44 protein-coding genes and 1 tRNA gene (1 of these 45 running past the window's edge) are annotated in these 57671 nt (G+C 60.8%); 22 read left to right on the top strand and 23 right to left on the bottom strand.

Translation table 11 applies throughout. The annotated features are described in order from the left end of the window. Positions 1-1923: the 5' portion of a putative nucleotidyltransferase substrate binding domain-containing protein gene (locus AB7M32_RS02135; protein ID WP_454252086.1), read on the bottom strand. The gene continues 12 nt to the left of window position 1, outside the view; the window shows 1923 of its 1935 coding nt (coding positions 1-1923); its start codon is at positions 1921-1923; the stop codon falls past the left edge of the window. A gap of 259 nt (positions 1924-2182) precedes the next feature. On the opposite strand from AB7M32_RS02135, the gene AB7M32_RS02130 reads away from it, so the two are divergent. Then, the gene (locus AB7M32_RS02130) at positions 2183-2629 is read left to right on the top strand and encodes a response regulator (protein WP_092331319.1); all 447 of its coding nucleotides are present in this window, start codon (positions 2183-2185) and stop codon (positions 2627-2629) included. 185 nt (positions 2630-2814) lie between these two features. On the opposite strand, the gene AB7M32_RS02125 is transcribed toward AB7M32_RS02130, so the two are convergent. Continuing rightward, on the bottom strand, positions 2815-4992 hold the full coding sequence (locus AB7M32_RS02125; protein ID WP_454248953.1) for a malate synthase G: 2178 nt from the start codon (positions 4990-4992) through the stop codon (positions 2815-2817). A gap of 572 nt (positions 4993-5564) precedes the next feature. On the opposite strand from AB7M32_RS02125, the gene AB7M32_RS02120 reads away from it, so the two are divergent. Continuing rightward, positions 5565-6086 (top strand): glycine cleavage system protein R, encoded by a 522-nt coding sequence (locus AB7M32_RS02120; protein WP_454248952.1) that lies wholly within the window; start codon positions 5565-5567, stop codon positions 6084-6086. Between the two features lie 214 nt (positions 6087-6300). Here AB7M32_RS02120 and rarD read toward each other — a convergent pair whose 3' ends face one another. The 5 genes from rarD to AB7M32_RS02095 form a co-directional block, all read right to left on the bottom strand. Continuing rightward, entirely contained in the window at positions 6301-7188 is an 888-nt protein-coding gene (gene rarD / locus AB7M32_RS02115) for an EamA family transporter RarD (RefSeq protein WP_454248951.1), read from the bottom strand. Between the two features lie 222 nt (positions 7189-7410). After that, entirely contained in the window at positions 7411-8385 is a 975-nt protein-coding gene (locus AB7M32_RS02110) for a serine/threonine protein kinase (protein ID WP_060740323.1), read from the bottom strand. Positions 8386-8548: 163 nt separating this feature from the next. Beyond that, positions 8549-10450: a PhoX family protein gene (locus tag AB7M32_RS02105; protein ID WP_454248950.1), complete on the bottom strand. Its 1902-nt coding sequence runs from the start codon at positions 10448-10450 to the stop codon at positions 8549-8551. Between the two features lie 67 nt (positions 10451-10517). Further along, positions 10518-11282, bottom strand: a complete 765-nt coding sequence (locus AB7M32_RS02100) for a TOBE domain-containing protein (RefSeq protein ID WP_454248949.1) — start codon at positions 11280-11282, stop codon at positions 10518-10520. Between the two features lie 57 nt (positions 11283-11339). Continuing rightward, positions 11340-12080: a double zinc ribbon domain-containing protein gene (locus AB7M32_RS02095; protein WP_454248948.1), complete on the bottom strand. Its 741-nt coding sequence runs from the start codon at positions 12078-12080 to the stop codon at positions 11340-11342. A 90-nt stretch (positions 12081-12170) separates the two neighbouring features. Between AB7M32_RS02095 and bioB the strand changes: the two genes are divergently transcribed. The 13 genes from bioB to AB7M32_RS02030 all read left to right on the top strand — a co-directional run bounded on the left by bioB (position 12171) and on the right by AB7M32_RS02030 (position 26736). Beyond that, entirely contained in the window at positions 12171-13226 is a 1056-nt protein-coding gene (gene bioB, locus AB7M32_RS02090) for a biotin synthase BioB (protein ID WP_014340550.1), read from the top strand. A gap of 167 nt (positions 13227-13393) precedes the next feature. After that, complete coding sequence (gene bioF / locus AB7M32_RS02085; protein ID WP_454248947.1) at positions 13394-14572, top strand: 8-amino-7-oxononanoate synthase; 1179 nt, start codon at positions 13394-13396, stop codon at positions 14570-14572. Beyond that, positions 14565-15296, top strand: coding sequence for an alpha/beta fold hydrolase (locus AB7M32_RS02080; RefSeq protein WP_454248946.1), 732 nt, complete (start codon positions 14565-14567; stop codon positions 15294-15296). Before bioF ends, AB7M32_RS02080 begins: the two co-directional genes overlap by 8 nt. Beyond that, a complete protein-coding gene (gene bioC / locus AB7M32_RS02075; protein WP_454248945.1) occupies positions 15289-16101 on the top strand; it encodes a malonyl-ACP O-methyltransferase BioC in 813 nt (270 codons plus the stop codon). Before AB7M32_RS02080 ends, bioC begins: the two co-directional genes overlap by 8 nt. Continuing rightward, the gene (gene bioD / locus AB7M32_RS02070; protein ID WP_454248944.1) at positions 16098-16778 is read left to right on the top strand and encodes a dethiobiotin synthase; all 681 of its coding nucleotides are present in this window, start codon (positions 16098-16100) and stop codon (positions 16776-16778) included. The genes bioC and bioD overlap by 4 nt, the downstream gene beginning before the upstream one ends. Positions 16779-16894: 116 nt before the next feature. Then, positions 16895-17191 (top strand): pyrroloquinoline quinone biosynthesis protein PqqE, encoded by a 297-nt coding sequence (locus AB7M32_RS02065; RefSeq protein ID WP_454248943.1) that lies wholly within the window; start codon positions 16895-16897, stop codon positions 17189-17191. Between the two features lie 277 nt (positions 17192-17468). Continuing rightward, positions 17469-19274, top strand: coding sequence for a phenylacyl-CoA dehydrogenase (locus tag AB7M32_RS02060; protein ID WP_092202715.1), 1806 nt, complete (start codon positions 17469-17471; stop codon positions 19272-19274). Between the two features lie 480 nt (positions 19275-19754). Beyond that, positions 19755-20246, top strand: coding sequence for a DUF1097 domain-containing protein (locus AB7M32_RS02055; RefSeq protein WP_192262832.1), 492 nt, complete (start codon positions 19755-19757; stop codon positions 20244-20246). A gap of 89 nt (positions 20247-20335) precedes the next feature. Continuing rightward, complete coding sequence (locus AB7M32_RS02050; RefSeq protein WP_454248942.1) at positions 20336-20848, top strand: DoxX family protein; 513 nt, start codon at positions 20336-20338, stop codon at positions 20846-20848. Positions 20849-21028: 180 nt separating this feature from the next. Continuing rightward, positions 21029-22318, top strand: coding sequence for a GGDEF domain-containing protein (locus AB7M32_RS02045; protein WP_454248941.1), 1290 nt, complete (start codon positions 21029-21031; stop codon positions 22316-22318). 91 nt (positions 22319-22409) lie between these two features. Continuing rightward, positions 22410-24206, top strand: coding sequence for an acyl-CoA dehydrogenase C-terminal domain-containing protein (locus AB7M32_RS02040; protein ID WP_454248940.1), 1797 nt, complete (start codon positions 22410-22412; stop codon positions 24204-24206). Positions 24207-24451: 245 nt separating this feature from the next. Continuing rightward, the gene (locus tag AB7M32_RS02035; protein ID WP_454248939.1) at positions 24452-26230 is read left to right on the top strand and encodes an acyl-CoA dehydrogenase C-terminal domain-containing protein; all 1779 of its coding nucleotides are present in this window, start codon (positions 24452-24454) and stop codon (positions 26228-26230) included. Between the two features lie 347 nt (positions 26231-26577). Beyond that, complete coding sequence (locus AB7M32_RS02030) at positions 26578-26736, top strand: YqaE/Pmp3 family membrane protein (RefSeq protein WP_038436734.1); 159 nt, start codon at positions 26578-26580, stop codon at positions 26734-26736. 139 nt (positions 26737-26875) lie between these two features. Here AB7M32_RS02030 and AB7M32_RS02025 read toward each other — a convergent pair whose 3' ends face one another. The 12 genes from AB7M32_RS02025 to AB7M32_RS01970 form a co-directional block, all read right to left on the bottom strand. Beyond that, complete coding sequence (locus tag AB7M32_RS02025) at positions 26876-28705, bottom strand: S9 family peptidase (RefSeq protein WP_454248938.1); 1830 nt, start codon at positions 28703-28705, stop codon at positions 26876-26878. Next, a complete protein-coding gene (gene pqqE / locus AB7M32_RS02020) occupies positions 28671-29840 on the bottom strand; it encodes a pyrroloquinoline quinone biosynthesis protein PqqE (protein ID WP_072405786.1) in 1170 nt (389 codons plus the stop codon). Before pqqE ends, AB7M32_RS02025 begins: the two co-directional genes overlap by 35 nt. Beyond that, a complete protein-coding gene (gene pqqD / locus AB7M32_RS02015; RefSeq protein WP_060740339.1) occupies positions 29812-30087 on the bottom strand; it encodes a pyrroloquinoline quinone biosynthesis peptide chaperone PqqD in 276 nt (91 codons plus the stop codon). Before pqqD ends, pqqE begins: the two co-directional genes overlap by 29 nt. After that, a complete protein-coding gene (gene pqqC / locus AB7M32_RS02010; protein WP_454248937.1) occupies positions 30084-30836 on the bottom strand; it encodes a pyrroloquinoline-quinone synthase PqqC in 753 nt (250 codons plus the stop codon). The genes pqqD and pqqC overlap by 4 nt, the downstream gene beginning before the upstream one ends. A 202-nt stretch (positions 30837-31038) precedes the next feature. After that, on the bottom strand, positions 31039-31950 hold the full coding sequence (pqqB, locus tag AB7M32_RS02005) for a pyrroloquinoline quinone biosynthesis protein PqqB (RefSeq protein ID WP_454248936.1): 912 nt from the start codon (positions 31948-31950) through the stop codon (positions 31039-31041). A 79-nt stretch (positions 31951-32029) separates the two neighbouring features. Next, on the bottom strand, positions 32030-32104 hold the full coding sequence (gene pqqA / locus AB7M32_RS02000; protein ID WP_003177660.1) for a pyrroloquinoline quinone precursor peptide PqqA: 75 nt from the start codon (positions 32102-32104) through the stop codon (positions 32030-32032). A 152-nt stretch (positions 32105-32256) separates the two neighbouring features. Continuing rightward, positions 32257-34707 carry a pyrroloquinoline quinone biosynthesis protein PqqF gene (gene pqqF, locus AB7M32_RS01995; RefSeq protein ID WP_454248935.1) on the bottom strand — a complete coding sequence of 817 codons (2451 nt, stop codon included), beginning with the start codon at positions 34705-34707 and terminating at the stop codon, positions 32257-32259. A gap of 62 nt (positions 34708-34769) precedes the next feature. After that, positions 34770-35564 carry a carbon-nitrogen hydrolase family protein gene (locus AB7M32_RS01990; protein WP_454248934.1) on the bottom strand — a complete coding sequence of 265 codons (795 nt, stop codon included), beginning with the start codon at positions 35562-35564 and terminating at the stop codon, positions 34770-34772. 12 nt (positions 35565-35576) lie between these two features. Further along, positions 35577-37259 carry a flavin monoamine oxidase family protein gene (locus AB7M32_RS01985; RefSeq protein WP_454248933.1) on the bottom strand — a complete coding sequence of 561 codons (1683 nt, stop codon included), beginning with the start codon at positions 37257-37259 and terminating at the stop codon, positions 35577-35579. Between the two features lie 277 nt (positions 37260-37536). Continuing rightward, a complete protein-coding gene (locus tag AB7M32_RS01980) occupies positions 37537-37998 on the bottom strand; it encodes an Lrp/AsnC family transcriptional regulator (protein WP_060743121.1) in 462 nt (153 codons plus the stop codon). Between the two features lie 35 nt (positions 37999-38033). After that, entirely contained in the window at positions 38034-40502 is a 2469-nt protein-coding gene (locus tag AB7M32_RS01975; RefSeq protein ID WP_454248932.1) for a hypothetical protein, read from the bottom strand. 107 nt (positions 40503-40609) lie between these two features. Then, a complete protein-coding gene (locus AB7M32_RS01970; protein ID WP_454248931.1) occupies positions 40610-41290 on the bottom strand; it encodes a GntR family transcriptional regulator in 681 nt (226 codons plus the stop codon). A 285-nt stretch (positions 41291-41575) separates the two neighbouring features. Between AB7M32_RS01970 and AB7M32_RS01965 the strand changes: the two genes are divergently transcribed. The 7 genes from AB7M32_RS01965 (at position 41576) to AB7M32_RS01935 (ending at position 49319) form a co-directional block, all read left to right on the top strand. Beyond that, positions 41576-42661, top strand: a complete 1086-nt coding sequence (locus AB7M32_RS01965) for a phosphotransferase (protein ID WP_454248930.1) — start codon at positions 41576-41578, stop codon at positions 42659-42661. A gap of 25 nt (positions 42662-42686) precedes the next feature. After that, complete coding sequence (locus tag AB7M32_RS01960) at positions 42687-44042, top strand: aspartate aminotransferase family protein (protein ID WP_454248929.1); 1356 nt, start codon at positions 42687-42689, stop codon at positions 44040-44042. Between the two features lie 92 nt (positions 44043-44134). After that, a complete protein-coding gene (locus AB7M32_RS01955) occupies positions 44135-44803 on the top strand; it encodes a haloacid dehalogenase type II (protein WP_454248928.1) in 669 nt (222 codons plus the stop codon). Positions 44804-45070: 267 nt separating this feature from the next. Then, on the top strand, positions 45071-46270 hold the full coding sequence (locus AB7M32_RS01950; RefSeq protein ID WP_454248927.1) for a fumarylacetoacetate hydrolase family protein: 1200 nt from the start codon (positions 45071-45073) through the stop codon (positions 46268-46270). 183 nt (positions 46271-46453) lie between these two features. Further along, positions 46454-47266 carry a MipA/OmpV family protein gene (locus tag AB7M32_RS01945; RefSeq protein WP_454248926.1) on the top strand — a complete coding sequence of 271 codons (813 nt, stop codon included), beginning with the start codon at positions 46454-46456 and terminating at the stop codon, positions 47264-47266. A 45-nt stretch (positions 47267-47311) separates the two neighbouring features. Beyond that, a complete protein-coding gene (locus AB7M32_RS01940; RefSeq protein ID WP_454248925.1) occupies positions 47312-48019 on the top strand; it encodes a response regulator transcription factor in 708 nt (235 codons plus the stop codon). A gap of 22 nt (positions 48020-48041) precedes the next feature. Next, complete coding sequence (locus AB7M32_RS01935) at positions 48042-49319, top strand: ATP-binding protein (RefSeq protein WP_454248924.1); 1278 nt, start codon at positions 48042-48044, stop codon at positions 49317-49319. A gap of 42 nt (positions 49320-49361) precedes the next feature. Here the strand turns inward: AB7M32_RS01935 and AB7M32_RS01930 are convergent. The 4 genes from AB7M32_RS01930 to dnaG form a co-directional block, all read right to left on the bottom strand. Next, positions 49362-49438 (bottom strand) — tRNA-Ile (locus AB7M32_RS01930). Between the two features lie 15 nt (positions 49439-49453). Beyond that, positions 49454-53197 (bottom strand): bifunctional diguanylate cyclase/phosphodiesterase, encoded by a 3744-nt coding sequence (locus AB7M32_RS01925; RefSeq protein ID WP_454248923.1) that lies wholly within the window; start codon positions 53195-53197, stop codon positions 49454-49456. Positions 53198-53323: 126 nt separating this feature from the next. Further along, the gene (rpoD, locus tag AB7M32_RS01920; RefSeq protein ID WP_060740348.1) at positions 53324-55171 is read right to left on the bottom strand and encodes an RNA polymerase sigma factor RpoD; all 1848 of its coding nucleotides are present in this window, start codon (positions 55169-55171) and stop codon (positions 53324-53326) included. A 67-nt stretch (positions 55172-55238) separates the two neighbouring features. After that, a complete protein-coding gene (dnaG, locus tag AB7M32_RS01915; RefSeq protein ID WP_454248922.1) occupies positions 55239-57197 on the bottom strand; it encodes a DNA primase in 1959 nt (652 codons plus the stop codon). Positions 57198-57671: the final 474 nt, after the last annotated feature.

Genomic DNA, 57671 nt, shown 5'->3' with positions numbered 1-57671 from the left:
CCTCAGCGTCAGGCTGCTTTGCAGGCGTTGGGCCTGGCGTAGGGATTCGCGCAGGATGCGTCGGTCCAGATGGTTGAGGCTGTCGGGGTCAACGCGGTTGGAATAGGGCAGGTTCTCGCGGGTTTGCAGTTGGTGTTGCTGCATGCGGGTTTGCTGGATGAAGTGATAGGCCTCTTCATAGGCCGCGCCATCGAGCGGTTCGATCACTTCCTTGACGACCAGTTGTCGCAGGCGTTCCAGGGTATTGTTGGCTTCGATGCCGTTGGCCAGGGCCAGCAGGCGGGCGCCGTCGACGAAGGGCGTCAGGCCTTGCACTTTCAAGTCCAGGGTCGCCTTTTCGCCATTCTTGCGGCTCAGCACGAAGTCCCTGAAGCGTCCCACCGGCGGGCGATGACGCAGCGCGTTCTCGGCCATCATGCGCTGGAACAGACGATTGTCGGCCACTTGGCCGAGGATCTGCTGGCGCAACTGCTCGCAACCTTGCTCATCGCCCCAGACCACCCGCAGGTCGAAATAGATGCTCGAGCCCAGCAGGTTTTCCGGCGTCGCTTCGCGAATGAATGACGCGAAGCGCCGGGCCCATTCTGCACGGGACAGGCACAGCTCGGGGTTGCCGGCCATGATGTTGCCCTTGCACAAGGTGAAGCCGCACAGGGCCAGGCTTTGGTTGATCTGTTGAGCGATGGGCAACAGCAGGCCACGGATCTGTGCAGCATGGGCGGCGTCCCGGGCTTCGAACAAAATGCCGTTATCCTGGTCGGTGTGCAGGGTCTGCTCGCGCCGGCCCTCGCTGCCGAAACACAGCCAACTGAACGGCACACCCGGGTCGCCTTTGTCGGCCAGGGTCAGCTCGATGACGCGGCACACCGTGTGATCGTTGAGCAGGGTGATGATGTGGGTGATCTGGGTCGACGACGCGCCGTGGGCCAGCATGCGCTCCACCAGTTGGCCGATCTCGCCGCGCAGGGCCACGAGGTTTTCCACCCTGGGGGCGTTGCGGATGGTCCGGGCCAGGTGCACCAGGTCGACGCGCTGCAAGGAAAACAGATCGCGCTCCGAGACCACGCCACACAGGCGCTGGTCCTTGACCAGGCAGACGTGGGCGATGTGGCGCTCGGTCATGGCGATGGCCGCGTCGAAGGCGCTGTGGTCTGGCGAAAGGAAGAAGGGGGCTTGGGTCATGTGGCCTACGATGGCTTGGGAAAAGTCCCCGGAACCATCGGCCACCACCTGCCGCAGGTCGCGCAAAGTGAAAATCCCCACCGGCGCTTTTTGCTCATTGACCACCACGATGCTGCCGACTTGCTGCTCGTGCATCAGTTTCACGGCTTCGCGCAGCGGCGTGTCCGGGCTGCAACTGACTGGATGGCGCATCGCTAGTTCACCCAGCCGGGTATTGAGAGAGTACTGGGTGCCCAGGGTTTGCGCGGATTTCTGCTGGACCTGCTGATTGACCTGGTCGAGCAGGCTGCTGACCCCACGCAGGGCGAAATCGCGAAACGGGGCGGACAGGGCGAAGAGCTTGATGAAGGCCAGTTTGTTCAGTTGCAGGCAGAACGTGTCTTCGCCGGCCCGATGCTCGGTGCGCGTGGCCCGCTCGCCCAGCAGCGCGGCCAGAGGGAAACATTCGCCAGTAGTGATCTCGAAGGTGGTCTCGGTGCCACCCTTGGCCGAATGCGGGCGTTCGCCCACCACCCGACCCTGCTTGACGATGTAAAAGTGCTCAACCGGGCCGTCGGCCGGTTTGATGATGGTGTCGCCCGGGGCATAGAAGCGCAGCAGGCATTGCTCCACCAGATAGGCCAAGTGGGCATTTTCCATTTGGTTGAACGGCGGAAAGCGCTGGAGAAATTGCAGCGTTCCCTGGATGTTTTGCAACACCGCGGTTTTCCCTGCCTGGATGAAGGCGTCCGCTTTTTTCATAACCATTACGCAGTCTTATTCGAATTGTTGTGGTCGGATCTGTTCTCCATGGTCGGCCCCTCAGCGCGGGGTGCCCATTGGACGTAAGTCTAGGTCGCAGCCTAAGGGCCGGACTTACGGAAAACTCTTACGCCAGGCGTCAGAAAAATCTTCATTGAATGTTCTTGGAAAAAAATCCGACGAAGTGCACATTGAAGCGCCGCAGAACGATGTCTGACCACTGTGCCAGGGGATCGATTTAAAGAACGTAGAGAGCACCATGCCTGACCACGATATTTTGAGTGACGCCGAGCGCGAGGCGCTGAGTGCCGTCATGTTGGAACCTGACCTGCCGCCGCAGCGCGTCTTGATTGTTGATGACGATAAGGACGCTCGTGAGTTGTTGTCGGAGATCCTGGCATTGGACGGGATTCACTGCATGACCGCCGCCAGCGGTGAAACGGCACTCAAGATGCTGGAAACCAAGCCGTCGATCGGCCTGCTGATCACCGACCTGCGCATGGGCAATGTCGATGGCCTGGAACTGGTTCGCCTGGTGCGCGAGTCCGAGCGGGCGGCGCTGCCGATCATCATCGTGTCGGGCGATGCCGACGTGAAGGACGCCATCGAAGCCATGCACTTGAGCGTGGTGGACTTTCTGCTCAAGCCGATCGATACCGACAAGCTGCTGGGGTTGGTCAAGCATGAGTTGGGGATGGATCTTTAAGGCCGTCTGCCGCGGACTGGCGCCATTCAAATGTGGGAGCAAGCTTGCTCGCGATGGCGGCCTGACATTCAACAATTGTTATTGACTGCTACACCGCTATCGCGAGCAAGCTCGCTCCCACAGGGGCACAAAAAAAGCCCTGATCGAAAGATCAGGGCTTTTTTTGTGCCGCGTCTACCGCTCAATCACAAACCATTGGCTGCCTTGAACTCGCGACGGCGACGGTGCAGCACCGGCTCGGTGTAGCCGTTAGGTTGCTTCGTGCCTTCGATCACCAGTTCGACCGCCGCCTGGAAGGCGATGTTGCGGTCGAAGTCTGGTGCCAGCGGCCGGTACAACGGGTCGCTGGCGTTCTGGCGGTCGACCACCGACGCCATGCGCTTGAGGCTTTCCATCACTTGGTCTTGCGTGACGATGCCGTGGCGCAGCCAGTTGGCGATGTGCTGGCTGGAGATACGCAGCGTCGCACGGTCTTCCATCAGGCCGATGTCGTTGATGTCCGGCACCTTGGAGCAGCCGACGCCCTGGTCGATCCAGCGCACCACATAGCCGAGGATGCCCTGGGCATTGTTGTCCAGTTCGTTCTTGATCTGCTCCGGCGTCCAGTTCGGGTTGACGGCCAACGGGATGGTCAGGATGTCGTCCACCGAAGCGCGAGCGCGCTTGGCCAGTTCGGCCTGGCGAGCGAACACGTCGACCTTGTGGTAATGCAGCGCGTGCAGGGCGGCGGCGGTCGGCGAGGGAACCCACGCGGTGTTGGCGCCGGCCAGCGGATGAGCGATTTTCTGTTCGAGCATCGCGGCCATCAGGTCCGGCATCGCCCACATGCCCTTGCCGATTTGCGCGCGACCTTGCAGGCCGGTGCTCAAGCCGATATCGACGTTCCAGTTTTCATAGGCGCCGATCCACTTCTCGGCCTTCATATCGGCCTTGCGCACCATCGGACCGGCTTCCATGGAGGTATGGATTTCATCGCCGGTACGGTCGAGGAAGCCGGTGTTGATGAACACCACGCGCTCGCTGGCGGCCTTGATGCAGGCCTTGAGGTTGATCGTGGTACGGCGCTCCTCGTCCATGATCCCGACCTTGAGGGTGTTGCGCGGCAGGTTCAGCACGTCTTCGACGCGACCGAACAGCTCGTTGGTGAACGCGGCTTCTTCCGGGCCGTGCATCTTCGGCTTGACGATGTACACCGAGCCGGTGCGGCTGTTGCGGCGCGTGGTGTTGCCGTTGAGACTGTGGATCGCCGCCAGGCTGGTGACCAGGCCGTCGAGGATGCCTTCCGGCACTTCGTTGCCGTGCTTGTCCAGAATCGCGTCGATGGTCATCAGGTGGCCGACGTTACGCACGAACAGCAGCGAGCGGCCGTGCAGGGTCACGCCCGAGCCATCGACGGCGGTGTAGACACGGTCAGGGTTCATGGTTCGGGTAAACGTCTGGCCGCCCTTGGCGACTTCTTCCGACAGGTCGCCCTTCATCAAGCCGAGCCAGTTGCGGTAAATCACCACCTTGTCATCGGCGTCGACGGCGGCGACCGAGTCTTCGCAGTCCATGATGGTGGTCAGCGCTGCTTCCATCAGGATGTCTTTGACGCCGGCGGCATCGGTCTGGCCGACGGGAGTGCTGGCATCGATCTGGATTTCGAAGTGCAGGCCGTTGTGTTTCAGCAACACGGCAGTCGGTGCCGAGGCATCGCCCTGGAAGCCGATCAGTTGGGCATCGTCACGCAGGCCGCTGTTACTGCCGCCCTTGAGGGCGACCACCAGTTTGCCGTCGACGATCTTATACGCGGTGGAGTCGACATGGGAGCCGGCCGCCAGGGGGGCCGCTTCGTCGAGGAAGGCGCGAGCGAAGGCGATGACCTTGTCGCCGCGCACCTTGTTGTAGCCTTTGCCTTTTTCCGCGCCATCGGCTTCGCTGATGGCATCAGTGCCGTATAGCGCGTCGTACAGCGAACCCCAGCGGGCGTTCGAGGCATTGAGGGCGAAGCGGGCATTCATCACCGGCACCACCAGCTGCGGGCCGGCCATGCGGGCGATTTCGTCATCGACGTTCTGGGTCGTGGCCTGGAAATCCGCCGCTTCTGGCAGCAGATAGCCAATGTCTTGCAGGAAGGCTTTGTAAGCCACGGCGTCGTGGGCCTGGCCGGCACGAGCCTGGTGCCAGGCATCGATCCGCGCCTGGAAATCATCGCGTTTGGCGAGTAGGGCTTGGTTCTTCGGGGCCAGGTCGTGGATGACCTTGTCGGCACCGGCCCAGAACGCGTCGGCGGTGAGGCCGGTTCCGGGAATGGCTTCGTTATTCACGAAGTCGAACAGGACTTTGGCGACCTGCAGGCCACCGACTTGAACGTGTTCAGTCATTGCTTGCCTCACTCTGCTCAGCTATTTCGCTTTTCAGCTCTTCGATTTTGACAATGAAGCCTCGGGACATTTAAACCACAAACCCCGGAACCAGTACATGCCATCGCTGGCGGCTGGGTATTCAAGCCTTGCTGACGGGGCTTTTCAGGGATGCGACTGGCCTTAAGCAGACATCGGTACAACAGGGGTATCGCAATTATGTAGTGCGTGCTGCGGCATACTACATGATCGGTTGCGGTTGTGAAAATTAGACTAATTGCGTCGTTCCGCGACCGACTAAAGCAGTACAGTCACGACACGGCACAGGATGTTCTCAAAAAAACTGGGGATTGTTCCAGATAAATATTCAAACTTGTACACGATTGACGTGGGCGCACGAGTCCCTGTGGCGAGGGGATTTATCCCCGTTGGGGCGCGAAGCGGCCCTAACTCCGTCACTTCGGTGTATCAGACAGTTTGAGTTGAATGTCTTGGGGGGGGCTGCTTGGCAGCCCAACGGGGATAAATCCCCTCGCCACAGGACTTGTGCGTCCTGCCTATACTGTCCCTTCCATCAACAAGAGGACTGCGCCATGGACCACCTCGTCATCACTGTTTTCGCCCCGGACAAGCCTGGGCAGGTCGAGCGCATCGCCGAGTGCATTGCCGAACATGGCGGCAACTGGCTGGAAAGCCGCATGGCGCACCTGGCCGGGCAATTTGCCGGGATCGTGCGCTTCAGCGCCCCGGCCGAGGCCCATGAAGAATTGATCGAAGCCTTGCAGGGGCTGGCGGCCCATGGCATCCGCGTACTGATCGCTGAAAGCGCCGTTGAGGAGTCCTGCACCTGGAAACCCATCACCATGGAACTGGTGGGCAACGATCGTCCCGGCATCGTGCGGGATATCACCCGGTTGTTGAGCGAGCAGGGTGTCAATGTCGAGCGTCTGGTGACCCATGTCCGGCCGGCGCCGATGAGCAGTGAGCTGCTGTTTCATGCCGAAGCGATCCTGGGCGTGCCCTTGACCCTGTCGCTGGAGACCTTGCAGGAGCGTCTGGAAACCTTGGCCGATGAGTTGATGGTGGAACTCAAGCTCAGCGACGAAGTGCAATGAAGGTTATCCAAGGAAAAACTGCGCCTGCCTGTGGATAACCTGTAGAGACCCGGCCCCAGCCCAGACCCGCCGGGGCTCAGCGGCCAATGATCAAAAAATCACCAGATTTCAAGGGCTTGTGCACAAACGGCGGGGATCACGCTGTGGATAACCTTGGGAAGAATAAGCGCAGGCCACGGCGGACGTGGCCTGTAGAGGTTTGTGCGTTTTTTGATCAACTACGCCGGCGCATGCTGATCACCGCATCGACGCTGTACACCGCCAGCCCGGCCCAGATGAACAGGAACGCCACCAGCGTGCTGGACGACAGGTGCTCGCCGAACAGCAGCACGGCGAGCAATAGCACCAGCGTCGGTGCGATGTACTGGAGAAACCCCAGGGTGGTGTAGGGCAAATGCCGAGCCGCGGCATTGAAGCACACCAGCGGGACCAGGGTCACAGGGCCGGCTGCTACCAGCCACCAGGCTTCGGAGGTGGTCCAGAAAGCGGCCTGGGCACTGGTGGCCGTGGGATTGAACAGCAACCAGGCGATGGCGATCGGCACCAGCATCCAGGTTTCCACCACCAGCCCCGGCAAGGCCTTGACCGGCGCTTGTTTGCGGATCAGCCCATAGAAACCGAAGGTCAGCGCCAGCACCAGCGACACCCAGGGCAGGCTGCCCACTTGCCAGACCTGCTGCGCCACGCCGACGGCCGCCAGCCCCACTGCCAGCCATTGCATGCGGCGCAGGCGCTCGCCGAGGAGCAACATGCCCAGCAAGACGTTCACCAGCGGGTTGATGTAGTAACCCAGGCTGGCTTCGAGCATGCGTTCGTTGTTCACCGCCCAGACGTAGGTCAGCCAGTTGGCCGCGATCAGTGTCCCGCTCAGGGCGAGAATCGCCAGGCGCTGTGGATTGTCCCGCAGTTCGCGCCACCAGCCCGGGTGTTTCCAGACCAGCAGCAACGCCGCGCCGAACAGGGCCGACCACAGCACCCGGTGGATGATGATTTCCACTGACGGTACGCTGGCGATGGCCTTGAAGTAGATCGGGAACAGACCCCAGATGATGTAGGCACTCAGGCCCAGGATATACCCGCGACGCGGGTTGGCGGCTTGCATGCAGAATCCTTGCTTAGGCAGCTAACAAAGGTGTGATTGTAAGGAGATTTGTCAGATTGTGCTGTGAACCTTTGTGAGCGTTCTGGCCCCGGCACAGATCCCTCTGTGGGAGCGGGCTTGCTCGCGAAAGCGGTGGGTCAGTCGACATGAATATTGAATGTTCCTCCGTCTTCGCGAGCAAGCCCGCTCCCACAAAGGTGGCGCGGTGACTGCTGAAGCCAATCAGAACAACTTCAACGGCTCTTCATTGAGCGCCGCCAATTGCTCGCGCAATGCCAGCACCTGGTCGCCCCAGTAGCGTTCGCTGCCGAACCACGGGAAGCTGCGGGGGAACGCCGGGTCGTCCCAGCGCCGCGCCAGCCAGGCGCTGTAGTGCATCAGCCGCAGGGCCCGCAGCGGCTCGATCAGCGCCAACTCACGGGGGTCGAAGTCGTGGAACTCACGGTAGCCGTCCATCAGTTCCGACAATTGCCCCAGGCATTCCTGGCGATCGCCGGCGAGCATCATCCACAGGTCCTGCACCGCCGGGCCCATTCGACAGTCGTCCAGGTCGACGATGTGGAACACCTCGTCGCGGCACATCATGTTGCCGGGGTGGCAATCGCCGTGCATGCGGATGTTCTGGTGGGGCGTGGCGGCGTAGACCTCTTCGACGCGCTTGAGCAAGTCCCGGGCGACCGACTCGTAGGCCGGCAGCAGGCTGCGGGGAACGAAGCCGCTGGCCAGCACGGTGGCCAGTGAATCGTGGCCGAAATTTTTCACGCCCAGGGCTTCGCGATGCTCGAACGGCCGGGTCGCCCCGAGCGCGTGCAAGCGCCCGAGCAATTGTCCCAGGCGATAGAGTTGGTCGAGATTGCCCGGCTCCGGCGCTCGGCCACCGCGACGAGGAAACAGGGTGAAACGAAACCCGGCGTGTTCGTGCAGGCTGGCGCCGTTGTGGATCAGCGGCGCTACCACGGGCACTTCGTATTCGGCCAGTTCGAAGGTAAAGCTGTGCTCTTCCAGGATCGCTTCGTTGGTCCAGCGCTGGGGGCGATAGAACTTGGCGATCAGCGGCTCGGAATCTTCGATGCCGACCTGATAGACGCGGTTCTCGTAGCTGTTGAGGGCCAACACGCGGGCGTCGCTGAGAAAACCGATGCTTTCAACGGCATCGAGCACCAGGTCGGGCGTGAGGGTTTCGAACGGATGGGACATGCTGACTCCTGCGCAGCGGCAGGTCTGCCGCGTCCGGCACAGCATGGTAGCGCAGACAGAGGCAGATAGGTGGCGGCTGTGCTGACAGCTATCGCGAGCAAGCTCGCTCCCACAGGGATAGCGGAATCATTGTGGGAGCAAGGTTGCTCGCGATGAGGCCCTGTCAGGCGCCGATGACCCCGCCATCTTCCCGGGTAATCACCATCACCGAAGACCGCGGCTTGCCGTTGGGCAGGTGCTCCGGGAAGGTCGAACCACCGTTTTCCCCTGGATGCTGGATCCCGACGAACAAGGCTTTCTGGTCCGGGGCAAAACTGATCCCGGTCACTTCGCAGCCCACCGGTCCGACCATGAAGCGGCGGATTTCGCCACTGTTGGGGTCGGCGCAGAGCATCTGGTTGTTGCCCATGCCGGCGAAGTCCCCGGCGTTGCTGGAGTCGCCGTCGGTGAGAATCCACAGCCGGCCGGCTTTGTCGAAGCCCAGGCCGTCGGGGCTGTTGAACATGTTCTGCGGGTTGATGTTGGACGACCCGGCTTTCGGCGTGCCGGCGTGTACCGTTGGGTTGCCGGCGACCACGAACAGATCCCAGGAAAAGGTCTTGGAGGCATGATCGTCGCGGTCGGTGCGCCAGCGCAGGATCTGCCCGTAGACGTTCTTGGCCCGAGGGTTCGGCCCGTCCACCGGTTGGCCGTCTTCGCCGCGCTTGGAGTTGTTGGTCAACGTGCAATAGACCTGGCCGTCTTTCGGGCTGACCACGATCCATTCAGGACGGTCCATGCGGGTGGCACCCACGGCGCTGGCGGCCAGGCGCGCATGGATCAGCACCTCGGCCTGATCGGCGAAGCCACTGCTGGCGTCGAGGCCGTTCTTGCCGTGGGTCAGCTCGATCCACTGGCCCTTGCCTTTGGGATGGTCCGGGTTGCCGTCGCCGGCATCGAAGCGCGCCACGTACAAGGTGCCGTGGTCCAGCAAGTTGCGGTTGGCCTTGGCATTGCGATGGTTGATGCGCTCGCGGCTGACGAACTTGTAGATGAATTCACCGCGCTCATCGTCACCCATGTACACCACGGCGCGACCGTCGCTGGTTTGTGCCAGGGCGGCGTTTTCGTGTTTGAAGCGGCCCAGGGCGGTGCGTTTCACCGGCGTGGATTCTGGATCGAACGGATCGATTTCCACCACCCAGCCATGGCGATTGAGTTCGTTGGGGTTCTTCGCCAGGTCGAAACGCGGGTCGTACAGGTGCCAGTTGATCTCGCGGCTGGTGACGGTGGCGCCATAGCGCTTTTGCGCCTCATCGAACTGCAGGTCGGTCTTGCTGCTGCCGAAGCAGTCGGTGAAGTTTTCTTCGCAGGTCAGGTAGGTGCCCCACGGCGTCATGCCGTTGGCGCAGTTCTGGAAGGTGCCCAGCACTTTCTTGCCGCTCTTGTCGGCACTGGTTTTCAGCAGGTCGTGGCCGGCGGCCGGGCCACGCAGGCGCATCGGCGTGTTGCCGTGGATCCTGCGGTTGTAGCGCGACTCCTGGACGAACTGCCACTGCCCGCGACGACGCTGGACCTCGATGACCGACACCCCTTCGCTGGCCTGGGCCTTGTGCACGTCTTCGGCCGACTGCGGCTGGCCACCGTGGGGAAAGAGGTAGCGGTAGTTGGTGTATTCGTTGTTGATCGCCATCAGCGCCCGGTTCTTGTCGCCGGGGAATTCGAACAGGCTCATGCCGTCGTTGTTGTCGCCAAACTGCACTTCCTGTGCGCGGGCAGTTCCATTGCCACTGGGGTCGAACGCCGGTGCATTTTTCTGCAGCGGCTGGCCCCAACTGATCAGCACCGAAGCTTTGTAGCCCGGCGGCAGCGTGACGGTGTCGGCCGTGGCGGCGGCGATGCTGTTGAAACCCAACAGCCGGCTGTTGCCTTCGCTCACGGCGGCGGCCAGCACGCTGCGGCTCAGCAGGTTGCCGCCGAGGAACATCGCCGCGCCGCACAGGGCGCCGGCGCTGATGAAACGGCGCCGGCTCAGGCCGACGATCTTTTCCAGGTCGGTGGATTGGTTTTCTTCTAATAGGCTCATCATCAGGCTCCCTGCTGGTTTTGGCAGTCACCTTAAAGCGGGTCGATGAAGCTATTGTTGCAACGCGCTACAGCGGTGTGCCGAGCAGCACATTTGTCGCTGAAAACGTCACTTGCACCGGCGAGCCGGCTGCCAGGTTCTGCGCTTGCAACTGAAGCGGGGCGGCCAGGGCGCACAGCGTCTGGCCGTTGGGCAGGCCGATGCGCACTTCGCTGGGGCCGTCTTGGGCGGCGTCGACCTGCTCGATCATGCCGCGCAGCGTATTGATCCCGGGCTTTTGCGTTTGTTCGACTGGGTGTAATTCCAGCCAGCCGGCCTTGATCAGCGCCACGACGTCGGTGCCGACATCCAGCTCCAGGCGCAGTGTGCTGTCATGGGTGATCTGCGCTTCGATGACCAGGCCCCGGGCCAGTTCCAGGCGGATCCGGTCGTTGTGTCCCTGGGCCTCGATGCCCAGGATCTTGCCATGCAATTGATTGCGGGCACTGGTGCGCAGCATCAGGCGACTGAGCAGGCCCAGGTCCCCGGCGTCTTCGCTGGCTTCCAGCAGTTGCGCCTGTAGCGCTTGCAGGCGCTGATACAGGCGCAGCACTCGTTGGCCTTCCTCCGACAGCTTGGCGCCGCCACCGCCCTTGCCGCCGACGCTACGTTCCACCAACGGATGGTCGGCGAGGTTGTTCAGCTCATCGATCGCATCCCATGCCGCCTTGTAGCTCAGGCCCGCGCTCTTGGCGGCGCGGGTGATCGAGCCCTGTTCGGCGATGTGTTGCAACAGGGCGATGCGTTGTGGTCGCCGAACGATGTGCTGGGTCAGAAGCGTAGGCAATGACATGACGGCAAGCTGCGTGCAAAAGTCGATGAGGGACGTTGGCGCCTTGGGCGCGGCACGTCAAGCCGGTTCACCGGGTTTCGGCGTGCGGGCCAGGCAATACACATCGACCCGTGCAGCGCCGGCATCGAGTAACAGGGCGGCCAGGGCCTGGGCGGTGGCACCAGTGGTGAGCACATCGTCGACCAACGCCAGGTGACGATTGCGTAACGTTGCCTGGGGTGCGAGGGCAAAGGCCTGGCGCAGGTTTTGTCGCCGGGCCCTGGCGTCGAGGGCCTGTTGGGCGGGCGTGTCCTGGGTGCGTCGCAGCAGGTGTTCTTCGCAAGGGATCACCAGCGGCCCACTGAGCCAGCGGGCCAGCAGTGCCGCCTGGTTGAAACCGCGCTGGCGCAAACGCCGGGTTGCCAGTGGCACCGGTACCAGTGCATCGGGCCGTTCCAGCCCTTCGTCGAAATGATGTTGCAGCGATTGCGCCAGCAGTTCGCCCAGCAGCCGGCCCAGGGGCCATTTCGCCTGATGCTTGAAACGGGTGATCAGGCTGTCCACCGGGAAATCGTAGGTCCAGGGCGCCAGGACCCGCTCGAAGGCCGGTGGCCGCGAGGCACATTGGCCGCAACGCAGCCCGGCCATGGGCAGTGGCAGGGCGCAAATGCTGCATTGTTCGCCGAGCCAAGGCAGCTCGCTTTCGCAAGGGGTGCAGATAGGCTGCGGGGTATCAGTGCTTTCGCCGCACAGTAGGCAGGATTGTTTGTTTTTTAACCAGATGTAAACCGGTCCCTTGTATCGTGGTTGACAGCGCATGACTCTTCCTTAAATATGCCGAACATCCGTGTCGCGCCTGTGGGTATTGCATGCCCCAGGCGCCAGCCAAGCATAATCAAGGAAATGCCCATGAGCGCCAGCACCACTGCCAACCTGCGTCATGACTGGTCTTTGGCCGAAGTCAAAGCACTCTTTGTCCAGCCATTCAATGACCTGTTGTTCCAGGCGCAGACCGTGCACCGCGCGCACTTCGACGCCAACCGCGTCCAGGTTTCCACGCTGCTGTCGATCAAGACCGGCGCTTGCCCGGAAGATTGCAAATATTGTCCGCAGTCCGGTCACTACAACACCGGTCTGGATAAAGAGAAATTGCTCGAAGTGCAGAAGGTCCTCGAAGAGGCTGCGCGGGCCAAGGCCATTGGTTCGACCCGTTTCTGCATGGGCGCGGCCTGGAAACATCCATCGGCCAAGGACATGCCGTATGTGCTGGAAATGGTCAAAGGCGTGAAGGCCATGGGCCTGGAAACCTGCATGACCCTGGGCCGCCTCGACCAGGAACAGACCGAAGCGCTGGCCCAGGCTGGCCTGGACTACTACAACCACAACCTCGATACCTCGCCGGAGTTCTACGGCAGCATCATTACCACCCGTACCTACAGCGAGCGCCTGCAGACCCTGGCCTATGTGCGTGATTCGGGGATGAAGATCTGCTCCGGCGGCATCTTGGGCATGGGCGAGTCCCTGGACGACCGCGCCAACCTGCTGATCCAACTGGCGAACCTGCCGGAGCACCCGGAATCGGTACCGATCAACATGCTGGTCAAAGTCGCCGGCACGCCGCTGGAGAATGCCGAAGACATCGATCCGTTCGATTTCATCCGCATGCTTGCCGTGGCGCGGATCATGATGCCCCAGTCCCATGTGCGCCTGTCCGCTGGCCGTGAGGCGATGAACGAGCAGATGCAGGCCCTGGCGTTTTTTGCCGGCGCCAACTCGATTTTCTATGGCGACAAGCTGTTGACCACCGCCAACCCGCAAGCCGACAAGGACATGCAATTGTTTGCACGCCTGGGCATCCAGCCCGAAGCCCGCGAAGAACATGCCGACGAAGTGCACCAGGCGGCGATCGAACAGGCGCTGGTGGAGCAGAAGAGCAGCGAGCAGTTTTACAACGCCGCAGTTTGATTGCTCACCGATTCCCAGATTGGAATGCAAGACCCTGTGGGAGCGAGCTTGCTCGCGATGGCGGTATAACAGCCGACAGAGATGTCGAATGTAATGGCCTTATCGCGAGCAAGCTCGCTCCCACAGGGATCTCACTCCGTCCATAAACGGTTCACCCCGAGGCCTGCATGCCCTTCGATCTCGCCGCACGCCTGGCTGCCCGTCGTGCCGACAACCTCTACCGCCAGCGCCCGCTGCTCGAAAGCCCCCAGGGCCCGGACGTGGTGGTGGACGGCCAGCCATTGCTGGCGTTCTGCAACAACGATTACCTGGGCCTGGCCAATCACCCGCAAGTGATCGAGGCCTGGCGCGCCGGCGCGGCACGTTGGGGAGTCGGAGGTGGCGCCTCCCATTTGGTGATCGGCCACAGCAGCCCTCATCACGCCTTGGAAGAAGCGTTGGCCGACCTGACGGGGCGTCCGCGGGCGTTGCTGTTCACCACCGGTTACATGGCCAACCTCGGCGCGGTCACCGCGCTGGTGGGGCAGGGCGATACGGTGCTGGAAGACCGCCTCAACCATGCTTCGCTGCTCGACGCCGGGCTGTTGTCCGGTGCGCGTTTCAACCGATACCTGCACAACGATGCCCAGAGCCTGGCCAGTCGTCTGGAGAAAGCCACGGGCAATACCCTGGTGGTCACCGACGGTGTATTCAGCATGGACGGCGACATTGCCGACCTGCCGGCTCTGGCCCGTGAGGCAAAGGCCCGGGGCGCCTGGCTGATGGTCGACGATGCCCACGGCTTCGGTCCGCTGGGGGCTCATGGCGGCGGTATTGTCGAACATTTCGGCTTGAGCCAGGACGACGTGCCGGTGCTGGTCGGTACCCTGGGCAAGGCCTTCGGCACCGCCGGTGCCTTCGTCGCCGGTAGCGAGGAGCTGATCGAAAGCCTGATCCAGTTCGCGCGTCCCTACATCTACACCACCAGCCAACCGCCGGCCCTGGCCTGCGCCACGCTCAAGAGCCTTGAACTGCTGCGCGACGAGCATTGGCGGCGCGAACACCTGCAGGTGCTGATCCGCCAGTTCCGCCAGGGTGCCGAGCAGATCGGCCTGCAATTGATGGACAGCTTCACGCCGATCCAGCCGATCCTGGTGGGCGATGCGGGGCGGGCCATGCGCTTGTCGCAGATGCTGCGTGAGCGGGGACTGATGGTCACGGCGATCCGCCCACCCACCGTGCCGGCCGGCAGCGCTCGTTTGCGCGTGACCCTGACCGCCGCCCACAGCGAGGCCCAGGTGCAGCTATTGTTGAATGCACTGGCCGAGTGTTTTGCCCTGTTGGGACCGGAGCCAAGCCATGCGTGATCGATTGATTTTGCTGCCCGGTTGGGGCTTGGGTGTTTCTCCGCTGGAACCGCTGGCGGCGGCCTTGCAAGGGCTCGACGAACACTTGCGGGTGGAAATCGAGCCGTTGCCGGCATTGCTATCGAGTGACCCCGATGAATGGCTCGAAGAATTGGACGCCACCGTGCCTCAGGACACCTGGCTGGGCGGCTGGTCCCTGGGCGGCATGCTGGCCTCGGCGCTGGCGGCGCGCCGGGGTGAGCGCTGCTGCGGTTTGCTGACCATGGCCAGTAATCCGTCCTTTGTCGCCCACGAGCAATGGCCGAGCGCGATGGACGGCCAGACGTTCGATGGCTTTCTCGCCGGCTGTGCGGCCGACCCACGCCAGACCCTCAAGCGTTTCAGTCTGCTGTGTGCCCAGGGCTGCAACGATCCACGCGGGTTGTCGCGGTTGCTGTTGGCCGGGGCGCCAAGCACTTCGTCCGAAGCATCGATGGCCGGGCTCGAACTGCTGGCGCGATTGGACACCCGCGCTGCCTTGCAGGGTTTCCGAGGCCCGCAACTGCATCTGTTTGCCGGGCTCGACGCCCTGGTGCCGGCCGAGGCCGCGGGTGATTTGCTGGTCTTGCTGCCGGATGTCGAAATCGGTCTGATTGAACAGACCGGCCACGGATTCCTTCTGGAGGACCCTCACGGTATAGCGGCGGCGATCCAGGTTTTTTTGCATGAGTCCGGCGATGACTGATTTGTCTCTCCCTCCATTGCCCGCTGCCTTGCCCGACAAGCGTCAGGTAGCAGCTTCGTTTTCCCGGGCGGCGACCAGCTATGACAGCGTGGCCGAGCTGCAGCGCGACGTGGGCCAGCAATTGCTCGGTCGCTTGCCGCCCTCGTTCATGCCGCAACGTTGGCTGGACCTGGGCTGCGGCACCGGCTACTTCACTCGGGCTTTGGGGGCGCGTTTTGGTGCGACCACCGGCCTGGCGTTGGATATCGCCGAAGGCATGCTCAACCATGCGCGTCCCCAGGGTGGCGCCGCGTATTTTGTCGCCGGTGATGCTGAGCGGCTGCCTTTGCAGGCGGCGAGCTGCGACCTGGTGTTCTCCAGCCTGGCGGTGCAATGGTGCGCGGATTTCGCCGCAGTGCTGAGCGAGGCCCATCGTGTGTTGAAGCCGGGTGGGGTGTTGGCCTTTACCAGCCTCTGCGTGGGCACTTTGTACGAATTGCGCGACAGCTGGCGTCAGGTGGATGGCTTGGTACACGTCAACCGTTTCCGTGCGTTCGAGACGTATCAACACCTTTGCGCGGCCAGCGGGCTGAATGTCGTCAGTCTTGAAAATCGTCCTCATGTGCTGCATTACCCTGACGTGCGCAGCCTGACGCATGAATTGAAAGCTTTGGGTGCCCATAATCTGAACCCTGGTCGCCCCGGTGGCTTGACGGGCAGGGCGCGGATTCTCGCGCTGGTTGAAGCCTATGAGCAGTTTCGTCAGGCCCAGGGGCTGCCGGCAACTTACCAGGTGGTCTACGCCGTCTTGGAGAAACCGCTATGAGCAAGGCCTATTTCATTACCGGCACCGACACCGATGTAGGCAAGACCACCGTCGCGGCGGGCCTGCTGCATGCTGCCCGGCAGGCTGGCATGAGCACGGCTGCCGGAAAACCCGTGGCCTCTGGCTGCGACGTGACGCCCAAGGGCCTGCGCAACGCCGATGCCTTGGCCTTGCTGGCCGAATGCTCGATACCGTTGACTTATGCACAGGTCAATCCGGTGGCGTTCGAACCGGCGATAGCGCCGCACTTGGCCGCCCGGGAAGCGGGCGTTGCGTTGACGGTGCAGTCGCTGCTCGGCCCGATGCGCGAAGTGCTGGCGCTGAGCGCCGATTTCACCTTGATTGAGGGCGCGGGTGGTTGGCGCGTGCCGCTGGCCGGCCAGGACAATCTTTCCGATCTGGCGATCGCGCTGGGCTTGCCGGTGATTCTGGTGGTGGGTGTGCGCCTGGGTTGCATCAGCCACGCGTTATTGACCGCCGAGGCTATCGCCCGTGATGGCTTGCAGCTTGCCGGTTGGGTCGCGAACATCATCGACCCGGCCACCTCGCGCCTGGAAGAAAACCTGGCAACCTTGGCCGAGCGACTTCCGGCGCCGTGCCTGGGCAGGGTGGCGCGGATCCAGAGCGTGACGGCCGAAGCCGTGGCTGGACACCTGCAACTGGATCTGCTGGACTGAGACCCCAAGGTTTTGCCTATGACACGGCACTGTGCCATTAGTGTTTTTGTCGAGCCTTTTCCCGGGGCTTCTGATTCAATGGCCACTGTCGATCCTTCAAGAAGACGAGCTCTGCCATGGAAATCTCAGGAAACACCGCATTCTATGCCGGTCTGAGCACGATTCAGACAGGGCAGAACCGCGTCGATCAGGCCTCCAGCCAGATCGCCAACAACACGATCGAGCGTTCGGTCATCAGCCAGTCCTCGGAAGTCCAGGTTGATCGCTTGCGGTCAGTGGATCGTAGCCAGCAGTCGGACCAGGCCGCTAACATGGTCGAAATGGCCCAGGGCAAGTTCCAGGTGCAACTGGGTGCCAACGTCGCCAAGGCATCCGACGAAATGCTCGGGACATTGATCGATACTTTTGCCTGATCCTGTTCTTCAGATTTTGCCAAAACGCCGCGATTATTCGCGGCGTTTTTGTCTCTAACGTCTTATTGCTCAACTAATCTTTTCCTACGCGCATCGCGGATTCTTCAGGGCGATGGGTTTCCTGTGTCCGACATTTTTCTCAGGCTGATGACGAACGGCAAAAGATCGGCGCTTGACAAGATTTGGGCGTAAACGTATGTTTCAAACAACTGTTTGACCGCTACAACAAATCCACGCGGTCGTTCATCCCCGGTTACATCAGCAGAGGTTTATCGCTATGCCTGACTACAAGGCCCCCTTGCGTGATATTCGCTTCGTTCGTGACGAACTGCTTGGCTACGAAGCGCATTATCAGAGCCTTCCGGCTTGCCAGGACGCAACTCCGGACATGGTTGACGCCATTCTCGAAGAAGGCGCCAAGTTTTGTGAGCAGGTGTTGGCTCCGCTGAACCGTGTGGGCGACATCGAAGGTTGCACTTGGAGCGAGTCCGGCGTGAAAACCCCGACCGGCTTCAAGGAAGCCTACAAGCAATTCGTCGAAGGCGGCTGGCCAAGCCTGGCCCACGACGTCGAGCATGGCGGTCAAGGCCTGCCGGAATCCCTGGGCCTGGCGGTCAGCGAGATGGTCGGTGAAGCCAACTGGTCGTGGGGCATGTACCCGGGCCTTTCCCATGGCGCGATGAACACCATTTCCGAGCACGGTACGCCCGAACAGCAAGAGGCCTACTTGACCAAGCTGGTGTCCGGCGAATGGACCGGCACCATGTGCCTGACCGAACCGCACTGTGGCACCGACCTGGGCATGCTGCGCACCAAGGCCGAGCCTCAGGCCGACGGTTCCTACAAGGTTTCCGGTACGAAGATCTTCATTTCGGCCGGTGAACACGACATGGCCGACAACATCGTCCACATCGTGCTGGCACGCCTGCCGGACGCACCGGCTGGCACCAAGGGCATTTCGCTGTTCATCGTTCCAAAATTCCTGCCTAACGCCGACGGCTCCATCGGTCAGCGCAACGCGGTGAGCTGTGGTTCCCTGGAACACAAGATGGGCATTCACGGCAACGCCACTTGCGTGATGAACTTCGACGCGGCCACCGGTTACCTGATCGGCCCGGCGAACAAAGGCCTGAACTGCATGTTCACCTTCATGAACACCGCACGCCTGGGCACCGCGCTGCAAGGCCTGGCCCACGCCGAGATCGGCTTCCAAGGCGGCCTGAAGTACGCTCGCGACCGTCTGCAAATGCGTTCCCTGACGGGGCCGAAAGCGCCAGACAAGGCCGCTGACCCGATCATCGTTCACCCTGATGTGCGTCGCATGCTGCTGACCATGAAGGCCTTCGCCGAAGGTAACCGAGCGATGGTGTACTTCACCGCCAAGCAGGTCGATATCGTCAAGTATGGTGTGGACGAAGAAGAGAAGAAAAAAGCTGATGCGCTGCTGGCCTTCATGACGCCGATCGCCAAGGCCTTCATGACCGAAGTCGGTTTCGAATCGGCCAACCATGGCGTGCAGATCTACGGCGGCCACGGCTTCATCGCCGAGTGGGGCATGGAGCAGAACGTTCGCGACAGCCGTATTTCGATGCTGTACGAAGGCACCACCGGCATCCAGGCCCTCGACCTGCTGGGCCGTAAAGTGCTGATGACCCAGGGCGAGGCACTCAAGGGCTTCACCAAGATCGTCCACAAGTTCTGCCAGAGCAACGAAGGCAACGAAGCGGTCAAGGAGTTCGTCGAACCCCTGGCTGCGCTGAACAAGGAATGGGGCGAGCTGACCATGAAGGTCGGCATGGCGGCCATGAAGGATCGTGAAGAAGTGGGCGCGGCATCGGTGGACTACCTGATGTACTCCGGCTACGCCTGCCTGGCCTATTTCTGGGCCGACATGGCGCGCCTGGCGGCGGAAAAACTCGCAGCCGGCACCACCGAAGAAGCTTTCTACACCGCCAAGCTGCAGACCGCGCGCTTCTACTTCCAGCGCATCCTGCCGCGTACCCGTACCCACGTGGCAACCATGCTGTCGGGCGCGAACAACCTGATGGACATGAAAGAAGAAGACTTCGCGCTGGGTTACTAAGCCTTACGCGGTTCTTTGAAAAAAGCCGCTGCTTCTTCGGGAGCAGCGGTTTTTTTTTGCGCCACTGACAAACGCTCGCCTCAAGCGCAGCAGGCTTCAAGTCGCCGAATTTCTCACTGTGGAAATCCAGCCTCGTGCCTCAAATTCCGTCACCTGTCCCTGCAACGCGTCGAAACGGTCCATAGCGGCCCATTTGTTGTGGTTTTTGGAATAGATAAGTCAATTTCATCCCGTTTATTCACAGACGGTCAATCGACATCATGGGGTTGTGGGCTGACAACCTTCGCCCCATATGGGTTCGGCCGGTGCCGGCCCATGAAACCAGCTTTACCGCACGTACCGGAAAGGAATTGACCATGAACGTGAACATCACTCTTGCGGCCTGGTGCCTGATCGCCGCTGGCGACCGCTTCCTGCGTCGTATCGCTCTGTCTGGCCTCTTGACGTCACGGTGGGTACCTGCAACCCGGGAGGTGAGTCATGGCCAATAATGCATTTTTCACTCATCTGAAGGTGGTGGTGGGTGAGTCGGTCATTGCGTCATCAGCCGCCACCCTGAGCGTGATGGCACTGGAGGTTCCGGTGTGGGCCATGTTTGTCGGGTGGATTTCATTCTTTACCCGCGGGCTCAACCTCAAGCAAGGGGCGATCAATCTGGCCTGCGTGCTGATCGGCGTCATTCTGGGGATCGGCGCGGCCAATGCCATGGCTGCCCTGACGCCTGTTCTGGGCAGCTATGCCATCAGTGCAGTGGTGTTCGCCATCACGGTCATTGCGCTGTCCTTGGCCAAGGCTCCGGTGTTCAACAACCTGCTTGGTTTCTTCCTGGGGCTGGTGGCGTATTTCGCTTCGCACCAACCTCCGTCGCTCACAACCTTCGGGATGCTGGCCCTGGCCGGGACGCTAGGGGCGACAGCGGCCCTGCTGGCGCATTCGCTGCAAAAGCGGGTTCGCCAGGGCGCTGGTCATTGACGCGAAGCAGTCCTGCATCTCGCCAGCAAGCGCCGGCCGCGGTAGCGGCGGGGCCCCCGAAAACCTCATTCACAAAAAGGACTACCGAGATGGACACGTCACAAAGTAAATCCGGGATTACCTCCATAGAAACCACCGCCTTCCAAGAGCGCCTCCTGTTTCCGGCGCTGGATAGGCTTTACACCCGTGCGGAACCCGTTTTGTATGCAGTGCTGCGGTTTGCATTCGGCGTTGTCATGTTCACCCACGGCCTTCCAAAAGCCCTGGGGATATCCCACGGTTCCATGGCGGATCCCATGGCGGGCTCCATCAACCTGATCCAGAACGTCATGGGCTTGCCGTTCGCCGAGCAATGGGCGGTTCTGGTCATGCTTCTTGAAACGGTCGGCGCGGTCATGCTGGCTGTCGGTCTGTGGGCGCGCCCGGTTGCGTTCATGATGGCGATGCAAATGGTGGGTATCAGCTATGCGCTTGGCCCCACTTGGCCCTGGATCGATCGCGGCATTGAGTTTCCCGTGTTGATGGGATTTCTTGCGCTCTATATTGCCGTGCGCGGTAGCGGCCACTTTGCGGTGGATCGCAAGCTCAGGTTTTCCATCTGAGCAGGTGCAGTTGTTTGCATGAAAATTCTGTAACAACAATTGCTCCGACAAAGCCTTAAGAAAAACTCCCGCCCTGCCGTTACAGCGATGGCAGTGTGACATCTGTCACATCTCGCGTGCCTTACTGTTCCAGTTGCAGGCACAATGCCATCTTTGATCAGCCGGGTTGGAGCTTTACCCTTGCCGCGTTCTTCCGCTGTACGTTTGAGCCATTTCCTACCGTCATTGCTGTTGTTGGTGGCGGGGCTTGCGGCTGCCTACGTCAAGGATCTCAACGTTTTCTTCACCTCGCTGTTCAACGTCCTCCCGACGCTGGTGCTGTTGCTAGGCGGGGCGTATTGCGCGGTTTATCGACGTCAACGTGAACTGTTTCTGATGGTCACGGTGTATATCGCCTACTTTCTCCTGGACACCCAGACCGACTTCTACCGCGATAACGGTAAGGTGCGCGAAGACGCGGCGGTGGTGTTCCATCTTGTCTGCCTGTTGTTGCCGCTGTTGTTCGGGCTGTTCGCGGCGTGGCAGGAACGCACCCACCTGTTCCAGGACATGGTGGCGCGGTTCGCGGTGTTGCTGGTCTTTGGCAGTGTGGCGCTGGCCTTGGAGCAGAGTTTCCCCCAGGCCTTGTTGTTGTGGCTCTCGGAGATCCGCTGGCCCGCGTTGCACGGTGCCTGGATGAGTCTGATCCAATTGTCCTACCCGATGTTCGCCGCCGCGTTCCTGCTGTTGGCCTGGCAATATTGGCGCAATCCCCGGCCATTGCACGCGGCGCAACTGGTGGGGGTGCTGGGGTTGTTCTGGATGCTGCCCAAGACCTTTATCCTGCCGTTCACCCTGAACATCATGTGCAGCCAGGTGATGTTGATGATCGCCGCGGCGGTTGCCCACGAGGCCTATCAAATGGCCTTCCGTGACGAACTCACCGGCCTGCCGGGCCGGCGGGCATTGAACGAACGCATGCAGCGCCTGGGGCGCAACTATGTGTTGGCGATGAGTGACGTGGACCACTTCAAGAAATTCAACGACACCCACGGCCACGACGTGGGCGACCAGGTGCTGCGCCTGGTCGCCAGCAAGTTGTCGAAGATCGGCGGTGGCGGTAGGGCGTATCGCTACGGCGGTGAGGAATTTGCCCTGGTGTTCGCAGGCAAAACCATCGACGAGTGCATGCCCCATCTGGAAGTCATCCGCCAATCCATCGAGACGTATGCCATCCAGCTGCGCAATCCCGATAGCCGTCCCCAGGACGATCAGCAAGGCCGCCAGCGTCGCTCCGGCGCGGGTGCTTCCAGCGTATCGGTGACGGTCAGCATCGGCGTCGCGGAGCGCCTTGAGCAGCGCACGCCCGAAGAAGTGCTCAAGTCCGCCGACCAGGCGCTGTATAACGCCAAGGGTGCGGGGCGCAACTGCGTAGTTGCCTTCGGCCAGAACCGCCGCGGCGCAGTGCGCATGGAAGCCGCCGCGGGTTGAGTGATGACGGCGCATTCAGCGTCTGGACTGTGATTGTGGGTCAGGGTGGCCGGCAGTAGGTTGGAACGATCTGCTACCGGAGAAAACCACCATGCCCGAGTACAAAGCCCCCCTGCGCGACATGCGCTTTCTGATCGATCACGTCTTCGATTTCCATGGCCGCTATGCCGAGCTGGGCGCCAGCGATGCCAGCCCGGACATGGTCAGTGCGATCCTCGAGGAAGGCGCCAAGTTCTGTGAAAACGTGCTGGCGCCGCTCAATCGCTCCGGTGATGAAGAAGGTTGCCATTTCGACAACGGCGTAGTCACCACGCCTACAGGCTTCAAGCAGGCTTTCGCACAGTACGTGGAAGGCGGCTGGCACGGCTTGGCGGCAGATCCGGCTTATGGTGGCCAAGGATTGCCCAGCTCCCTGGGCCTGGTCATCAGCGAGATGGTTGGCTCCAGCAACACGTCCTGGGGTATGTACCCGGGCCTGACTCACGGCGCCATGTCGGCCATTCATGCCCACGGTACTGAAGCACAGAAACAGACCTACCTGAGCAAACTCACCGCCGGCCAGTGGACCGGCACCATGTGCCTGACCGAAGCCCACTGCGGCACCGATCTGGGCATCATCAAGACCCGCGCCGTGCCCCAGGCCGACGGCAGCTACGCGATCTCCGGCAGCAAGATCTTCATTTCCGCCGGCGAGCACGACATGAGCGATAACATCATCCATCTGGTGCTGGCCAAGCTGCCGGACGCCCCTGCCGGGACCAAAGGCATCTCGTTGTTCATCGTGCCCAAGTTCCTGCCCGACGCCACGGGTGAGGCGGGGACGCGCAATGGCGTTTCCTGTGGCTCGATCGAACACAAGATGGGCATCAAGGCCTCCGCCACTTGCGTGTTGAATTTCGATGGGGCCAAGGGTTTCCTGATCGGCGAGCCGAACAAGGGCCTCAACTGCATGTTCACCATGATGAACCACGCCCGGCTTGGCACCGGCATGCAGGGCCTGTGCCTGGGGGAGGCAAGCTTCCAGGGCGCGATCAAATACGCCAACGACCGTCTGCAGATGCGCGCACTGACCGGTCCCAAGGCGCCGGAAAAAGTCGCCGACCCGATCATCGTCCATCCCGATGTGCGCAGGATGTTGCTGACCATGAAGGCCTTCAACGAAGGCAACCGGGCGCTGACGTATTTCACCGCGCAACTGCTCGATACCGCCCACCTGAGCCCGGACGAAACCGCGCGCCAGGAGGCCGAGGACCTGCTGGCGTTTCTTACCCCGATCTGCAAGGCGTTCATGACCGACACCGGGCTGGAAGTAACCAACCACGGCATGCAAGTGTTCGGCGGCCACGGCTTCATTCGCGAGTGGGGCATGGAGCAGTTGGTGCGCGACTGCCGCATCGCTCCGATCTACGAGGGCACCAACGGCATCCAGGCCCTGGATCTGCTGGGGCGCAAGGTGCTGGGTAGCCAAGGCAAGTTGTTGCGTGGCTTCACCCGGATTGTTCACAAATTCTGCGCCGCCAATGCCGAGCATCCGCAACTCAAGGAGTACGTCGCGCAACTCGACGAGCTCAACCGACAGTGGGGCGAGCTGACCACACGGATTGGCATGACGGCGATGAAAAACCCGGATGAGGTGGGTGCCGCCTCGGTGGACTACCTGATGTACAGCGGCTACATCATCCTGGCCTATCTGTGGTTGCGCATGGCCTTGGTGGCCCAGTCGCAACTCGACAGCGGCAACGGTGACGGCGATTTCTGCCGGGCCAAACTGGCGACCTGCGAGTTCTACTTCAAGCGCCTGCTGCCGCGCACGACCGCCCATCGGGCTGCCATCGAGGCAGGGAGCGATTGTCTGATGCAGCTGCCGGCGGAGTTGTTTGCACTCTGACTGAACCGTGGCGAGGGAGCTTGCTCCCGTTGGGCTGCGTAGCAGCCTCTTTTTGTGAGCACTGCGCACTCAAGCGGTAGCGAGCTCCCTCGCCACGATTAATCTCCAAAATCCTGAGTCGTGACTAAAAATAACAGAACAGTCATTGGTTGACCCTATGTGTCGCAAAAGTTGTTGAGGTACACTCAGGTCATTGCGAAACCGTCTTTTACGAACCCAACTGTTTAGATCCTGCGAGGTTTGCCATGGCTGACTACAAAGCGCCCCTGCGCGATATGCGCTTCGTCCTCAATGAAGTGTTCGAGGTCACGAAACTCTGGGCCCAATTGCCGGTGCTGGCCGACACCGTGGACGCTGAAACGGTCGAAGCGATCCTCGAAGAAGCCGGCAAAGTCACCAGCAAAAGCATCGCCCCCCTCAGCCGCGCCGCTGACGAAGAAGGTTGCCACTGGGCCGACGGCGCCGTCACCACGCCGGCAGGTTTCCCACAGGCCTACAAGACTTACGCTGAAGGCGGTTGGGTCGGTGTCGGTGGTGATCCGGTGTACGGCGGCATGGGCATGCCCAAGGCCGTCTCGGCCCAGGTCGAGGAAATGGTCAACTCCGCCAGCCTGTCCTTCGGCCTGTACCCGATGCTGACCGCTGGCGCCTGCCTGTCGATCAATGCCCATGCCAGCGAAGAACTGAAGGCGGCGTACCTGCCCAACATGTACGCCGGCGTCTGGGCTGGTTCCATGTGCCTGACCGAGCCTCATGCCGGTACGGACCTGGGGATCATCCGCACCAAGGCCGAACCTCAGGCCGACGGTTCCTACAAGGTCAGTGGCACGAAGATTTTCATCACCGGTGGCGAGCACGACCTCACCGAGAACATCATTCACCTGGTGCTGGCGAAACTGCCAGACGCACCGGCGGGCCCCAAGGGTATCTCGCTGTTCCTGGTACCCAAGTTCATGGTCAATGCCGACGGCAGCCTGGGCGCGCGTAACGCGGCCAACTGCGGGTCGATCGAACACAAGATGGGCATCCAGGCGTCCGCGACCTGCGTGATGAACTTCGATGAAGCCGTGGGCTACCTGGTCGGCGAGCCGAACAAAGGCCTGGCGGCGATGTTCACCATGATGAACTACGAGCGTCTGGGGGTTGGCATCCAAGGCCTGGCCTCCGGCGAGCGTTCCTACCAGAACGCCGTCGAATATGCCCGTGATCGCCTGCAAAGCCGTTCGCCCACTGGTGCGCAGAACAAGGACAAGATTGCTGACCCGATCATCGTCCACCCCGACGTGCGTCGGATGCTGCTGACCATGAAGGCCTCGAACGAGGGTGGCCGGGCATTTTCCACCTACGTGGCGATGCAACTCGACACCGCCAAGTTCAGCGAAGACCCGGTCACCCGCAAGCGCGCCGAAGATCTGGTGGCGTTGCTGACCCCAGTGGCCAAGGCTTTTCTGACCGACCTGGGCCTGGAAACCACGGTCCATGGTCAGCAGGTGTTCGGCGGCCATGGTTACATTCGTGAATGGGGCCAGGAGCAACTGGTGCGTGACGTGCGCATCACCCAGATCTACGAAGGTACCAACGGTATCCAGGCACTGGACCTGGTAGGGCGCAAGATCGTCGGCAGTGGCGGTGCGTTCTACCGGTTGTTCGCCGATGAAATTCGCCACTTCACCGCCACCGCCAGCAGTGACCTGGCGGAGTTCACCAAGCCACTGAACGACGCGGTCGGTACGCTGGATGAGCTGACTGAATGGTTGCTGGACCGGGCGAAGAACAACCCGAACGAAATCGGCGCCGCTTCGGTGGAGTACCTCCAGGCGTTCGGCTACACCGCTTATGCTTACATGTGGGCGTTGATGGCCAAGGCGGCCTTTGGCAAAGAAAACCAGGATGATTTCTACGCGAGCAAACTGGGCACGGCGCGGTTCTATTTCGCTCGCCTGCTGCCGCGCATTCACTCTCTGAGTGCTTCGGTGAAAGCCGGCAGCGAGTCGCTGTTTCTGTTGGAGCCTGGGCAGTTCTAAAAACTGACATTGTGTAAGCAAACGCTTACACAATGTACTGGCGTTTTCCCTCTATCGGCAGATTGGATCCAGGGCTAATCTACTTCACATGGACGCCGCGCAGGACGCGCAAAAGTAACAACACGGACACGTAGGATTCTGCCAGGACGGCGGAGTGAAATGGATGTCAGGGAAACAGTCTGCAAAGCCCCGCTTCGGCGGGGTTTTCTTTTGTCTGCGTTTTATATCGTTGCGCAGGGTTGGCCGTTCGGGTCGTCTTTCCTGAGTGTTTTCACTGAACCCTGACGAGCGGTCAGGGGTCAATGAGCTGTATGGCAACGTAGCCATCGCCAATCAGGGAGTCATCCATGGATATCATTCGAATCATCATCGCCATCCTGCTGCCGCCATTGGGTGTGTTTTTGCAGGTGGGTTTTGGCGGGGCTTTCTGGCTGAACATCCTGCTGACACTGCTGGGTTATATCCCAGGCATTGTGCATGCGGTTTACATCATCGCTAAGCGCTGAGGATCTGGCGCGAATTCAATTGCATGGTCTAACCCTGTGGGAGCGAGCTTGCTCGCGATAGCGGTGTGTCAGTCCACGGAAATGTCGACTGGACTACTGCTATCGCGAGCAAGCTCGCTCCCACAGTGTGTTTGGCTTCCTACAGATCGCCATCCATCACCTTGCGATAGAACAACCACTCATGCTCCAGCGCATGGGCCTGGTTCGCGGCTTTGCGAAAACCGTGGCGCTCATCCGGATAGTAGTGCGCCTCGACGGCCACGCCGTTGGCCTGTAAGGCACTGACCATGTCGCGGGTCTGCTGCGGTACCACCACGGCGTCCAGTTCACCTTGGAAAAAGATCACTGGTACACGGATGTTCCCGGCGTGCAGCAACGGGGTGCGGGCGCGGTAGCGTTCGACGTCCTGTTGCGGGTCGCCGATCAGCCAATCCAGATAATCACCTTCGAACTTGTGCGTGGCCCGGCCGAGGGCCACAGGGTCGCTCACGCCATAGAGGCTGGCGCCGGCACGGAAGACCTCATGGAACGCCAAGGCACAGAGGGTCGTGTAGCCACCGGCACTGCCACCCCGGATGAACGCATGACGGCCGTCGATCAGGCCTTGTTCATCCAAGTAGGCAACCACCGCGCAGGCATCCTCCACATCCACCACGCCCCAGTTCAAATGCAATGCCTGCCGATAGGCCCGGCCATAGCCGCTGCTGCCACGGTAATTGAGATCGGCAACGGCAAAGCCACGCTGGGTCCAATACTGGATACGCGGATCGAACAGGGGATAACAGGCCGAGGTGGGGCCGCCGTGAATGAACACCACCAGGGGCGGCTTCGCCTGTACGTTCATGGCCGGGTAAAAGAACCCGTGGGCCTCACCTGACCCGGAGGGATAACGCAGGGTTCGAGGACGGCTGATCTGTTCGACCGGCAATGGCGCGACGCCGCCGGCCAGCACCGCGACTTCATGACTATGCCGCTCGATGGCAATGACCGCCGCCGGGCCGGTCGGCGAGGCGGCAATGGCATAGATGAACCGCTCATCCAGCGCCAGGCTGCGAAAGCGGGTATAGGAGCCGGTAAAGTCCTCACTGGCGTCGTCACCGCGACATAGGCCCAGGCGCCCGAAACCCGCTTCGGTCCAACTCGCCAGGTACGTGTGTTCATCCAGCGGCAGCCAGGTACAGCCACCCAGTTGCCATGGCGCCGGGGCGTGATCGGCTTCGGCGGCGGGCAGTGGTTCCAGGCCTTGGGCCGACTCCCTCCAGGGCTGCCAATAACCACCGCGATCACTCAGGCAATAAAGGCGACCGGCCGCGTCGAAGCGCGGTTGCTGGATGGACTCTTGCTTGCCGTCGCCGGCCACACAGCGTGGCTCGCCCCAACCCGAAGCGTCGCGTTCGGCCAACATCAACCGCGTGGCTGTCCAGGGTTGATGCGGGCGGCTCCACTCAACCCAGGCGAGCCGCTGGCCGTCCGGGCTCAGGGTCGGCGCAGCGTAGAAATCGGCGCCTTCAGCCAGTAGATGTCGTTGATGATCCGCCAACCCGATCGACACCAGGCGATGCTGGTTGGCTTGTTCTTCCACCGCCAACACCTGGCCGTCGGCGAAGCCAAGGTCTCCGTAGCGGCACTCACCGGAGGTCAGCGCCACGGGCTGCCCGTCGCTCAGCGATTGGTGGTAAAGCTGCTGGTCGGTTTCATTGACGAACAGCACGCCGTCATGGCTCAGGCAGAACGACCCGCCGCCGTATTCATAGACCCGGCTGCGGGCGCTGAATCCGTCCGGCGTCAAACAGCGGGCCTCGGTCTCTTGCCACTGCCAGATCCGGCAGGCACCGTCCGCGGGGCGGTATTCATTCCAGAACAAGCCCAAGGGCCCGACCTGCAGTTCGGCGAAGTCGGTGCCGGCGGCAACGGCCTGGGCGGCGCTGAAAGGCTCAGCCTTTAGCGATGAGGCGCGAGTTTCGTTCATTGCGAAAGGCCAACTGTTCAATGGTTTGCGTGGCGTGCTCGGCGTCTTCGCGCGCCTGGAGAATCACCCCGTGATGTTCGGACTTGCTGCACACCGGGTCGGCGTTACTGGCGTCCCCCGTGAGCATGAACGCCTGGCAGCGACAACCGCCAAAGTCCTTTTCCTTTTCATCGCAGGAGCGGCACGGTTCGGGCATCCAGTCATAACCGCGGAAACGGTTGAAGCCGAACGAGTCATACCAGATGTGCTGCATGCTGTGGTCGCGCACATTGGGAAACTGCACCGGCAGCTGTCGGGCACCGTGACAGGGCAATGCCGTGCCGTCCGGCGTGACGGTGAGGAAGATGCTGCCCCAGCCGTTCATGCAGCCCTTGGGTCGTTCTTCATAGTAGTCCGGCGTGACAAAGATCAACTTGCACGGATTGCCTTCCGCTTCCAGCTTGGCGCGATATTCATTGGTGATGCGCTCGGCGCGTACCAGTTGTTCCCGGGTGGGCAGCAGGCCGACACGGTTCAATTGCGCCCAGCCGTAGAACTGGCAGGTGGCGAGTTCGACGAAGTCGGCTTCCAGGGCGATGCACAGCTCGATGATGCGATCGATCTTGTCGATGTTGTGCCGGTGGGTCACGAAGTTCAGCACCATCGGATAGCCATGGGCCTTCACCGCCCGGGCCATTTCCAGTTTTTGCGCGAAGGCTTTCTTCGAGCCGGCCAAGAGGTTGTTCACCTGCTCGTCGCTGGCCTGGAAACTGATCTGGATATGGTCCAGCCCGGCCTTCTTGAAGTCGCTGATTTTCTGTTCGGTCAAGCCGATGCCGGAGGTGATCAGGTTGGTATAGAAACCCAGCCTGCGCGCTTCACCGATCAGCTCGGCCAGGTCCTGGCGCACCAGCGGCTCGCCACCGGAAAAACCCAGCTGCGCGGCGCCCATCTCTCGGGCTTCGCGAAAGACCTTGAACCACTGCTCGGTGCTCAACTCCTTGCCCTGCTCGGCGAAGTCCAGCGGGTTGGAGCAGTACGGGCATTGCAACGGGCACCGATAGGTCAGCTCCGCCAGCAGCCACAGTGGCAGGCCGACTTCCGGCCTGGGCGGCAAGCCGGTGGTGTCAGGCAAGTTCGATCCAGTGCTGTGCACGGGCGACCTCCATGAATTGCTCGATGTCGTCACCGAGTTCCGGCACGTCGGGAAACTGCTTGGCCAACTCGTCGATGATGGCCGCGACATCCCGTTCGCCGTCGATCAGGCCACCGATCAGCGCAGCGCTGTCGTTCAACTTGATCATGCCTTCAGGATAGAGCAGCACGTGGCCTTTCTGGGCCGGTTCGTACTGGAAGCGATAGCCGGGGCGCCAGCGCGGGGTTTGGCTGCGGTCGAAACTCATAAGGTAATTCCTTTGTGCCAAACCCGTTGGTCGGTCACGCTGTGATAGGGCGGTCGATTCAATTCGTAGGCCATGCTCATGGCATCGAGCATGCTCCAGAGGATGTCCAGCTTGAACTGGAGAATCTCCAGCATGCGATCCTGCCCTGCGCGGGTGGTGTAGTGCTGCAAGGTGATCGCCAAGCCATGCTCCACATCGCGCCGGGCCTGGCCCAGGCGGGTGCGGAAGTATTCATAGCCGGCCGGGTCGATCCACGGGTAATGCTGCGGCCAACTGTCCAGGCGCGACTGGTGGATCTGCGGGGCGAACAGTTCGGTCAGCGAGCTGCTGGCGGCTTCTTGCCAACTGGCCCGGCGGGCGAAGTTGACATAGGCGTCCACCGCGAAGCGCACCCCCGGCAACACCAGTTCCTGGGAGCGCAGTTGGTCGGGGTCCAGGCCCACCGCCTGGCCCAGCCGCAGCCAGGCCTCTATGCCGCCATCTTCGCCCGGCGCGCCGTCATGGTCGAGCAGGCGCTGGATCCACTCGCGACGGATTTCCCGGTCCGGGCAGTTGGCCAGGATCGCGGCGTCCTTGAGCGGGATATTCACTTGATAGTAGAAACGGTTCGCGACCCAGCCCTGGATCTGCTCGCGAGTGGCACGGCCTTCATACATCGCCACGTGGTAGGGGTGATGGATGTGGTAATACGCACCTTTGGCACGCAGGGCCGTTTCGAACTCGGCGGGGGACAGGGGGGTGTCAGTCATTTCGGTCTCCGGGGAATAACCGTTGGTTTCGGTGGCGTCAGGGCTGGCCCCATCGCGAGCAAGCTCGCTCCCACACTGGTTGTGTTGTGAATCAGATATCCGGACTACTGTGGGAGCGAGCTTGCTCGCGATAGCGGTGTATCAGTCGGTACCCATGTCGACTGATACACCGCAAGCCCACCCCACATTGGTACCGACCTTCCTACAACTCAATACTCATTCCGTCGTAGGCCACTTCAATCTTTCGGCGTACAAGCTCGGCCCGTTCGGGCGAATCTTCGTCCAGGATCGGGTTGGTGTTGTTGATATGGATAAGGACCTTGCGCTGCTCGGGCAGTTGCTCCAGCACTTGCAGCATGCCGCCGGGGCCGTTCTGGGCCAGGTGGCCCATTTCCCGGCCGGTGCGGGTGCCAACGCCACGGCGCTGCATTTCATCGTCGTCCCACATTGTGCCGTCCACCAGCAAGCAGTCGCTGCCGGCCATGATCGCCAACAATGACTCGTCGACCTTGCCCAGGCCCGGGGCATAGAACAGCTTGCCGCCTGTGCGCAGGTCTTCGACGATCAGCCCTATGTTATCGCCCGGGTGCGGGTCGAAGCGGTGCGGTGAATAGGGCGGCGCGGCGCTGCGCAGGGGCAGCGGGGTGAAGCGCAGGTTCGGGCAGGCAGCGATGGTGAAGCTCTGGTCGAGCTCGATGCGATTCCAGCTCAGCCCGCCATTCCAGTGGGTCAGCATATTGAACAGTGGAAAACCCGTGCTCAGGTCTTCATGAACCATGTCGGTGCACCAGACCTGGTGCGGGCAACCTTCGCGCAGGCTGAGCAGGCCGGTGGTGTGGTCGATCTGGCTGTCCATCAGGATGATCGCGCCAATGCCGGTGTCGCGCAGGGCCCGGCCCGGCTGCATTGGGGCGAAACTCTGAAGCTGGGCGCGAATGTCCGGGGAAGCGTTGCACAGCACCCAGTTCACGCCGTCATCGGACAGGGCGATGGACGACTGGGTCCGCGCCTGGGCCCGCAGGCTGCCGTTGCGAAAACCTGCGCAGTTGGCGCAGTTGCAGTTCCACTGGGGGAAACCGCCACCGGCGGCGGAACCTAGAATCTGGACGAACATGGCTGCTCCATCTGCAAACCGAAATAAAAACGCCTCGGCTGGCGAGGCGTAGTGCTGCGTGCTTAATCGCCTGCAGCAATCAGCGGCTGGCGAAGTACATGGTGACTTCGAAACCGATACGCAGGTCGATATATGCGGGTTTGGACCAGGACATGGGAATACTCCTTTGGTTGGGGGGCTTTGGTTCGATGGAACGGTGGAGACTTATACATATAGTCCACCTCCGTGCGGAGATGTTCAGATGCTTAGGCGCCTATGTTACTAAATCTGACAAATTCGTTCGCCGCGATTCTCGAAGAAAGCTCATTACAGAGGCTGCAATGATAATTGCGCCGCTTGCCAGTGTTCTGGTGGGCAGGCGCCGTTGCTCAGGCAATGCCATCCCCCTTGCGCATCGAGCAAACCTTGGGCGGCAGCCTCGAGCTGGGCGCGATCCAGGCACAGGATGGCAGCAGACAACTGCTCAAGATAATCCGACGAGCGGCCGGCCAGCTTGGCCTGCCAGAGCAATTCGGCGGCTTGGGCGAAGGGCAGGGCACTGCTCTGGAGTTGGGCGGCGAGTGCCTGCTGCTGGCGGGTAAGGGACGCCTCATCAAGCTGCTGGATCAGCGCCGGTAACCCGGCCAGGAATTGCTTGAGGTGGGCGATCAGTTCCGCCGCCGAGAGGCTGGGCGATTGGACGCCGAACAACACCCCGGTTTGCCCATCGACTTGCTTCAATCCGCTGAATACCGCATAACCCACCTGCAACTCGACGCGCAGGCGCTGGTAGAACGGCGTTTGGCACAGTTGTGCCAGCCACCGCCAGGCGGCTTCGTCGGCCAGTGCCGAGGTGGCGGTCGGACAAAACAGCAATACGGCCGATTCTTCACCGTGGGTCTGGAGCCTATGCCAGATACGTTGCCCACGCGGCGCCGTCGCCAGGCTGGCGTCCTCGCCGGCAATGCCCGGCACACGGGCCAGCACCGGGCCAAGCGCCCTTTGGATGGCGGCCGACAGACCGATGGACAGCCCGTCCCAGCGGGCCGTTGTCCAAAGGTTTCGATCGCTGTCGGGCATTGGCAGCGTTGATGATTGCCGGCAATGATTCGGCAGCGCCTTCAACAGCTGTCGAATCGGCATCGACGGAGTTTCGTCACCGGCCTGGGCCATTGGCAGTGGTTGGGCAAGCTTCGCCAGAACGTGTTCGAGCACCAACGGCAGCGGTGTCTGCAAACCGACCAGTTTCAACAGCCATTGATGGGCGGACGCTTCGAAACTGACGTCCACGCCGGCCTGCCGAGCCTCTTCGCGCACATCCTGCAGGTGCCGGTCGAGCCTGGTTTGCAAGTCGAGCGGTGCCTGGGCCGTCAGTTGCCAGCGCAGGTACACCGCGCCTTCGCGACCGCTGTCTGGCAGCGCCTGGCTGAACTGCATGGGCGAGTGTTCCCGCCGGCCCCGGGAGCGATCCTGGGCGAAGGTTCGCAAGCCGCGGTGGGCGCTGGTCTGACCGCGTATCAGCCCGGCGCGAGGCGCTTCGCTTGGTGTTTGCAGGAACGGATTGGGCGCGGGCAGTTGCCAGGGTTCCACGACGGTATCGGCGGGGTGCAGTTGCCTGAGGATTTCCCTGAGCCTCACGAGGTCGTTTGCCAGCAGCGGCGTGTCACGTCCTTCACAGTCCCAGCGGGCCAACTGCAAGGCCGATCCTGTTTCCTGCCGTCGCTGTAGCAACGCGGTGAACTCCTGGCGCAACGGCGCCCAATCGTCCTGGGCGGCAAAGAATCCCAGCCAGTCATGCAGCAACGGCTGGATTTGCGCCGCTGCCTGAGTGTTGCCGTGCTTGAATTCGATGTGCAGCAGCCCTTGTCCGGCAAACTCATACAGCGCAGTGGCCTTGAGGCTGTCAGCCAGGCCGCGCTGACGCAACATGGCGAGCAGGCCGCCCGGTTTGCTGGAGTTCAGCCACGTACAGAGAAAGTCCAGGGCTTGGGGGGAGGCGGCGGGCAACGCTTCGAAGGCGAATAGCAGGTCGAGACAACCTTCTTGGGCCTGTTGATAATGCGTCTGGGACGATGCCATCAGTTTTGGCGGCGACGATCCAGCGACCGCTTCACCGGCCGATACATGGCTGCCGAACCGTTGCGCCAGCGCTTTCAAGACGTCGATGCTTTGTGGGCCGACCAAGCTCAACGTCATCTGGCCGCTCTGGTAAAAGCGGCGATAGAAGTTGTGCAGTGCGGTTTGGAATTCGGCGTGTTCCACGGCGAGGCTGTCGCGATTGCCGGCGTGAAAACCCCGTAGTGGATGGGACGCTGACACGCCGTCATACAAGGCAAGCTGCCGTTGGGCAGCCGCATCCTGGGACCAGGCGATGAACTCCGCGTGCAGCACTTCCCGCTCCCGCAACTGATCAGCTTCGTCCAGGCGTGGCTGGGCGAGCATGTCCCACAGCCGTTCCAGCCCGTCGGCGAAGGTTGCGGGAGGGAGTTCGAAGAAAAAATCCGTGGTGCGTTCACTGGTGCGCGCATTGACCTGACCGCCGTGCCGCTGCACGTAGGCCATCAGATTCTCCCCGGCGGGAAACCGTTCGGTACCGAGGAAAAACAGATGTTCGAGCAAGTGCGCCATGCCCGGCCAGGCCAGGGGGGCGTCATGACTGCCTGCGGCGACGCGCAGTACCGCGGCGCTGCGCTTGAGGCCCGGGACATGACGCAATGTGACCCGCAAGCCGTTGGCCAGGATTTGAGTGTGGGGGCGGAGGGAATCGGGGACCGGCATGGGCGCTTCCAGAACAAGGATGCGCCCATGCTAGCGGATCAGGGCCCTTTCTCAATCCTCAATCAGTGTTTGTGCAGGGCGTCGTAAAGCTCGGGGCGGCGATCGTGCAGGTAGTTGTAGGCCGCGCGGGAGTCGTCCAGCAGTTGTCGATCCAGTTCGCCGACGATCAAGGCCTCGTCCAGCCCCGCTAGCGCCGGGCGACTGCCATTCGGTGCGGCGATGCTGCTTTGGCCACAATACTGCAATTCAGCTTCATGGCCGCAGTAGTTGGCGTACGCCACGAAACACTGGTTCTCGATGGCCCGGGCGCGCACGGTGACGTCGGCGATGAACTCGTAGGGTTGCATGTTGGCGGTTGGCACCAGGATCAGCTCGGCGCCGGCCAGGGCCAGGCGTCGGGCGTTTTCCGGGAATTCCAGGTCGTAGCAGATCAGCAGGCCGAGCTTCCAGCCGTTGAGCTCGACGATGGGCAGCGCTGAGTCGCCGGCGCTGAACATGGCGTGATCAAGGTCGCCGAACAGGTGGCTCTTGCGGTAGTTGGCCAGACGCTCGCCCTGGGCGTCGATCAGTTGCACCGCATTGTAGATCTGCCCGTCTTCGCCACGTTCTGGGTAGCCATAGACAATCGCCAGATTGGCGGCCTTGGCGATGCGGCCGATCTGCTGCGCCCATTCGCCGTTGTAGACCTCGGCCAACACATTCACCGCATCGACGCCGATGTTGTAGCCGGTCATGAACATCTCCGGCAACACCAGCACATCGGCGCCCCTGGCTTCCAGCGCCACTTGGTGCAGGCGGTGCAGGTTGCCGGCCGGATCCAGTGGCAGCGGTGGGCATTGGTAGAGGGCTATGCGCATCGAAAACTCCTTTTATTCAGGCAGGGCGATCGGACCGATCTCGTGGAACACATCACCTGGACCCGGGTTCTCGGCGTGAGTTTCACCGCCGAAGTGCTTCATGATTCCCCACACGGCATTGAGTGAGGTCTGTACCGCGCCTTCAACCCAGGCGGGTGTCCATGAGACGTCATCGCCGGCGATAAAGATCCCGCGTTGTTCGGCCGGCATGTCGTCCTGCATGAAATGCGCGTACATGCGCTGGTTGTAGCGATAGTGGCCGGGCAGGGCGCCCTTGAAGGCACCGAGGAAGTGCGGGTCGGCTTCCCAGGAGACGGTGATCGGATCGCCGATGATCCGTGCGGCGATGTCCACCTTGGGGTAGATCTTCTTCAGGGCATCGAGGGCCAGCTTCACGCGTTTTTCCACCGGATGCGGGAGCATTTTCAGCGCATCGCTCATCCAGGAGTACGACAGGCAAATCACCCCTGGCTTGTCATCGCCGTTGTCGAACAAGTAGGTGCCTCGGGTCAGGCGGTCGGTCAGGGTCATGCTCATCAGGTCGCGCCCGGTTTCCGGGTCCTTGTCCTTCCAGAACGGTCGGTCGACCATCACGAAGGTCTTCGACGATTGCATGTAGCGGGTGCGGTCCAGGGCCATCCACATTTTTTGCGAGAAAAGCGCTTCTTCACATTCGATCTGGGTGGTCAGCAACCAGCTCTGGCACGTGACCAGCACGGCGGCGTACTCGCGGGTGTTTTCCCATACGTCCGTCACGCTGAACCGGCCGTCGGCCGCGCGGGCAATGCGCTTCACGCCGCTACGTGGGGCGCCCAGGTGCAGCGAATTCAGGCTGGTACCTTCCGGCCAGTGCGCACAGCGTTCGGGTACGTGATTCCAGATGCCGTGGGGCACCTGCTCGACGCCGCCGACCACCAGGTGCTGGTGGTCGTCGCAGTTGGTCATCACGACGCGGAAAATTTCCAGCATCGAATTGGGGAAGTCCGAATCCCAGCCGCCCGTGCCGAAGCCGACCTGGCCGAACACTTCGCGGTGCTGGAACGAGAGCTTGGCGAACGCCTTGGAGGTAGCGACAAAGTCGTAGAAAGTGCGGTCGTCCCACAGCGGCACCAAGGTGTTCCACAATTCCTTGAGGCGTGGCACGTCGCGGTCGCGGATCGCCTGCTGGATGTCGCCGAAGCGCGAACCATCCTCCAGCGCATCGGCCCAGGCGTCGGCGACTTCCTGAAACAGTGCGGGCAGGTCCGCCAGTTTCTGTGCGTAATAGGTCTGGCCTTCCAGGTCGATGACCGTGCTGCCGGACGCCGGGGTCAGCGGGTTGGGAAAGGGTTTGGTTTCCAGGCCCAGTTTGTCGACGTAATGGTAGAACGCGGTGGATGACACCGGAAAACGCATGCCGCCCAGCTCGGCAATCACCCCTTCGGCGCCGTTGAACGCCTGTGAGCGCAGGCGCCCACCCATTTTCGACGCCTCGTAGACCACGGGCTTGAGCCCCAGCTTCATCAACTCGTATGCCGCCACCAGACCGGCGATCCCGGCACCGACAATCGCCACTTCCGTACCGTGGTTGTGGGTGGGAATACTGCCCAGGCCCGCCGGATGTTCGATCCAGTCGTCAAAGGCGAAAGGAAAGTCCGGCCCGAAAATGGTGATGGGCTTTTTACCGTCTGCTGGGTGGCGATTGTTCTTGTTCATGGCGGACCTTGATGGACGACTCGACGCGGTGCTCGCGTCTGAGTATAGGAAAGATGCCAGCCATTCTAGGGAGGGTAGGACACGTTAATAAGACACAATATGTCGTCGTTTTGAGTGTAATTACGTCATTTTGATCTGTTCTGAAATCATAATGACGAATCCTGTCCCATGTGGGAGCGAGCTTGCTCGCGATAGCGCCGGTTCAGTCAGCGCTTTCATAAACTGACAGACCGCTATCGCGAGCAAGCTCGCTCCCACAGGTTAAGTCATGCAGGGGCTAGACCGGCTGCCCTCGATCAATCTTGCTGCTGAGGATGATCGAAGTGGTGGTCTTCTCCACACCGTCCACGCTGCCGATCTGGTCCAGCAACTGGTCCAGTTGTTCCGGCGAATCGGTGCGCAGCCAGGCCACGTAATCGAACTCACCGCTGACCGCACACAACTGCTGGACCTGGGCCATGGCGCTCAAGCGTCGCAGTACGTCCTTGCCGGAGCGCGGTTGCACCTTGATGCCCACGTAAGCCTGCAAACCGCCATCAATCACCCGTTGGCCCAGGCGCACGCCATATCCGGTAATGACCTTGGTCTTTTCCAGGCGCGCCAGGCGCGAAGTGACGGTTGTCCGGGCGATACCCAACTGCCGGGCCAGCATGGCGACGCTTTCCCGGGCATTGATTTGCAGGGCCGCGATCAGTTGGCGGTCGATTTCGTCGAGGACGGGAGGGCGAGTGTCAGGCAAGGTGGGCTCCGGCGTGGGCATCGATGGCGAGCATGTTACAGGCTCTCGCGTTCGAAATAGCCAATGGCGGGTAAGGCCAGCGCTCGCCAGGCGGGGGCCAGGTGTCCTTGCGAAGACCTTAGCCAGAAACCGTCCTGGCATACCAGCTGTTCAGCGGGCGCTTGCAGCAAAAGTGTCAGAGGCAATGACTGTACCGAACCAGGGTCGTCATTGTCCTGCGCTTCCCAATCGCGATCAAAACAGCGCACGCGCACTTGATCGTCGTCGAAACCTTCAAGCAGGGGGCGGTTGCCCAGCCATTGCGGATGCACTCGCAACGTGTGCGCCTGGACATCCAGCAGCAGCAACTGCCAGCCTCGATAGCTGCCACACAGCTCGGTCACGTCGGTAGCCATACAGGTAAGGGCCAGATAGCGACCATCCGCCGACCATATCATCGAGGGTGCCAGGTCGCTCAACGCACAGCCTGATGCTGTCAGCAGGTGGCCGCCAAGCCGAGGCGTCCGCGCCCGCACCCAACTGTCGGCATATTCCGTCTCGCTGCCGAACAACCAGGCCGCATCCTGCTGGTTGGGGGCGGGCAGGATGAAGTCTCCTTCGGCATTGGCGACTTGCGGGCGATCCACCAAGCGCCAGGGGGGCATTCTGTGCAGTTGCGAATCGCTCACCTGCAGTTCCACGGTGTCGTAGAACAGCCGGGATTGTTCGTCGGGTTGAAAGAATGAAGGGGCGCTACCGACCTGTGGCGCGGGGATGTTGAAGCGTTGCAGCGCGCTGCTCTCCAGATCTTGATCGAGACGGCCGGCCACCACCGCCAGGCTCAGCCGGCCCGCGCGGAAATCGAGCAGGCGAGCGACCCACATCGCGGGCCCCTGCAGTAGCTGTCGCTCCTTCAGATCGGCAACCACCCCGTGGGTCGCGACCGTCGTGGCACCGTCGAAGGGCAGCAGGGCCAGGTAACGCCGGCAATCGGAGACCCGATGATCCAACAACCAGCGGCCGGGCAATTGCCAATCGCCGATCTGACAGCGATAACCGCCCAGCCCGTCGGGATTATCGCCAAGCCAGGTCAGCCGTGCGCGCACTCCGTCCTGCATCGGCTGCGTTTCGATGAATGAATCGCCGCGCTGGCCTTGGCTGTCCAACGGCATGGCGATGGTCATGCGGGTCAGCGCAAATTCGCCCACTTGCACGCGACCTTGGGCGTCGTGACCGACCTGGATTTCGGTGTCGCCGTGGATGCTGTCCAAGCGGTAGCCATAACGCCCGGAGCCCGGTCGCGGATAGTCAAGATACGAGCCGATCTGCACATGGCTTGCGTCGAGACCGAGCAACTCGTGCCAATAGAACGACGGTTCTGCTCCGCTCTTCACCCAGGGCGAGGGCAGGGCGCGCCAGCCCTGGTCGAGCTGCCACAACCAATACTGGTCGCCGTCTGCATGAGGGGTTTGTTCCTGGGCCAGACACACCAGGGCGCGTTGATCGCTGCTCCATACCAACGGCGCATCGGCCGCCATCAGCAGGCCGGCCGGTTGCCCGTTGACGCTGATGGTATAGCGCGGTGAAACCAGCGGTTCCAGCGGCTGGGCCAGGTCGCGAAATGTCGCGGGCAAGACAATGTTGCCCCGCAGGCAGTGCTGGCCATCCGCAGAGCGCCGCTCGAAGGTATGTTGAAGCTGCTCGGGATGCCAGTCGGAGTCCAGCCATAGGTCGGCGAAGGGAACCAAGTGGGTAACGCTGGCCGTCTGGAACAGCTCATCCAGTCGGATTTCGCGAACGCTGTCGTCCACCAGTGGGCTATGGCGCCCGCTCAACACGCCGAGATCAAAAGCGTCCAACTCCCAGAGTTCGCTGTCGGCACAGCGGTACACCTGGCGCTGTTGACGGTCGAGGACGACCAGCCCCCAGTTCTGCCGGGACGGTACGGTTGCCGCAAAGTAGCGGCCGTCGCGGGAGAACATTGACGAAGAGCCAAGGCCTTGCAGGAGCACGCCGTCGGGGAACAGATAGTCACAATAAGTGGGGCCACCCATGGCGATTTCACTGTGGTTGAACACTCGGATCGGCTCGCCTTCAGGCGTCAATTGCGGCTCGCTTCCACCCCAAGCACTGGCGCCTTTGCCGGAAACGGACGTCAAACCCAGGCGCCGCTCCCAGGCACTGACACACGCCAGCCCGCCGCCGATGCTGGCGATGGCCGCCAGGATGCCCCACCACTCAGGCAAGGCCCGACCCACACTGAAACCCAGGCCGAACACGGCGCCGACGATCAACCTGCCACAGACTCGCCCGGCCGACAGAAAACCGAATCGTGCGGCAAGCCCCATCAGCAGGCCGAAGAACAACACCGCCAACAAAGCCAATGGAGGCGGCAATATCGTGACGAAAAAAGCCGGCACCAGCAGGATGCCGAGTTGCCAGAACAGTTCAAGAAACAGTCGGGAGAGGCTGGGGCTGGCGATGATGGTTATCTCATTGGGGGCTTTAAGGGGCAGGCTGGGCATGGGGAATCAGGTGCTGATTCATGGCTTGTATCCGCACGCGCTGTTTGTCTCGGGGCGCTAATGGACAACTGAATGCTGCACCACCGTTAGCTCGCTGACTTTATCCTTCAGGATCGCCGGCGTTCGAAATGCGCTCGTAACAGCTTTGTACTCAAGTCTTCCCAATGCTCGACAAATGCTGCGCGTGCAATCTCGAAGTCTCTACTGCGCAGGCACTCTATCAAGTGTTCATGATCGGAGACGATCTGCTTGGGATCTTCATAGCAAGGTTGTTGCAGCACCAGCAGCAGCTCAATCTCGCTCTCCAGCATTGCATAACTTCGTTGCAATCGCGGACTGCCACTGGCGCGGATAATGGCCCGATGAAAGTCACCATCGGCGATGACAATTTCCGAACGCGGCGCATTGGCAGGGGTAACACGCAGTTTTTCCACGGCGCTCAGTGCATCCGGTGGAATAACGCCGCTCAGAATAATCATCCGTACCGCTTCAGTTTCCAGTACCCCTCGCAACCTGGCGATATCCACGATTTCGTTCGGTCCGAACTCGGGTATGCAAAACCCGCGATGAGGCACCTTCAGCAGCAAGCCGAATGAAACCAGCAGTTGGGCTGCGCTGCGGAATGTGTTGCGCGCGACGTCGTACTCCTCCGCCATTTTTACGTCCCGCAGAAACTCACCGGGCTCGAAGTCACCGTTCAGGATCCTGGCTTTGAGCTTTGCAGCCAGCACCTCGACCGCCGAGAGCTTGGCTGGCTGCGTTTCAACGTTCGCGCTGGAAATCATCATCGTTATACATGACCAGGGTAGGGAGCTCGGCTGGGGGCGATTCTATATGTCTGGGCTGTATCGCACCAGAGGCGTACCTATGTAGTCATAAAATTGTTCAACAATTATCTGTTTCCTTGAAAATAATAAAATATTTTTTATCATTAAAATCAACATGTTGTATGTTGATTTCAACTGTATCATCAAATTCCGCGTATTTTTTTCTTTCAATTCTAAAAATTGTAGCACAATATTTGGCCATCAAAGACGTACGGTGATGGCTTGTCCAAGGCCCGGAGTTCAACGATGCGAGTGATTCGGAAAGACGGGTTCAGTGAGGAGCTTGCGGCACTGCAGGGAGATCTGGCAGCCCCTTTCTCCCCTGTTTCGGTCGAGGAAGGCGGGCGGATTCTGCGAGACCGCTTTGGGATCGAGGCTGATCTGACGCGATTCGCAACGGAAAAAGACGATACGTTTCGATGCGACAGTTCGGACGGGCAGTCTTACGTTCTTAAAATTGCCAACCCCCAGGAAGCACCGCTGGAACTCTCGCTGCAAATTGAAGTGATGCGGCACATTGAGCGCAAGGCGCCGCAGCTGCCGATTCCCAGGGTTTATCAATCTCTGGACGGGGAGTACCTGGCTCGAATTGAAACGAGTCATGGCGAGACAAGGCAGGTGAGGTTAATGAGCTTCCTGCCCGGCACGCCTTTGGATAAAACCAGTGTGGACTTGCAGGGGCGAGAGCGTATCGGCGAATTACTTGCCCGCCTCAGGCTTGCCACTGCCGACTTCTCTCACCCGGGAGAGTCTCGGAAGGTGTGCTGGGATGTGCAAAACCTGAGGACGCTGGAGCCTTTGTTGAAGTGTGTGCCTGAGCCGATGCGCCGACAGCAATTGGAAAGGGCCCTCGAACGATTTGCTGATGTTGAAGGCTTGATTGCGGGCTGTCGAAAACAAGTACTGCACAACGACTTCAATACTTCAAACATCGTCGTTGATGCGCACAATCCGCAAGTTGTCAGCGGAGTGATTGATTTCGGCGATGCGGTCAAGACAGCCATTGCCATTGATGTATCCACGGCAATGATGAACCAGTTAGGGGCGGGGGGAGGGAGCAGCGAAGTTGATATTTTCGCCCCGGCAAAAGATGTTCTAAGAGGGTATTTGCGTGTTGCCGACCTAACCCCCGAGGAACTGTCCCTTATCCCGCACCTTGCCATGGCGCGCCTGATCACCAGAGCCTTGATAACCACCTGGCGATCGCAGCTTTTCCCGCAAAACAGTGCGTATATCTTGAGGAATGCCGCGCCGGGATGGGGCCAGCTTGGCTGGATGCTTAACCGATCTGCGTCACAAATGTCCGAACTTCTGATGTCCTTCGCTGATTGATTCATCCTTGTTAGAGGGGATTTAAATGAGCCATTTAAAAATCGAGGCTGTCCGCGGTGATATGCCTAACGGATTCAATCCTGCCAATACCGATCATCTGGACGCCGCGGCGCGCGAGCATATTCAGCGCCGAGCCAATCTTTTAGGACCGGCTTATCGGTTGTTCTATAACGAGCCGGTGGGTGTTGCTCGCGCCAAAGGCGCTTACCTGTACGACAAGGACGGCAATGAGTATCTGGACGCCTACAACAATGTCGTGTCAGTTGGGCACTGCCATCCCCGTGTCGTCGCTGCGATAACTGAGCAGTTGAGTACCCTGTGCAGCCATACAAGGTACATGCAGGATGGGATTCTTGATTATGCGGAGCAGCTGCGTGCCACCGCAGATGGTGAGATGGGCACTGACGGTCATTTGATGTTCACCTGCAGCGGTTCGGAAGCCAACGACCTGGCCATTCGCATCGCGCGCCATCACACCGGGAATACCGGCGTCATCGTCACGGCCGAGGCTTACCACGGAAACTCTGCAACCGTGGCCGCTTTTTCACCCTCGCTAGGCGCCAATGCCAAGCTTGATCCATTTGTTCGTCGGGTACCCGCTCCGGATTCTTATCGCATTCCCCGTGAAGCACTGGGCCGGTACATGGCGGACCAAGTCTCTGCGCAGATTCGGGATATCCAGCGCCATGGCGGTGGAATAGCGGCGTTCATTGCTGACTGCCTGTTTTCCTCGGATGGCCTGTTCTGTGATCCGGTGGACGTATTCGGTCCCATTGCCGAGGTGGTGCGCAAAGCCGGGGGTCTGTTTATTGCCGATGAGGTTCAGTCAGGATTTGGGCGAAGCGGAACACATTTTTGGGGGCACCAGCGTCATGGTGTCGTGCCGGACATCATCACGATGGGTAAACCCATGGGCAACGGCTATCCCGTGGCGGGGTTGATGGTGCGCCCGGAAGTGGTCGCAGGTTTTGGGCGTGACATGCGTTATTTCAACACCTTTGGCGGCAATAGCGTCGCGATTGCGGCTGCCCAGGCCACCCTCGACGTTATTCGAGAAGAGCAACTCATGGCCAACGCCAACCGTGTCGGCGGCCTGATCATGGCAGGTCTTAAAGACTTGGCCACGCGGTATGAGCAGATTGGTGATGTTCGAGGCACGGGCATGTACTTTGGCGTCGAGTTGGTCACCGACAGGGGCAGCAAAGCACCCGACATGAAAACCGCTCTGCAGCTGGTTAACCGCTTACGTGAAAAGCGTGTGCTTATTTCCGCCACCGGGCCTGATGCGAGCATTCTGAAAATTCGCCCGCCATTGATATGGACTGAAAAAGAAGCTGGCCGGCTCCTTGATGCATTGGAAAGTGCTTTTTCCGAGTTGTAGAGCGCCTGCCAGCTTCATCGGCAACGTTTGCCGAGGCCGATCTGTTAAACGGTGATTCGTACCCAGTAGCCCGACCATTTAGGACCGCATTCATGAGTATTCTTCGACCCAAGTACATTACCTTCGACTGCTACGGCACGTTGACTAACTTCAAAACAGCAGCCCTGACGCGTGAGCTCTTCGCCGATCGCGTCACCGCCGGGCAGATGGATCAATTCATCAAGGATTACGCGGCCTATCGTCTTGACCAGGTGATGGGGGATTGGCGCCCTTATGATGAGGTGCTTAAGACCGCCCTGGCACGGACTTGCAAGCGTTGGGGCATCGAGTACCGGGGCGAAGGCCAGCGGTACTACGACGCGGTGCCGAGCTGGGGGCCGCACCCTGATGTGCCGGATGGCCTGGCGAAAATCGCCGGTAAGATTCCATTGGTGATCTTCTCCAATGCCATGGACGAGCAAATCATGTCCAACGTCGACAAGCTCGGCGCGCCTTTCCATAAGGTCTTCACCGCCCAGCAGGCCCAAGCCTATAAGCCGCGCTTGGCCGCCTTCGAGTTCATGCTCGATAACCTCGGTTGCGGGCCGGAGGATGTTCTGCACGTGTCCTCGAGTTTCCGTTATGACCTGATGTCGGCCCACGACATGAAAATCAAGCACAAGGCCTTCGTTGCCCGTGGGCATGAGCAACCGGCGAATGCCGCCTTTGGCTACCACCAGATCCCGGACATCGGCGGGCTGGCGGGGTTGGTCGGGTTGTAGTCTCAGGCGATTCTCTCAAAACTGGCAGAGGAGGCCGTCCGGCGTAGGGTGCACATCTATGAGAATGCGCCCGTGCTTGGCCTCGCGCGCCAGGTGGGCACGGTGCATCAGGTGAAGACGTTGGGCGTCTCTGGGAGGGTTGGGAATAACAGGCGTGGATGACCAGGGCGACCACCCTCTCAAAACGCCAAAGCCGCGCAATCCTGATCTGCATGTCGGCTCACGCCACGACTGCGGACGACAAACCAACGACAACAGGTCAACAGAATGGATGCCACCCATCAGCCCATTCCGAGCCTTCCTATGTCCTCAAAAAGAACGGTCGTACCTGCATTGGCACTGGCAGTCGCGATGATCATGCCCACAATGAAAAGTATCGCGGCGCCAGCAAGTCCGGCTCCAGCCACCACACGTATGTTGGCGCCCCTGGAAACCGCGCACACCTTTGCACAGGTGCGAAAAGGCAACATCCCCAGTACGCTTTTGATCGTCGCCCTGTCCGACGCCGGCGTAATGGCGATCGACTTGAGCGAGTTGACCGGCCTGCACAGTGCTGACGCGTTCGACGTCATCAGCCGTTTCACCACCGCGCAGCTCGATGCGCTGGTCGGGCAGCGGTCGAAAATGCAAACACACTCCTACGCACGACTGCTCGGGGTAGGGCCTCGCGGCCTGGCGCATATCGCCGCGGGCACGAATTATCCGGAGCATGGCAAGGAAGTGGGCGTAGACGAAGCGTTCCTGTTCCCCAAGATTTCACCCGCCAGCGGCCCGCGCTCAACCATGGTTGCACCGGTGGGTGCCTTGATGGACTACGAAGTCGAGGTGTGCGCAAGGTTTGACCGCGAGGTGAGATCGCTAGCGGACTTCGATGAAGCACGTAAAGGGTTCTTTCTTTGTGGGGACTTCAGCGACCGAGCGACGTTGGTCAGGCATATCAACTTGAAGGATGTCACTTCCGGGGACGGTTTCCCGGATGCAAAGAGCGGGAGCGATCGCTTTCCCGTGGGGCCTTTCCTGGTCGTGCCCAAGGACTGGAAAGCCTTTCTCGCCGATGTCGTCATCGAGACCTATGTCGATGGCGCCCGTCGTCAGCAAGCCAGCGCGGGCGACATGATCAAAGACCTTCGCACGATTGTTCAGGAAACACTGGCGCAGGCGAAAACCCGTACCTGGTCGTATCAAGGCGGCCGTATCCCAATGGTCGATCGCCCGGCCATCGGCACCGGCAGTGCCATCCTCACCGGGACAGGCGATGGCGTGATCTTCAAGGAGCCTGGTCCGGAAGTGATCAATGAGCTCATGGCCGCGGGCAATCGGGCTCAACAGCTGGGCGTGATCGAAAAATACCTGGCAGGCGAGCTGAGCAAGGGGATCTACCTTCGCCCAGGCAGCAGCGTGCGCTATTACAGTAATTATCTGGGCTCAATCGACACCGACGTCATTTCCGCCAGTCCCTCGAAATAACCGCCCCGATCACCGGTGCGGCAGCGAAGCCGCGCCGGTGAGGGGGATCTCGCATCGACATTCACGTTCCACGCCTGCGTCACCTCATCGCGAACCCAGCGACATTTCAACGACACCCGTAGTCCAGAGTTCGACCTGCAGGCGGCCTTGGCCCCATTCATCGACCCCATGTCAGGTACTGCAATGAAATATTCGCTGATCCTATCCGTGATGCTTTGCGCCACTTCCAGCGCCGTCAAAGCCCAATCCTCCAGCGCCGATGCCACCCTGGGTCTCTCGCAACAAGCGTCAGACGCCCGTTGGGGGCTGGGTCTCGGCACAGCAGTATCAAGCGGTGTATATGCCGGGCAGGATACGCAACTGACCCCTTTCCCCCTCATCACCTATGAAGGTGAGCGCTTTTTCTGGCGTGGCATCGCCGGGGGCGCGCATCTGTTCAAGTATGATGGCCTGACCGTCGATGCAACGCTGTCTGCGCGCATGGATGGCATTGATCGATCAGATTTCGGGCGACGCGAGCTGGCAGAGCGCGGCATCGATCGTTCCCTGCTCGATGACCGTGACGATGGGATTGACCTGGGAATCGCCGCCACCTGGGCTGGGACGTATGGGCAGCTTGAGTTCGATGTCAAAGGTGATCTCAGCAGCGCGAGCGATGGCTATGAAGCTGGGGTGAAATACGGTTACCCGATCCAGTGGGGCCAGAGCAGCATCACGCCCAATGTGGGTGTCTCCCACCTATCAAAAAAACTCGCGAACTATTATTACGGTACGCTTCCCGGAGAAGTCGCGCGAGGCGTTGTCGACTACCGGCCCGGCAGTTCGACAGTCCAGCGAGTCGGCCTGGATTTCTTACGGCCATTTGCGGACCGCTGGGCATTTATCGCAAACGTTTCGTACGAGCGTCTCCCCGGAAAAATCACCGATAGCCCGTTGGTGGACAAGGATACAAATGGTGCGGTGTCGGCGTTCTTCGGAATATCGCGAGGGTTCTGATCGGCACGGGCCTCGACTTTCCTGCACATTCTTTGAGTTTTGAGCATGGACAATACGGTCAAGCACGCCTTGAGCGTTCTCATCATCGAGGACAACGTAGCCTTGGCTGCCAATATCTATGATTACCTTCGGGCGTGTGGGCATTGTCCCGACGCAGCGCCCGATGGTGAGACGGGGCTGAGTCTGCTGGCGATCAACCGCTACGACGTCATCGTCCTGGACTGGATGATGCCGCGAATGGACGGGATCACGATGCTGGCCAAGCTGCGCAACGAGTTGAAGTCCCGTATCCCGGTCATAGTCATCACGGCCAAGGACCAGATCGAGAACAAGATCCAGGGTTTCCTGACGGGGGCGGATGACTACATCGTTAAGCCGGTAGCGCTTGCCGAGCTCGAGATAAGGCTGAGGGTGGTGACTCAACGTGTGAACGGTGCCCACCAGGCGTCGCAGGTACTGCAAGTGGCTGACTTGCGGTTCGACCTGGACAGTCTGCAGGTGACAAGGGGCGGTAAAACAATCGCGATGACACCCGTGCGACGGAGACTTCTGGCGCTGCTCATGCGCAGGTCACCGGGCCTGGTTCGTCGGGATGAGCTCGAGTCGCTCATCTGGGAGGACCACGTTCCGGACAATGATGCATTGCGCTCGCACATGTACATGCTGCGCAAGGCAGTCGACGCAGAGGCCACGGTTAAGCTGATCAAAACCGTGGCGGGCAGCGGTTATCGTCTGCAATCTTCCGATGAATGAGCAGCCCCGACGAGATAAACCCATGGCAGTCAGTAGTCTGAGTCGCAGGATCAGCGCGATCTTCATTCTGTTCGGCCTTGCATTGGCGGCGGTGCTGACCATTCAGGGTTATTTGAGCCAGCAAATGGTAGTGCACCCCATCTGGCGTGAAATCCTGCAGTCCAGCACAGACCAGTATCTGTCTGGCGGGCAACCGATTCCCGGACAGCATCTTCCCTCCCAGGGTGTCATCCGGGGCTGGCATCTGGCCGCAGCTGGTATGCCGGGGGACATGCCCGGATATTTCGGGGACCTCGCGCCGGGATACCACGACGAGCACCAGACAGATGATTACGACACCGAGCGCAGTTATGCCGTACTGGTCACGCAGGTGGAGAACGGGCGCGTGATCATGGCCGTGGACATCACGGACCTGGAGAACTATCAGAACATGACGGCGCTGGTGAGCGTGCTGATCGCCCTGTGCAGTGGCATAACGATTCTGGCCGCAATCCTGTGGACCTACCGCACGATGAAACGTCCGGTCCAGTCACTGGCCCAACAAATGGAGGCGCTCGACCCTGAACAACCGACCCAACGCCTCGCAACCGACTTCACGTTACGTGAACTGCACGACATTGCCTTCAGTGTGAACCGGCACCTTGAGCGGGTCGAGCGTTTCATCGAGCGGGAGCGCAGCCTCCTGGACCAGGCTAGCCATGAGTTTCGTACGCCCATCGCGGTGATTGCAGGCGCGGTGGACGTGATCAAGCTGTATGAATTGCCAGCGGCCGTCGAGGGACCGTTGGCCCGCATCGAGGCAACGATCGGTAACCTGAGCGAAATCATGTCGGCGTTGCTCTTCCTGTCCCGGGAGCCCGATCAGTTGAATCCCGTTGAGCACACGCGGCTCGACACGTTGACTGCTGCCCTGATGGAAGATCATGAACATCTGCTGCAGGGAGCGGGGGCAGCGTTTGTCATCGCCGAATTCGACCCCGTCGTACTTGATTGTCCCGAGGCCATGGTGCGCATCGTCGTCAGCAACCTGTTGCGCAATGCCGCGGAGCACAGCAACGAAGGGCCAATCAGAATAAGCCTGACGGCCCATCGGCTAAGCATTCAAAACGGCACCGAAGGCTTCGATGCCGCCGAGACGGCCCGGCGGTACACTCGGGCCATGCTCGACACCCGCGAGCAAGGAGGGGGGCAGGGGTTGGGGCTGTTCATCACCCGACGGATCTGCGAGCGATTTGGCTGGAACCTGAAGATTTCTTCGACCGCCGCCAACGAAACGGTGGCCGAGTTGCATTTTGCGTAGCGTGGGAGCAGCAAAAAGCCGCGCACTGCGCGGCTTTTTATATGGTGGGCCCACACGGACTCGAACCGTGGACCAAAGGATTATGAGTCCTCTGCTCTAACCAACTGAGCTATAGGCCCTCAGTAGGTCGCGGATTATAGCGACGGTTTCTCGGCTGTGCTATCCGAAAAATCCGATACGGTCACACGAAGAAACGTTGCGGCGAACTCGTCGGCGCACAGGGGCAGGCTGACGATGTAGCCCTGGATCTGTTCGCAGCCTTCTTCGCTCAGGAATTGCTGCTGGGCCAGGGTTTCGACGCCCTCGGCAATGATGGTGAACTGCATGCTGCGGCCCAGGGCGATGATTGCCCGCACGATGGCCGCATCGTGCGGGTCGTCGGGCAGGCCGCGGACGAAAGACTGGTCGATCTTGAGGATGTCCAGCGGCAGGCGCTTGAGGTAGCTCAGGGAGGAATAGCCCGTGCCGAAGTCGTCGATGGCCAGTTGCACGCCGAGGTTCTTCAACTGGTGCAGCACCGTCAGGGCCTCTTCGGCCTGGCTCATGATGAAGTTCTCGGTAATTTCCAGTTGCAATAAGCCGGGCCGGAGCTGGTGTTCGCGCAGCAGTTGTTCGATACGCCCCAGCAGGTTGGGCTGGCGCAGTTGGGCGCCGGCCAGGTTGACCGACAGGGGGCCGAGGCTTTCGTAGGTGCTGTTCCATTCGCACAGTTGCCGACAGGCGCGTTCCAGTACCCAGTCGCCAATTTGCAGGATCATGCCGTTTTCTTCCGCCAACGGGATGAAGTGTTCGGGGGGGACGTCGCCAAATGTCGGGTGGTACCAGCGAATCAGTGCCTCGGCCCCCACCAGGCGATTGTCGATGAGGCTGATTTTCGGTTGGAAGGACAATGACAGCTCGTTGCGTTCAATCGCTCGGCGCAGTTCGTGTTCCAAGGCCACGCGTTCGCTGGCCTGGGCGGTGAGGTCGCGGGTGTAGCTTTCCACCCGGTTACGTCCCTTGGCCTTGGAGCGGTACATCGCCGCATCGGCATTCTTGACCAGCGTGGCGACGTCGCAGCCATCCTGGGGGTAGAGGCTGGTGCCGATACTGGCGCTGATGAAGAACTCATGCTCGCCGGCCTGGAACGGTGCGGTAAAGCAGTTCAACAGCTTCTGGGCGATGTGCTCGGCATCGCTGGGCTGTTGCAGGCCCGGCAGCAGAATAATGAACTCGTCGCCGCCCAGGCGCGCCACAGTGTCGATGTCGCGCAACTGCTCGCGCAGGCGCACGGCAATGCCCTTGAGCAGCAAGTCGCCGACCGGGTGCCCGAGGCTGTCATTGATGTGCTTGAAGCGGTCCAGGTCCAGAAACAGCACGGCACCCTGGCCGCCGTTTTCCTGCTGGCCGTTGAGAGCGGCCAGCAAGCGGCTTTCGAACAGCGTGCGATTGGGCAGGCCCGTCAGCGGGTCGTGGTGAGCCTGGTAATCGAGCCGGGCCTGAGCGTGCTTGAGGCTGGAGATATCGGCGAAGACCGCGACGAAATGGGTGATCTGCCGGTCGCGATTGCGCACCGCGCTGATGGTCAGCCAGCTGGGATACAGTTCGCCGTTCTTGCGGCGGTTGGAGATCTCTCCCTGCCAGTGTCCCTCGGCCGTCAACTGGTGCCACATCGCCGCGTAAAACGCGCTGTCATGCAGGCCGGAAGCCAACAACCGAGGCGTATGGCCCAAGGCTTCGGTTTCGCTGTAGCCGGTGATTTCGGTGAAGGCCCGGTTCACGGCGCTGATGTGCTGTTGCGTATCGGTGATCAGCACGCCTTCGGCAGTGCTTTCGAACACGGTGGCGGCCTGTTGCAGTTTTTCCTGCATCAGGTGGCGTTCGGTGATATCCCGGGCGATGGTCAGCATGCAGTCTTCGTTGCCGATGGGCAGTGGGCGGCTGGACACTTCGCAGAGCCGTATCTGTCCGTCGTTGCGACGGATATGGCAGCTGAAATCCCTGACGAAGCCGTCCCGTTGCAGCAGGTCGAGCATCTGTTTGCGCTCATTGAGATTGACCCAGATGCCCAGGTCCAGAGTGGAGCGGTCTACCGACAGGGCGCTGTTGAAACCGGTAATGCGGCTGAACCCTTCGTTGACTTCAATCAGCAAGCCATCGCTTTGCCGTGACAGCAGCAGGCCATCGGGCGAGGCGTGGAACGCCTTGGCGAACTTCTCTTCGGATGTCTGCAATTGCTGCTGGGTTTCCTTGAGCTGGCTGATGTCACGTACCACCACCACCAAGGCTGGCGTCGTGTCGAGGTCGAAGGGTTCGGCGGAGATCAGCCCGGTGAATACCTGGCCGTTGTTGCGGCGAAAGGGCATTTCCAGGTTGCGAATGCTGCCGGCCTGCAAACGCTGCAGCAGGCTGGGCCCCACGCCTTGAATGCCCCAGATATTCAGTTCGGTTGCGTTGTGCCCCACCACTTCTGCGGCACTCAGGCCGATCTGCTCTTCGAAGGCCTTGTTGACCTCCAGAAGGCAGCCGTCCAACAGCCGTGCAATCACCAGGATGTCCGGGCACTGGCGGAACACCGAGGCAAATTTCTGCTCCGAAAGACGCAGTGCTTCCTCGGTGCGCTTGGCTTCGCTGATATCGATCATCAACCCACGTATCAGCGGCTCGTGCCCGTGTTTGATCAGGCTGACAATGTCACGTACCCACAGGCAACGACCATCGGCGGTGATAACCCGGTAATCGATGCAGTGATCGCGACCCGCCAGCACTTCATGTTCGCAGTAGGTCTGGGCGCGGATCAGGTCGGCCGGATGAATGATGGTGCGCCAGAAGCCTGGGACCAGCCAATGGGAGAGGGGATAACCCAACAGGTCTTCGGCGTGAGGCGACACGTAGCTGTAGGTGAAATCGCTGACCCTTGCCTCCCAGGCAATGGCCGACAGGCTTTCCACCAGCCCACGGTAATGGTACTCGCTGCTGCGCAGCTCCTGCTCAAGCTCGACGCGGCGGGCGATTTCCGAACTGAGCCGGCGATTGATGCGAATCACCACCGCCAGTATGCCGACCAGGAGTAGCAGCGTAGGCAGGCCGTAAGACAGTAAATCGGACCAGATCTGGCGATAGTCGTGCACATTGCCGACCCACTTCTGCTGGATCTCGGCGACTTCGGCCGGGTTCATGTCTGCCAGGACTTTGTCCAGGATGCCCACCAATACCTTGTTGTCTCGAGGGACGGCCATTGCCAGTTGATAGCGATAAGGCGTTTCCCCGCTGACATAAAGGCCTTCGAGTTTGAGTTGGCGCAAGCTCCAGACACTGGAAGCCAGATCGCCCACCACCGCGTCCACTTCATCGGTTGCCAGTGCTTGCAGGGCTGAACTGACGTTGGGTAGCGCCACCAGGTTCAGGTCGGGATGATGGTTACGCAGCAACTCATGAGGCGCGTAGTTTTCCACCACGGCGATTTTTAGCCCATACAGCTCCTTGAGGTTCTGGGGCTGGGCGCCACCGCGATGGGCCAGGATGACAATGGGGAAATCCAGGTAGGGACGGGTAAATGCCAGGTAATTCTGGCGCTCCGGAGTGGACATGATGCCAGGCAACAGGTCGATCTTGCCCTGTACGACCTGCTCCAGCACGGCAGTCCAGCTGGCCGGCTCGATGGGCGTGAGCCTGACGGCCAGTCGTTCACGGATGATCTCGATGTAGTCGGCGGCCAGGCCCTGATAGCGGCCTTGGTCGTCGCGAAACTCAAACGGCGGCCATGAGGCGTCGACACCCAGGCGCAGGTCGGGGTGGTCCTTGAGCCAGCGGAGCTCCTCATCGGTGAGCGTCAACGCGCCAGCTGTTGCGGTCCAGGTGATCAATGACAGCAAAAGCGCGGCCGTCAGTCTGGGCATCACTGTCTCGTCATGGCTTGGGGAGGATGTTTCGAGTGTAGACGGGCAACAGGGGGTGGGGAACGTAACGAAGGGGATTTTATCTGCATATGACAAAACCCCCGGCAGGGCCGGGGGTTTTGAAGGTCACTCGTCGAGGAAGGAGCGCAGATGCTCGCTTCGCGTCGGGTGGCGCAGTTTGCGCAACGCCTTGGCTTCGATCTGGCGAATCCGCTCACGGGTTACATCGAACTGCTTACCGACTTCCTCAAGGGTGTGGTCGGTATTCATGTCGATGCCGAAGCGCATGCGCAGTACCTTGGCTTCACGGGCAGTGAGGCCGGAGAGTACTTCGCGAGTCGCTTCCTTGAGACTCTCGACAGTGGCGACATCGATCGGAGACTGCATGGTGGAGTCTTCGATGAAGTCCCCCAGATGGGAGTCTTCGTCATCGCCGATCGGGGTTTCCATGGAAATCGGCTCTTTGGCGATCTTCAATACCTTGCGGATCTTGTCCTCAGGCATTTCCATGCGTTCGCCCAGCTCTTCCGGCGTCGGTTCGCGACCCATTTCCTGCAGCATCTGCCGGGAAATGCGGTTGAGCTTGTTGATCGTCTCGATCATGTGCACCGGGATACGGATGGTGCGGGCCTGGTCGGCGATCGAGCGAGTGATCGCCTGACGGATCCACCAGGTGGCATAAGTCGAGAACTTGTAGCCGCGACGGTATTCGAACTTGTCCACCGCCTTCATCAGGCCGATGTTGCCTTCCTGAATCAGGTCGAGGAATTGCAGGCCGCGGTTGGTGTACTTCTTGGCGATGGAGATCACCAGACGCAAGTTCGCTTCGACCATCTCTTTCTTCGCGCGACGGGCCTTGGCCTCGCCGATCGACATGCGACGGTTGATGTCCTTGATCTCGGCGATGCTCAGGCCAGTCTCGGCCTCCAGCGCACTGAGCTTCTGCTGGCAACGAATGATGTCCGGCTGCAGGCGGGCAATGGCTTCAGCGTACTTGCTCTTGCCCTTGGCCAGTGCATCGGTCCAGCTTTCGTCGACTTCGTTGCCCGGGAACTGGCGCAGGAAATCAGCGCGTGGCATGCGGGCATCACGCACGCAAAGCTGCATGATCGCGCGCTCTTGCTGACGCAAGCGATCCAGGGCACTGCGAACACGCTCGACCAGGCCTTCGAATTGCTTGGGCACCAGTTTGATCGGCATGAACAACTCGGCCAGTGCCAACAGCTCGGCAATCGCCTGCTTGTTGTTGCGGCCGTGCTTCTTCAGCGCCTTGCGGGTGATTTCCATCTGGTCGGCCACGGCGCCGAAACGCTGTGCGGCGATGACCGGATCCGGACCGCTTTCGGCTTCTTCCTCGTCGTCGCTCGCTTCGGCGTCGTCGTCATCGGTGTCGTCGTCGGCCTTGACGGCTTTCGCATCGATCGGCGGCGGCACTTCGGCGGCAGGCGGCGCAATGCCGTCGTCCGGGTCGATATAGCCGCTCAGGACGTCGGACAGGCGGCCACCTTCGGTGGTGACGCGGGTGTACTCGGAGAGAATATGGTCAACCGTGCCAGGGAAGTGCGCGATTGCGCCCATCACTTCACGGATGCCTTCTTCAATACGCTTGGCGATTTCGATTTCGCCTTCACGTGTGAGGAGCTCTACCGTACCCATTTCACGCATGTACATGCGCACGGGGTCCGTGGTGCGACCAATGTCGGTCTCGACCGCTGCCAACGCTGCGGCCGCTTCTTCAGCGGCCGCCTCGTCGGTATCGGCGTCGGCCAGCATAAGGGCATCCTTATCTGGAGCAACCTCGAATACGTTGATCCCCATGTCGTTGATCATGCGGATGATGTCTTCCACCTGTTCCGGATCTGAAATATCCTCCGGCAGGTGGTCGTTGACCTCCGCGTAAGTCAGGTAGCCCTGCTCACGACCCAATAGGATCAACTCTTTGATACGAGACTGCTGTTGCGCTTTTCCGGACATAACACCCTATCCACTGAAGGTCTTGGCGGGCAAAAAACAAGCCGAGGATTATACCTGAGCTGTGACCTCACGCGCCAGTTGAGGTCGGGTTTGATGCGCAAACATTGCGGCTGAGTAAGTCGCGCAATTGGTTTTTCTCTTCGCTGGTCAACTCGCTCTGGCGAGCTTTTCGCAGAAGTTGTTCCAGGTTTCGCTCGCGTTGGCGGGCGGACAAGCTAGTAATGGTGTCGAAAAACTGTTGTTCAAGGTTGTCTCCATCAATCAGCCATTCCTTCTCGGCCAAAGCCTTCAAGAGGCGTCCCTGCTCGGTACCGTGCCACCGTGCGATCAACTGGAAAGAGTTTAGCTTGGGGTTCTTCTGCACGGCTTCAAGGAGAGCGACCAGCAATTGCGTATTGCTGTGGTCCTCGGCGGCGAAGTGCCCTGCGTCCTCTACTTTTTCCGCCAGTTGCGGGTGATGCAGCAAGGTGCGCAAGGCGGCCAGTGTTGGGGGTTCGACGGCGGCCGGCACGCGCGGGGCACGTGGCTGGTCGCGATCGCCGCGTTTGCCGTTCTTGTCCCAGGGTTTCTTGTCCCATTTCTTGCCGCCGCTGCCGGGTTTTTTCGGCGTCCATTCCTGCTGGGGGGCGTAATCCTGCTGGGGTTGATGATAGTCGGCGAAATCCGGCATCGCGTCGTAATCGATACCCGGGTCATACGCCGGCGGCGCCTCTTGGGGCGCGCTGTGCACCAGTTGATTGACCGCTTCGCTATTGAGCCCGGTGATTTCGGTCAGGCGCTGGCGCATGAGCGTGCGCAGGTTGGCGCCGGGCACCTTGTCGATCAGCGGTGCCGCGAGGGTGGCCATGTGAGCCTTGCCTTCGAGGGAGCGTGGATCGGCTTCTTCGGTCAACTGCTGGAAAAAATAGTCGGCCAACGGTTGTGCGTGCTGGTTGATCCGCGCACGAAACGCGTCGGTCCCTTCGGAGCGCACCAGGGTGTCCGGGTCCTCGCCCTCGGGCAGGAACAGGAAACGTGCCCGCCGGCCGTCCTGCAGGCACGGCAGGGTAGCCTCCAGTGCGCGCCAGGCGGCGTTGCGACCGGCCTGGTCGCCGTCGAAGCAGAACAGCACGCTGGGCACGACGCGAAACAGGCGCTTCATGTGCTCTTCGCTGGTGGCTGTGCCCAGGGTCGCGACGGCGTTGCGCAGGCCTTGCTGGGCCAGGGCTATCACGTCCATGTAGCCCTCGACGACGATGATTTCGTCGAGGTTGCGGTTGTTCTTGCGCGCTTCGTACAGGCCGTAGAGTTCCTGGCCCTTATGGAACACTGGGGTTTCCGGAGAGTTCAGGTACTTGGGCTTGTCATCGCCCAGCACCCGGCCACCAAAGGCGATGATCCGCCCGCGCGTGTCGCGGATTGGAAACATGACCCGGTCGCGAAAGCGGTCGTAGCGCTTGCCGGTTTCGGCGTTTTCGATCAGCAGGCCTGCGTCGATCATGGCGCGCTGCTGCAGCGTGTCGCTGCTTAGATGCTTGTACAGGTTGTCCCAGCCGGGCGGGGCGAAGCCGAGGCCGAAGTCCCGGGCGATTTCGCCAGTCAGGCCGCGGCCCTTGAGATAATCCACCGCGGCCTTGCGCGCCGGATGGCTCTTGAGGGCCTGGCGATAGAAATCGGCCGCCGCCGTCAGCAGTGGGTAGAGCGGTGAATCGGTCGGTTGGCGCGGTTTGTGCGGTCGACCGCTTTCCTCGCGGGGAATTTCCATGCCGGCGGCTTTGGCCAGTTCTTCGACGGCCTGGGGGAAGTCCAGGTTGTCGTGGTCCATGATGAAGCCGAGGGCATTGCCGCCCGCGCCGCAACCGAAGCAATAGTAGAACTGCTTGTCGGGGCTGACGCTGAAAGAGGGCGTTTTCTCTTTGTGAAACGGGCAGCAGGCCGTGTAGTTCTTGCCTGCTTTCTTCATTTGCAGGCGAGAGCTGACCACGTCGACGATGTCGGTGCGGTTCAGGAGGTCGTCAATAAAGCTCTGGGGAATCAGCCCGGCCATGGCGTTCTCATCATCACTGCGCGAAATATGGACCCGAAATCGGCAGGCGTAACCGGGTCTGGGTTTGAGGCACGCTGAATCGGTGGCTCGACCGGGTCGTCTGCATCATCGCTGTCGGGAAGTGTATCTGCCGATAATCCACTGACGTTAATAACTATCAGTATTCGACTGTTTGAATGTGTTGCGCTGAGTCCGGTAACGGCCGGTCAGGCCTCGGATAGCTCATGAAGCGGGCACGCAGGCAGGTGCCTTGGGCTGATCGTCGTTAGAGGAATCAGGGTGTGCTCGTCGGTAGCCTTGGAAGGCTCGTCAGGAAAGACGTGCACCGCTGGCAAAAGAGCCAGGTCTGACGCGGTGAAGCGGTTGTCTTGGTCGCGTCTGCGGCTTTGACGGTGAAGCATCAAGCGTTATTCCGCAAATGCCATAAGCCCGGCTTGAAGGCCGGGCTTGGCAGAAGCTTGCTACGGACGTCTG

The organism is Pseudomonas sp. R151218B TE3479 (assembly GCF_053629195.1).
The sequence above is the reverse complement of the archived record's forward strand: the minus strand, read 5'-3'. Positions and strand labels throughout refer to the sequence as shown.

What these genes read in the sequence shown, in the direction of transcription:
- AB7M32_RS01950 (WP_454248927.1), top strand. Translation starts at nt 45,071, where the DNA reads ATGGATGCCACCCATCAGCCCATTCCGAGCCTTCCTATGTCCTCAAAA.
- AB7M32_RS02025 (WP_454248938.1), bottom strand. Translation starts at nt 28,705, where the DNA reads ATGAACGAAACTCGCGCCTCATCGCTAAAGGCTGAGCCTTTCAGCGCC.
- dnaG (WP_454248922.1), bottom strand. Translation starts at nt 57,197, where the DNA reads ATGGCCGGGCTGATTCCCCAGAGCTTTATTGACGACCTCCTGAACCGC.
- AB7M32_RS02035 (WP_454248939.1), top strand. Translation starts at nt 24,452, where the DNA reads ATGGCTGACTACAAAGCGCCCCTGCGCGATATGCGCTTCGTCCTCAAT.
- AB7M32_RS02050 (WP_454248942.1), top strand. Translation starts at nt 20,336, where the DNA reads ATGGACACGTCACAAAGTAAATCCGGGATTACCTCCATAGAAACCACC.
- AB7M32_RS02120 (WP_454248952.1), top strand. Translation starts at nt 5,565, where the DNA reads ATGGACCACCTCGTCATCACTGTTTTCGCCCCGGACAAGCCTGGGCAG.
- AB7M32_RS02060 (WP_092202715.1), top strand. Translation starts at nt 17,469, where the DNA reads ATGCCTGACTACAAGGCCCCCTTGCGTGATATTCGCTTCGTTCGTGAC.
- AB7M32_RS02105 (WP_454248950.1), bottom strand. Translation starts at nt 10,450, where the DNA reads ATGAGCCTATTAGAAGAAAACCAATCCACCGACCTGGAAAAGATCGTC.
- AB7M32_RS02110 (WP_060740323.1), bottom strand. Translation starts at nt 8,385, where the DNA reads ATGTCCCATCCGTTCGAAACCCTCACGCCCGACCTGGTGCTCGATGCC.
- pqqC (WP_454248937.1), bottom strand. Translation starts at nt 30,836, where the DNA reads ATGACTGACACCCCCCTGTCCCCCGCCGAGTTCGAAACGGCCCTGCGT.
- AB7M32_RS01945 (WP_454248926.1), top strand. Translation starts at nt 46,454, where the DNA reads ATGAAATATTCGCTGATCCTATCCGTGATGCTTTGCGCCACTTCCAGC.
- AB7M32_RS01955 (WP_454248928.1), top strand. Translation starts at nt 44,135, where the DNA reads ATGAGTATTCTTCGACCCAAGTACATTACCTTCGACTGCTACGGCACG.
- AB7M32_RS02100 (WP_454248949.1), bottom strand. Translation starts at nt 11,282, where the DNA reads ATGTCATTGCCTACGCTTCTGACCCAGCACATCGTTCGGCGACCACAA.
- AB7M32_RS01925 (WP_454248923.1), bottom strand. Translation starts at nt 53,197, where the DNA reads ATGCCCAGACTGACGGCCGCGCTTTTGCTGTCATTGATCACCTGGACC.
- AB7M32_RS02040 (WP_454248940.1), top strand. Translation starts at nt 22,410, where the DNA reads ATGCCCGAGTACAAAGCCCCCCTGCGCGACATGCGCTTTCTGATCGAT.
- AB7M32_RS02030 (WP_038436734.1), top strand. Translation starts at nt 26,578, where the DNA reads ATGGATATCATTCGAATCATCATCGCCATCCTGCTGCCGCCATTGGGT.
- AB7M32_RS02065 (WP_454248943.1), top strand. Translation starts at nt 16,895, where the DNA reads ATGGAAATCTCAGGAAACACCGCATTCTATGCCGGTCTGAGCACGATT.
- pqqF (WP_454248935.1), bottom strand. Translation starts at nt 34,707, where the DNA reads ATGCCGGTCCCCGATTCCCTCCGCCCCCACACTCAAATCCTGGCCAAC.
- rpoD (WP_060740348.1), bottom strand. Translation starts at nt 55,171, where the DNA reads ATGTCCGGAAAAGCGCAACAGCAGTCTCGTATCAAAGAGTTGATCCTA.
- AB7M32_RS02095 (WP_454248948.1), bottom strand. Translation starts at nt 12,080, where the DNA reads ATGCGCTGTCAACCACGATACAAGGGACCGGTTTACATCTGGTTAAAA.
- AB7M32_RS01985 (WP_454248933.1), bottom strand. Translation starts at nt 37,259, where the DNA reads ATGAACAAGAACAATCGCCACCCAGCAGACGGTAAAAAGCCCATCACC.
- AB7M32_RS01960 (WP_454248929.1), top strand. Translation starts at nt 42,687, where the DNA reads ATGAGCCATTTAAAAATCGAGGCTGTCCGCGGTGATATGCCTAACGGA.
- rarD (WP_454248951.1), bottom strand. Translation starts at nt 7,188, where the DNA reads ATGCAAGCCGCCAACCCGCGTCGCGGGTATATCCTGGGCCTGAGTGCC.
- AB7M32_RS01935 (WP_454248924.1), top strand. Translation starts at nt 48,042, where the DNA reads ATGGCAGTCAGTAGTCTGAGTCGCAGGATCAGCGCGATCTTCATTCTG.
- bioB (WP_014340550.1), top strand. Translation starts at nt 12,171, where the DNA reads ATGAGCGCCAGCACCACTGCCAACCTGCGTCATGACTGGTCTTTGGCC.
- AB7M32_RS02130 (WP_092331319.1), top strand. Translation starts at nt 2,183, where the DNA reads ATGCCTGACCACGATATTTTGAGTGACGCCGAGCGCGAGGCGCTGAGT.
- AB7M32_RS01965 (WP_454248930.1), top strand. Translation starts at nt 41,576, where the DNA reads ATGCGAGTGATTCGGAAAGACGGGTTCAGTGAGGAGCTTGCGGCACTG.
- pqqB (WP_454248936.1), bottom strand. Translation starts at nt 31,950, where the DNA reads ATGTTCGTCCAGATTCTAGGTTCCGCCGCCGGTGGCGGTTTCCCCCAG.
- AB7M32_RS01940 (WP_454248925.1), top strand. Translation starts at nt 47,312, where the DNA reads ATGGACAATACGGTCAAGCACGCCTTGAGCGTTCTCATCATCGAGGAC.
- AB7M32_RS01975 (WP_454248932.1), bottom strand. Translation starts at nt 40,502, where the DNA reads ATGCCCAGCCTGCCCCTTAAAGCCCCCAATGAGATAACCATCATCGCC.
- AB7M32_RS01990 (WP_454248934.1), bottom strand. Translation starts at nt 35,564, where the DNA reads ATGCGCATAGCCCTCTACCAATGCCCACCGCTGCCACTGGATCCGGCC.
- bioD (WP_454248944.1), top strand. Translation starts at nt 16,098, where the DNA reads ATGAGCAAGGCCTATTTCATTACCGGCACCGACACCGATGTAGGCAAG.
- AB7M32_RS01970 (WP_454248931.1), bottom strand. Translation starts at nt 41,290, where the DNA reads ATGATGATTTCCAGCGCGAACGTTGAAACGCAGCCAGCCAAGCTCTCG.
- pqqD (WP_060740339.1), bottom strand. Translation starts at nt 30,087, where the DNA reads ATGAGTTTCGACCGCAGCCAAACCCCGCGCTGGCGCCCCGGCTATCGC.
- bioF (WP_454248947.1), top strand. Translation starts at nt 13,394, where the DNA reads ATGCCCTTCGATCTCGCCGCACGCCTGGCTGCCCGTCGTGCCGACAAC.
- AB7M32_RS02080 (WP_454248946.1), top strand. Translation starts at nt 14,565, where the DNA reads ATGCGTGATCGATTGATTTTGCTGCCCGGTTGGGGCTTGGGTGTTTCT.
- AB7M32_RS02125 (WP_454248953.1), bottom strand. Translation starts at nt 4,992, where the DNA reads ATGACTGAACACGTTCAAGTCGGTGGCCTGCAGGTCGCCAAAGTCCTG.
- AB7M32_RS02055 (WP_192262832.1), top strand. Translation starts at nt 19,755, where the DNA reads ATGGCCAATAATGCATTTTTCACTCATCTGAAGGTGGTGGTGGGTGAG.
- bioC (WP_454248945.1), top strand. Translation starts at nt 15,289, where the DNA reads ATGACTGATTTGTCTCTCCCTCCATTGCCCGCTGCCTTGCCCGACAAG.